The following is a 50,381-nucleotide window of genomic DNA, read 5'->3' on the forward strand; positions in this document are numbered from 1 at the left end:
TTTAAAGATAATTTAGATAGTACTTATAATACCCTCAAAGAAAAATGGCAAGATAAGATCGATGTGAGCGACAACCATAAATTTGTCGGATTTGATGCTTATAAAGATGCAATTCAATTGGCAGATGTGGTTATCTTAGCGACGCCGCCGGGGTTTAGGCCGACACATTTCGAGGAAGCAGTCCGTCAGGGTAAGCATGTTTTCATGGAAAAACCCGTCGCCGTTGATATCCCGGGGGTGCAACAGGTGTTGCGGGCAGCGGCAGAAGCAAAGCGCAAAAAACTGAATGTTGTTGTGGGTTTGCAACGCCGTTATCAAACAAATTACCGGGAGGCTATCAAACGTATCCAAGAAGGTGCCATCGGTGATGTGACATCGGGACAAGTATATTGGAACTCGGGCGGTGTATGGGTGCGTCCACGCAAACCGGAACAGACAGAAATGGAATATCAAATGCGTAACTGGTATTATTTCAACTGGTTGTGCGGTGACCATATCGTCGAACAGCATGTGCACAATATCGATATTGCCAACTGGGTAAAAGTAGCTTATCCGGTATCGATTCAAGGCACCGGAAGTAGGGCGCATCGTACCGGTAAAGAGTATGGCGAAATATACGATAACTTTGCATTAGAGTTGACTTATGCCGATAACAGTGTTGTCTATAGCCAGTGCAGACACTTTGAAGGCATTCATAACCGGGTTGACGAACAATTCCAGGCAACCAAAGGACGTGCGTATCTCTCTGCGGGGGGACAGGCTGTGTTGTACGACTGGAAAGGAAAAGAAATCTATCGGCACGACCCGAAAGGGAATCCAAATCCCTATCAGCAAGAACATAAAGAACTTTTTGCGGCCATTTCTAAAGGGGAATATAAATTTGATAATGCTGAATACGGTGCTTACAGTACATTGACCGGTATCATCGGACGTATTGCTTGTTACACAGGTAAGGTAATCAAGTGGGACGAGGCATTGAAATCGACCATTAAATTGGGGCCGGATGTACTCGCGTGGGATGCAAAACCAAAATTGCTGCCCGATGCAGAGGGCTTTTATCCAGTGGCAGTGCCTGGCCAAAATACAAACCTTTATATTTAAGCTTTTAGGCTGATGGAATTAAAGTGTTATGTGTGCATCCTATTTTTTAGTATCGTTTGTCGCATGCATGTACAGGCGCAAATTCCGTTGCCTGAATTACACAAATTTAAGCTGGAAGGGCCCGCACAGGGGACACAATTCCATATCACTTATTTTGCTTCCGACAGTCTCTTGAGACGGTCGGAAGTTGATAGTATATTGACGGCCATTGATTTGTCGATGTCAATCTATCGCAAAGACTCGAAAATATCTCAGTTCAATACCGATTCGGTTAAGTCTATTGTCATGGATAACCACATGGCCAAGGTGATAAAAGCTTCTTTTAAGTATCATAAATTATCACATGGTCAATTTGATATTACGATTGCCCCGTTGGTCAACCTTTGGGGCTTTGGTGCATATAAGAGTGTCGCAGCCCCAGATTCGGCGACGGTATTGCGAGTGAAGGAACTTGTTGGCATGCAGTATTTGAAGGTGAGCGGGAATCGGCTGATCAAGAAGAAAAAGGGCGTTAAAATCGATGTCAATGGTATTGCACAGGGCTATACGGTCGATTTTTTGGCGGACTATCTTGAGCGAAAGGGAATTGTCAATTATATCGTTGAGGTCGGTGGTGAAATTAGGGCTTCGGGTACGCCACCTGCGGGGCAGGGGTTTTCCATTGGTATCGTTCAGCCTGATGATACTGGCGGTGAAGAATTGATTACTGCTGTGGCGCAGCTGAGAGCGGGTGCCCTGACCACGGCTGGTAGTTTCGAAAAGTATATTCAATATAAAGGGAAAAAATTGGGACACCATATCGATCCCGTTTCAGGTTTTCCATATACGAGCGATATCCTAAGTGTCAGCGTCTATGCAAAAACTGCGATGGAAGCAGATGCACTGGATAATTATTTTATGGGCATGGAACCCGATAAAGTGATGACAGAAGCCAAAAAATTTAAAGATGTGGCAGTATTTGTCATTTTTAAAGATAAAAATCAAACCATTCAAACGATTTATTCGGAGGGATTTGGTAAATTATTTAAAAATTAATCAATTATAAAATAAAATGAAGAGATCGGATTTTATTAAAGGTAGTCTTTTGGCCGCTGGGGCAGGACTGGCTGGACAGACTTTTGCGTCAACAACTCAACATACAGCAAATACGATGGATAAAGGTAAAACATTCAACTTAAATTATGCCCCGCATCAGGGGATGTTCAAAAACCACGCTGGGGATAATTTTCTCGATGAAATTCGTTATATGTATGATTTGGGTTTTCGTGGGATTGAAGATAATGGTTTTTTAGGGAGAACTTTGGATGAGCAGAAAAAGATCGGTGATCAGTTGGCCAAGCTGGGTATGACGATGGGCGTATTTGTGGTGGACGGCGGCCAAAACTGGATGCCATCATTGGCGACCGGCAAACAAGAGTATTTGGACAAGTTTGTCGAAACCTGCAAGAAGTCTGTAGAAGCTGCCAAATATTGCCATGCGAAATGGGTCACTGTAGTGCCCGGATTTTATGAACGTAGACTTCCCTGGGGCAATCAGTTTAGCAATATCCTAACAGCGATGCGCAAAGGCGCCGAAATCTTTGAGCCGCATGGTTTGGTAATGGTATTGGAAACTTTAAGTGATACACCAGATTTGTTTTTGCAGCAGACACATGAGACGTATGCCTTATGTAAGGCTGTGAACAGTCCGTCCTGTAAAATTTTATATGATATCTATCATATGCAGCGTACCGAAGGTGATTTAATTGCCAATATGAATCGTTGTTGGGACGAAATTGCCTACATACAGATCGGTGATAACCCGGGTAGAAAAGAGCCAACTACGGGCGAAATTAATTACAAGAACGTATTCAAACATATTCACAGTAAGGGATATAAGGGTATCATGGGGATGGAACATGGTATATCCAAGCCAGGTAAAGAAGGTGAGGATCGCTTGGTGGCAGCGTATCGCGAGGTGGATAGCTTTTTGTAATATTTTAATAGTGTACTATTGACAATTAGATTTAATTTCTTAAATTGAGCAGGTAAAACCAATTAGTAGTATTGTAAAACACCATTTTTTTTTATGATTTCATCAACAATAAAATTTAAACTATCCTTCATGATGTTCCTCGAATTTTTTATTTGGGGGGGATGGTTTGTGACATTAGGTACTTTCTTGAGCAAAAATCTACATGCAACGGACTTTGAAATGGCTAATGTATTTTCAACACAATCATTGGGAGCAATTATCGCCCCTTTTATTGTCGGAATGATTGCCGACCGCTATTTTAATGCGGAGCGTATTTTGGGTGTTTTACACTTGGTGGGCGCAGTATTGATGTACCAAATGTATGGTGCTGCAGACATGGCTACTTTTTATCCGTATGTATTGGCTTATATGGTGCTTTATATGCCAACGTTGGCTTTGGCTAGTTCAGTTTCCTTTAGGCAATTGACCAATCCGGAAAAACAATTCTCAGGTATACGCATCTGGGGAACAATTGGTTGGATCGTAGCAGGTTTAGCAATCAGTTATATCTTTAGATGGGATGCAGCAGCATCAGAGGGTGCTTTGAAAAATACATTTTTAATGTCAGGGGCTGCTTCATTGGTACTTGGGGTATTCTCGTTTGCATTGCCTAAAACGCCGCCGGTTAAATTGGATGAAAACGAAAAACCATCCTTTGCATCAATCATTGGCCTGGATGCGATTAAATTATTGAAAGACAAAAACTTTTTTATCTTTTTCATTTCTTCGGTATTGATCTGTATTCCATTGGCCTTTTATTACTCAAATGCAAATTTATTCCTTTCAGAGATAGGTTTGGAAAATCCAACGGGTAAGATGACTATCGGTCAGGCATCGGAAGTATTGTTCTTATTGGCTTTGCCAATTTTCTTTACACGATTTGGCTTTAAGAAAACAATCCTTGTGGGGATGCTTGCTTGGGTAATCCGCTACCTGTTATTTGCTTATGGCAATGCGGGCGAGTTATCGTTCATGTTATTGATCGGTATTGCATTGCATGGTATCTGTTATGACTTTTTCTTTGTTTCCGGTCAGATTTATACAGATAGCAAAGCGGGTGTTAAATACAAATCAGCGGCACAGGGTTTGATTACTTTGGCAACCTATGGCGTTGGACAGCTGATCGGCTTCTGGGTTGCTAGTTATGTCGGCGACAAGTACAAAGATTTGAAGGCAACTGACCTAGCAGGATTTTGGAATCATACCTGGGTTGTACCAGCAATTATTGCAGCGGTGGTATTCTTTATCTTTCTAGCCCTTTTTAAGGACGAAAAGATCGATAGTACAAATGCTGCACACTAAACAGAAAAATAACTATTTAAAAAAACAAATAATTAGAAGAGAGATGGCAACAAATACTTATGACGCAATTGTAATCGGTTCGGGGATAAGTGGTGGATGGGCTGCGAAAGAATTGACAGAGAAAGGGCTGAAAACAATTATGCTGGAGCGTGGTCGTAACATCGAACACATCAAAGATTATACTGCGCCAAATAAAAATCCATGGGAATGGCCACATGCTGGCGGTCGTACGCAAAAAATGATCGAAGAGTATCCGGTTTTGCGTAGAGATTACCCATTGAACGAAAAAAACCTGGATTTTTGGGTAAATGAAAAGGAGAGCCCTTATACCGAAGTCAAACGTTTTGATTGGTACCGTGGGTATCATGTTGGCGGTAGATCGCTGATGTGGGGAAGACAATCTTATCGTTTAGGCGATTTGGATTTCGAAGCGAACTTAAAAGACGGTCACGGTGTAGACTGGCCAATTCGTTATAATGAAATTGCCCCTTGGTATAGTTATGCGGAGAAATTTGCTGGTATCTCCGGTAATCGTGACGGTGTACCATCTTTGCCAGATGGAGACTACATGCCTGCAATGGCGATGAATATTGTTGAAAAAGACTTAGCGGAGCGTTTGAAAAAACAATACGGCGGTCAACGTCATTTCATCATGGGTAGAACGGCAAACATTACTGTTCCGCATCACGACCGTGTAAACTGTCAATATCAAAATCAATGTTGGTTGGGTTGTAACTTTGGTGCCTACTTCAGTACACAGTCGGCGACTCTTCCTGCAGCGAAAAAAACAAATAACTTGACATTACGCCCTTTTTCCATCGTAACTAAAATTATCTACGATAAAAACACGAAAAAGGCAAAAGGTGTAGAAATTGTCGACGCTGAAACAAATCAAACCTATGAATTTTTCGCAAAGGTCATCTTTGTTTGTGCATCTGCATTGAACTCAACATGGGTATTGATGAATTCTGCCACAGATGTTTGGGAAGGCGGTCTGGGTAGCAGCAGTGGCGAATTGGGGCATAACCTGATGGATCACCATTTCCGTTGTGGTGCCGGAGGTAAGATTGATGGTTATTTGGATAGCTATGTGTATGGCCGGAGACCGACAGGTTTGTATGTACCTCGTTTTGTAAACGTAGAAGGTGATACCAAAAAACGTGATTATGTTCGTGGATTCGGATACCAAGGTGCGGCAGGTCGCGGACGTTGGTCTGGTGCTGTTGCCGAGATGGAAGTGGGGGGTGCATGGAAAGATGCCATCTGTGAGCCAGGTGATTGGACCGTAGGTTTTACCGCTTTCGGAGAAACGTTACCTTACCACGAAAATAAAGTTACGCTTGATAAAAGCAAAAAAGATAAATGGGGATTACCTGTATTGTCATTTGACGCGGAGATCAAGGATAATGAATTGAAGATGCGTGGTGACATGCAGAATGAGATGAAAGAAATGTTGGAAAAAGTTGGTGTGAAAGATATCTATACCTACGATAATGTATATGGCTTTGGTCAAGGTATCCACGAGATGGGGACTGCCCGTATGGGACGTGATCCAAAAACTTCCGTCTTAAATGGTAACAACCAAGTGTGGGATGCATTGAACGTCTTTGTGACTGATGGTGCTTGTATGACTTCTGCAGGTTGTGTCAACCCTTCATTAACGTACATGGCGCTTACTGCTCGTGCAGTTGACTTTGCAGTAAGTGAATTGAAAAAAGGTAACATCTAACAGCTAAAGATTCATAACAATGGAAAATAACGCAAATAAGACGAGTAGAAGAGGTTTTATAAAGAGTGCCGCGACCGCTGCGGCGGCTTTTATGATCGTCCCTCGCCATGTATTGGGCGGAAATGGCTTTACAGCTCCAAGTGACAAATTACAAGTAGCAGGTATCGGTGTAGGAGGCAAAGGTTTTAGCGACATCAATGCGTTTCACGATTCAGGGAAAGCAGATCTGGCTTTCTTGTGTGATGTGGACGACCGTCGTGCGGCCGGTGCATTAAAACGGTACCCGAAGGCAAAATATTATAAAGACTATCGCGAGATGCTGGATAAGGAGCACAAACGTATTGAAGCTGTTTCTGTTTCGACTCCAGATCACCAACATGCAATTCAGGCGCTTGCAGCTATGCAGTTAGGTAAACACGTGTATGTTCAAAAACCGCTGACACACGATGTTTGGGAAGCCAGAGCATTGACGCATGCCGCAAAGAAATATAAAGTAGTTACCCAAATGGGAAATCAAGGGGCATCCAATGATGGACCACGTTTTGTCCGTGAATGGTACGAAGCTGGTCTTATTGGTGATGTACATACAGTATATTGTTGGACAGACCGTCCAGTATGGCCTTCGGGAATTGCTTGGCCTACAGGTAAAGCTGAGATTCCGAAAGAACTGGATTGGGATCTTTGGTTAGGTACTGCTCCTTACAAAGAATATGTCGACAAATTGGTGCCTTTCAACTGGCGCGGCTGGTGGGATTATGGTACCGGTGCATTGGGCGATATGGGCTGTCACTTGTTGGAAGTGCCTTTCAGTACCTTAGGGCTTACCTATGTACAGGATGTACAAGCAACTGTAGGTTCGGTATATGTGGATGAGTTCAAACGCGGATATTTTCCGGAAAGCTGTCCGCCGTCAAGCCATGCAACATTAACATTCCCGAAAACACCGCGTACTAATGGCCCTGTCACATTACACTGGATGGACGGTGGTATTCAGCCCGCTCGTCCGGATGAATTAGGTCCAAACGAAATTTTTGGTGATGGTGGTAATGGTATCTTACTTGTCGGTACAAAGGGAAAAATCCTTGCTGATACTTATGGACAGAATGCACGTTTATTACCAACGTCGAGAAAAGAACAAATTGCCCAAAAGTATGCGCGTGTACCCGGACAAGAAAGTGGACACTATGCACAATGGGTAGAAGCTTGTCAGGCTGGATACGGTAAGAAAGAGGTGAGTTCGCCATTTGAGATCGCCGGTCCGTTGACTGAAGCTTTATTGATGGCTAATTTGGCAATCAGAGGAGCTGATTTACGCATCGATGGCAAATATCCTGGACGTAACCTGAAATTGCTTTGGGATAACAATAATATGCGCGTTACAAACTTTGATCATGTCAATCAGTATGTAAAACGGAATTACAGACAAGGTTGGGAAATGAAATATAATTTCTAAAATTAAGATATTTAGTAGTATGAATAGAAGAGAAGCATTACAACGGGTTGCCTTAATTTTAGGAGGTACCGTTATTGGCGCTAATTTATTTTTGGAAGGTTGTACACGTTCAGCAACGAAAGATGTGCAAGCCTTATTTGAAGCTAAGACGACCGACTTGCTAGGTGATCTAGCGGAAGCTATCTTACCTAAAACTGCCACTCCGGGAGCGAAAGAAGCTGGGGTAGGAAGTTTTATCCCTGTCATGGTGCGTGACTGCTATACAGAGAAGCAACAAAAAGCGTTTTTAGATGGCTTGGGCAGTTTGGACGACAAATCGAAAGAAGTAAAAGGGAAACCATTCCTAGAACTTTCGGCGGAAGATAGAACGGCGGTCGCGGCGGCCTTGGATAAAGAAGCGAACGAGTTCAACAAAAAACAGGCGGAAGATCAGAAAGATATTCGGGAGAAAAATAGAGAGAAACAGAATGAATTGTACAATTATGTGGATAATGATCCACCTCATTGGTTCACCATGTTTAAGCAGCTAACGTTGACCGGTTTCTTTAACTCTGAACTGGGCTGTACAAAGGCATTGCGCTATGTGAAGATTCCCGGAAAATTTGATGGTAATCTTCCATACAAAAAAGGAGACAAAGCATTTGCTTAACAAAGCTTGGAAAAGTAAAGATAAAAGGAGACCATGGTCTCCTTTTTATTTTGTCTCGATTGCCAGGGCAAAATGGATCCGCTGCTGTTTAGTAACCGTCATAAAATATCCCTGATCGGTAGAATCACCATTGATTTCTACTGTATCGTTATAACGTAGTTCACGAAGGTAATTCATCTCCAACGACCGGATCTGATTGGTTAAGACAAGTTCCATAGGCAATCTATCCATACACCAGTCGAGATATTTAACATTGTTAGCGTGGTTGACAATATCGAGATCGGAGAGCTTTACGATATATTCATCCCTATTTTTGACCGTACTGGAGATATCGAGCTTCGAAAAAGGCCGCTGAGTGGCTGGACGGTCGGGATATGTGACAAAATCTTCGGTCGAAATTGCCAGTGTTTCGGAACTTCTTTTTACTGTATTGATGACGGCCCAATAACTGCTTGCTGTCACATAAGTCTGCCCATTCACTGTAATTTCAAAATTTCTGGTCGAGCGTGCGCCTTCCAGTTCCTGCACCCAGGTTTTGACCTTGACAATATCCATCCATTTGGGTAACCTCGCAATCTCAATTCGGATACGGCTTAGTACCCACGTTTGGTTATGTTTAGCCATTTCTTTAAATCCAAAACCCGCTACATTGGCATGCTCTCCAGCGGTGAGCTGTAAGATATTAGACAAATCGGAGAAACGGATGCGACCATTGGAGTAGCACTGGGTGAAATTAATTTCCCACTCTTTTTCGAAGACAGATCGTTCCATATAGCATATATTTTCCGCAAAAATAGATAATTGGAATCACTTGTGCCATCCCTATACGATGAAATGACACGCTATCCAGATAACGCGAACGCTCTCCAAGGTACAAACGTATTTTTATTGTAAAATAAATGATAGTTTTCTATTAGCATATTGATTATTATAGTTGGAATTGGTAGATTTAGATAAGCCAATGGCAGAAGAAGATAAAATAAGATTGGCTTGAAAGCGTTATTGATTATGTAGCGCAAATACTATTGTTAAACATTAAATGCTCGTATTATGGTTGGACAACTAATAGCTAAAGAGGAAATTCCTCAATTTAAATTTATCCCGGCGATTGAAGATAAGACTGCGACCTTTATGGATAAATTGAAAGGTGCACTTCGGTTGGGAAATGAGTTTAAATCCAAAACCGAAATTGCCTTTCAGACAGATTCCGGACCAAAACGTATTGAGACCACGGTGTGGTCGTTGACTGATAGATATATTCAGATTAAAAGTGGGATTTTAATACCATTAAAGTCTATTATAGCCATTGATTATTAAGTAATAAAAACGGAGGCTCCTATTTAGGAGCCTCCGTTTTGTATGATTACATCTTGCTTATTGGCAAAATTGGCTTTTGTTTTGTCTCTAAAACGAGTTGGTTACAAGCCGTAATTTTAGTATGCTTCTCCTGTCAATTCCTTTAGTCGTATTTCCGACACTTTAGCATCGTATTGTGCCGTATAGCTACGTGTCATTGCATTGATGTAATTTAGCTGCGCCGTTCTTACTTCCAACGTCGTGATGGTACCGATGCGGAATTTATCCATGGTGATGTTTAAATTTTCTTTTGCCAGTTCCTCATTTTTCCGTTCTACATTGGCCAATTCGATGTTGGTAATGTAGGTTTGAAACAAAGTTCTTACTTGAGCCTGTATATCTTGTTTTTGCTGTTTGATCTGTATTTCAGAACTTTTAATCTGAAATTTGGCGATACGCTCGTTTCTATTTTGCAAAAAGCCGTTGAATATGTTCAGGGACGCCGATACACCGTAGGTGAGCCCTCTATTTTTATTTTCTGTAGAGAAACCAAGTGAGGAGTGAGATTCGTTCCAATTATACCCACTATTTAAACCAATTTTGGGATAACGTTCGGCTTTCACTGCCTTTAGGTTGAGTTCGGCGACACGGTTGTTGATGATGGCAAGCTGAATTTGAGGATTTTGTTGATCAGCAATTTCGATGAGATTACCCAGTTTAAGATCCGTATCCAGTTTCATTTCATCTTCAACGTCAAAGTCTAGACTCAAATCTCTTGTCATCAATTGGTTGAGGTATGTCTTGGTGTTTTTAAAGCTTTCGAGCTGTCTAAGCAGGTTTGTCTGATCGGTATTCAGATCGACTTTAGCATTCAGCAGATCAAGCTTGGAACCTTTTCCGATCTGCAGGCGATTTTCGGCCAGAGTAACCCGATATTGAGAAAGTGTAATGGTTGTATCTAATGCGTTTATCAATCGTTTTTGCTGCACAAGATTATAATAGGTGGCCATGACTTCACTGAGTTGCGTAGTGACCTCATATCTTATCTCAGCCTCGCCCTGACGCTGTATTTCTTTAAATCGATCCCTACGCGCAAACATACCCAGTCCGTCAAATACTGTCCAGTTTAAGTTAACGCCATACGACATATTGTCATTTTTTGCATTGGAAACCTGCTGTACCTGTCCATCGGCCCTAACCTGTCTTGAGTTCTGGACCGAATTACTTCTGTTAAATGTACCGGTTACTGCGGGAAGCATGCCAGCGCTTCCTAAACTGGTATTCTCGATATCAATGTTGTTGTCATTTTTAGCCAAAAGAATATTGAAGTTATTGCTCAACGTTGTTTTTAGCGCATCTTCCAAGGTCAATATCGCTTGGGCACGAGCTTGAAACATGATGGAGCAAAGCCATAGTAGTAGGGTGAAATTTCTCTTCATGTTTTAATTATTCGTAGCTTTTAATGTTATCAAATTCTGGTCTATGCTTTTTTTGTCGCGACCACATATAATAAATTGCCGGGATGATGAATAAGGTCAGAATAAGCGAAAATATGGTGCCTCCGACAATTACTACCCCCATCCCAATTCTGCTGGTCGAAGCAGCGCCGAGCGACATCGCAATTGGCAATGCGCCGAGCGCAATGGCCAAACTGGTCATTAAGATCGGTCTAAGCCGGGATTCGGCTGCATGTATAATGGCTTCAAATTTTTCCATTCCCTCTTCTCGCATCTGGTTGGCAAATTCAACAATCAGGATACCATTTTTGGTGACGAGTCCGATCAGCATAATCGTTCCGATCTGACTGAAGATATTCCAGGTCTGATCAAATAACCATAAACTGATCAGTGCACCGGCTACAGCCATGGGAACAGTCAGAATGATGATAAAAGGATCAAGGAAGCTTTCAAATTGAGCCGCTAAGATCAAGTAGATTAGTAATAGAGCCAGACCAAATGCAAATAGGGTATTGGAGCTACTTTCAATAAAATCACGCGATTCACCGCTAAGGTCGGTAGTAAAGCTCTGATCGAGTACTTTTTCCTTTATCCGATCCATTGCAGCAATACCGTCGCTCATACTCATACCAGGAGCCAGGCCTGCGGAAACGGTAGCGGACATATAACGGTTGTTGTGATAGAGTTGGGGTGGACTACTTTCTTCTTTCACGCTGACAACGTTGTCCAATTGGATAAGCTGCCCCATGTTATTGCGTACATAGATGGAAGAAAGATCCGTTGGAGTCGCCCGACGGTCATTCTCAACCTGGCCAATAACTTGATATTGTTTTCCGTCGCGCATAAAATAGGCAAATCGTTGACCGCTCAGCAACAATTGTAAGGATTGCGAAACATCCAGTACAGAGACGCCTAGGCTTAGCGCCTTTAGCCGGTCAATTTCAACATGAAGCTCTGGCTTGTTGAACTTGAGGTTGATATCTGTTGTTGAGAACGTGGGATCGTTGTTGACCTCATTCATAAATTGCGGTATTTTTTCCTGAAGTTTTTCAAAATTCTGTGCTTGGATAATATATTGCACAGGTAACCCACCTCTACGATTCATGGATATTGTGGGCGACTGTGATACATTGACCCGAACAGCATCGTATTGTTTAGTCCATTTGGTCAATTCCTTCGCAATATCATCCTGGGATTTCTGGCGCTCACTGGGGTCAACTAACGTCATCCGAATACGTCCAGAATTGACGGACGCTGCTCCGAAGCCAGGTGAAGTGATGTTGAGACTGATTTTATTTTCCGGAATTGAATCATACACGAGTTTGTCCAGTTCCTGCATATAACGATCCATATATTCGTAGGTAGCACCTTCTGGACCTGTTACATTGACAGAGATATTACTTCGGTCATCATAAGGTGCAGTTTCTTTTTTAATGGACGAAAAAAGGATTCCAATAACCACAAAACAGATGATTAGGATCGGAAAGCTGATCCATTTGAATTTCATGAATTTGTCAAGGGCATTAGCATACCCCTTGTTCATCTTGACAAACATGGGTTCGGTCCAATTATAAAATTTTGTTTTTTTGTGTCCACCACCTTTGATAAGATAGGCATTGAGCATAGGGGTGAGCGTCAGGGAAACAAACGCAGAAACTAATACGGCCGAAGCGATAACGACTCCAAATTCGCGGAACAACCGACCCACAAAGCCTTCAAGAAATATAACAGGTAAGAATACCGCTGCAAGTGTGATTGAAATCGAGATAACGGCAAAGAAGATTTCCTTTGAGCCCTTCAAAGCAGCTTCTATGGGAGACATACCTTCTTCCACTTTCTTAAAAATATTTTCCGTCACTACAATCCCATCGTCGACGACAAGACCTGTCGCGAGTACAATCGCAAGCAGAGTAAGCACATTAATCGAAAATCCGAACATGTACATAATAAAAAATGTTGCAATCAATGAGACGGGAATATCCAGAAGAGGCCGTAATGCGATACCCCAGTCGCGGAAGAAAAAGTAAATAATTAAGGTGACCAAGATAATTGAAATCAGCAGTGTCTCGGCGACTTCCTCAACAGATTTTTTAATAAATGTAGTGTTGTCAGAAGCTATGTTAAGGATAATATCTTGGGGTAGATCTTCCTTGATCTGATCGAGCATTTTATAAAAATTATTGGCAATATCGAGGTAGTTTGTGCCGGGTTGAGGAATAATTGCTATACCAACCAATTGCTTCCCATTGCTGACCATTTTTGTTTCCAGATTTTCGGCATCTATTTCTGCCCGGCCAATGTCGATGAATTTGACAATACGGCTGCTATCGGCTTTCAGAACGATAGCATTAAACTGTTCGGGTGTAGAAAGGTTTCCTACGGTTTTTACAGTGAGCTCCGTGGTATTTCCAACAATTTTTCCAGAAGGCAATTCAACGTTTTGATTATTCAGTGCCGTGCGGATATCAGAAGCGGTGATACCATAAGCAGCCATACGGTCGGGGTTGAGCCATAAGCGCATCGCGTAGCGCTTCTGACCGTAAATTTGGGTACTGCTGACATCTGGAATTGTCTGTAGTCTTTCTGAGATCACATTTTCGGCGTAGTCGCTCAGCGAAAGTTTATCGCGCGTTTCACTTTGCAGCGTCAACGTGATAATAGGATCGGAGTCGGCATCGGCTTTGGAAACCACTGGCGGAGCATCGATATCCTGAGGCAAGCTTCGGATGGCCTGAGATACCTTATCACGGACATCATTTGCCGCTTCTTCAAGATTTTTCTGCAGACCAAACTCGATGGTGATGTTACTGGACCCCTGGTTACTGGAGGATGATATATTCCGGATGCCATCAATGGAGTTGATGGCTTTTTCCAGCGGTTCGGTAATCTGAGATTCAATGATATCTGGATTTGCACCCGCATAGTTTGTTCTAACAGAAACAATAGCCGGGTCAATGGAGGGGTATTCGCGGACGCCCAAAAAGCTAAAACCAATGTAGCCAAACAATATAATGGTTATATTGACGACAATAGTTAAAACCGGGCGTTTAATAAAGATAGCAGATAAATTCATGCTCAGTTAGTTAGCTAGTGATACCTTAACTTTTGATCCATCCTTTAACGACAGGACACCTGTAGTTAAAATGGTGTCACCGGCACTGATCCCAGATAAAATGACAATATCTTTGTCTGTACGTGCACCCGTTTCAACCTTCACTTCTTTGGCTAGGCCATGCTGTACTATAAACACTTTTTTTCCGTCCTGAACAGGTACGATGGCTTCTGTTGGGATGGATATCGCATCGTTTTCTACCTCGATTGGAACGCTCACGTTAACAAATGATCCTACTTTCAATTTTCCCTGCTCGTTGTTTGCGCGGGCTCTGACTGTAAGTGTCCTGGTGTTAAGTGATACTTGAGGTTCTACAGCGTAGATAGTTGCTTTCATGACGGTTGGGTCATTGGCGACACTAAACTCGATCGGCATATTTACTTTAACGATACTGCTGTATTTTTCGGGGACTGCGAAGGTGATTTTTACCAAGTTGTCCTTGACCAGATTTGTGATCAGCGTGGTGGGCGAGACAATGGCTCCTACAGAGATATTCCGTAATCCAATCATTCCGCTAAATGGCGCCCTTATGGTAGTCTTTGATATTTGTGCCTGGATCAACTGAATCTGTGCGGCAGAAGTTTTTAAGGCCGCACTGGCAATATCAAATTCCTCTTGACTGATAGCGCCTTTTTGCAACAGCAATTTGGCTCGACGTTCATTTTCTGCATTGAGCTGATTGGTCGTTTGGGATTGTCTTAATTGTGCCTGCAGTTCTATATCATCAATCTTGATCAAAGGTTCACCCTGCCTGACACGCTGCCCTTCTGCAAAATATATTTTGGTGATTCGACCATTGACTTCACTTCTGACCTCGACCTGCTCTTCTGCGTCAATGCTTCCCGAAAGATTGATCGATCTATCGGCGACAGAAGATTTGGCAATGATCGCCTGTGCCGGCACTGGAACATCTTTTTTCTCCCTCGGCTTATCGGTTCCCTCTTTGTCTTTTTTAGCAGTAACCAGAAAGTATCCACCTCCAAAAACAGCGCAGGCCAAAAGAAGGTAAATGATCGATTTTTTATTCATATGGTATAGTATCTTGTGTACTTTTTATATTTAACTGGTAAATATAGGTTTATTATAATGTGGTTACGGGTTGTCAAAAGGATTTTACAATATATACAAAACTGTAGCAAGATCATGCACAGTGTTTTTGCTGGGAGCGAAGGGAGAAAAAAAAGCTAGAAATTCATTTCTAGCTTTGCGTTTACTATTTTTTTGATTTTGTCTTTTGTTCCACTTCTTTTGGAGCCTCATCGTTTAATTTCGGCTTGATTGCAGCTCTGGACAAATGCGGTCTTCTTTTTCCAAAAGAACCATTCGATATTTTTCCTCTTCTGGTTTTGATGTCACCTTTTCCCATAGTGTAAAATATTTTGGTTTTTAAAATTATATATAACCTAAATATAGTGATTTGTTTTTAAAGAGTCAACTGTTTTGTCTTCAAATAATGGGAAAAATACGTTTTTGGACATCAATTTTGAAGTTTTGGGTAATGGTATCAAAAAACAAATTGTTGATTGGTTTGTTTTCGGCAACCAAGTAGGGAATTTCCAATATGTTATTTTTTAATTTAATACGGTAATAGCCATATAACAACCCTCTGGTCGTCTGAATCGATTCAATTTTCTGCACGGCTTCAATATCCTTTAAAAGGTTAAAGCTATAATTTTCTCCTTTTAATTGTTCAATAAATACTTCATCAGTTTTGGCATTATACCATACTTGCAGGCTCTTTACCTTATTAAAATGGTTGTTGAACAAAAAAAGATAGCCTATAAGAAAGAATGCAATGGGAAGGAGGAAGAGGATAATTTTTATCTTCACAAACAGCAATACGGTAATCAGAATCAGGATGACACCCATGATGACATTGGAAATGGTTTTTTTTAGATTTGCCTGGATGACTTCGGAGGAAGCCTCAATCAATTGAAAACCTGATTTTAAATCTTTGGATCCACCAGCAGCAAACCCAAAAAGATTAAATTTTTTGCGTATCATCAGATAAGCAATAAGGATAAAAAGTCCAATGATCAGGAACCGCATATTGTATACCTAGTATTGTTCATCTTCGTTTGGGTATTTTACTGCTTTCACTTCAGCCACATAATTGCTTACTGCAGTGGTAATTTGCTCATGCAAGTTAGCAAAATGACGCATAAATTTAGGTTTAAAATCTGCATTCATGCCCAGCATATCGTTAATGACAAGTACCTGACCATCGCAATCCGGTCCAGCACCGATACCTACCGTAGGAATTGTCAATGTTTCGGTCACTGCCTTGGCCAATTTTGCAGGTATCTTTTCCAACACAATTGCAAAACAGCCGGCGTCCTGTAAAGCAAGCGCATCCTCGATGAGTTTAGCTGCCTCTTGTTCTTCCTTGGCACGGACACCAAAATTACCAAATTTGTTGATAGATTGAGGAGTAAGGCCCAGGTGACCACATACGGGAATACCGCCGGCAATGATTTTTTTGATGTTTTCTATGATTTCAAGACCACCTTCCAATTTCAGAGCATGTGCGCCCGATTCCTTCATCATACGGACGGCTGCGTTGTAGGCCTCATTGGCAGATCCCTGATAAGAACCAAAGGGCAAGTCTGCCAGCACCATGGCGCGCTGCGTTCCCCTTGCAACTGACGCCGCATGGTATATCATATGATCAAGGGTAATAGGCAAGGTGGTTTCATATCCAGCAAATACGTTGGCGGCAGAATCTCCAATCAAAATAACATCAACACCCGCCTGATCAACCATTTTAGCCATGGAATAATCATAGCTGGTCAGCATAGATATCTTTTCCTGACGATCTTTCATGGCTTGTAGCATGGCGGTGCTTACGCGTTTCATTTCTTTGTTTACAGACATCTTAACTTTTATTTTGTGTCCAAAAGTAAGCTTTTTATCATACATTGACCAATATTCTGCCTGGTGTTTTGTATTTTTGCCAAATGATACAAAATGAGAATCGTCTATTTAAATTTCCTAAATTTTCAGAATTAATCATTCATGAGGATGAAAATTTGATTGTTATCAATAAGCCACCGTTTGTAGCTTCTTTGGATGAGCGTGAGGGCGGAGAGGTGAATATCCTTCGATTGGCGAAAAAATACCATCCGGATGCACAGGTGTGCCACCGTTTGGATAAAGAGACTTCGGGTATTTTATTAATTGCCAAAAACCCCGAAACGTATCGTTCAATTTCTATCGCATTTGAAAAAAGAAGAGTGAATAAGACTTACCATGCGATCATAGGCGGTACGCACACTTTTCAGAATTTGCTGGTTGATTTACCGATCTTGAATCAGGGCAATAAAAATGTATCGATTGACCGTGCCAATGGCAAAGCAGCGGAAACCATATTCAATTCGATCAAATATTACAAGAATTATACATTAGTGGAATGTAAACCCATTACTGGACGGATGCACCAAATCCGTATTCACCTAGCGACACAACACGCAGCAATTGTTGGCGACGATATGTATCGCGGTAAACCGGTCTATTTATCCCAAATTAAGAAGCGTGGGTATACCTTGTCGAAACACGAGGAAGAACAGCCTATCATGAAGCGTTTTGCGCTACATGCCAAACATATCGAATTCGAACTGAATGGCGTTAAGTTGGTTTTCGATGCGCCCTATCCAAAGGATTTTGCGACCTTATTAAAGCTGTTAGATAAGTTTGATTCATAAATAGGCCATTTACAGATGAACCCGAAGACAAAGAAAATAGTCGGAAACGTTGTATTTGTACTGGTTATTGGTTTGCTGATTTGGCCAACAAGTAGAAGTTATTTTCAGCAAGCCCTAATGAAAATAGGCTTTTTTAAACTAAAGTTAGAAGTTACGCCGGACGCTAAAAAATCTTTTGCGACTTCGCCCAAGTTAGGCACTGAGGTATCTTTTATAAACCAGCAAGGCATGCCCGTAAAGGTGGCTGATCTGAGAGGAAAGGTGATTTTTATCAATTTTTGGGCAACTTGGTGTGCCCCTTGTCGGGCCGAAATGCCTTCGATAAATAAACTTTATAATACGTATAAGGATAGCGCCCATGTTGTGTTTTTGATTGTTGAGGTAGAGGGTGATAGAGCGAAGGCCGAAGCGTTCATTAAGGCAGAGGGATTGAACTTACCGCTAAGCTTTCCGAACAGTGATATTCCAAAGGAGTGGCTTTCTGGGCCTATTCCAACAACACTCATATTGGATAAGGAAGGAAATCTTGCCGCAAGACATGAAGGGCTGGCTGACTATTCCACTCCAGAGGTGACCAAATTTATTCAAGATTTAATCAATAAATAATTTTTTAAGATCTCTAAAATAAGCATGACAAGAGCAGAACTTATTCATCAAATAAAAGCGAAACGCTCATTTCTATGTGTCGGACTGGACACTGACCTAGCCAAAATACCTGACCATCTTTTAGACGATGAGGATCCGATCTATAGCTTTAACAAAGCTATAATAGAAGCAACAGCTGATCTATGTGTAGCCTACAAACCGAATATAGCATTTTATGAATGTTATGGAATAAAAGGCTGGCAATCGCTTCAAAGAACCTGGGCTGCCTTACCAAAGGACTGTTTTAGTATTGCTGACGCAAAAAGAGGGGATATCGGTAATACATCCGGACGTTACGCGATGGCATTTTTTGATGAAAAGGCTTCTGGTCTCGGATTCGATAGTATCACCATTGCACCTTATATGGGCAAGGACTCGGTAACGCCGTTTTTGGATTTTAAAGACAAATGGGCTATCGTGCTAGCGCTAACATCAAATGCGGGTAGCTTAGACTTTCAGAATTTTGAGAATAAAGAGGGGCTGCAGTTGTTCGAACAGGTGATCGACAAAGTCAATACCTGGGGCACGCCAGAAAATCTTATGTATGTGGTCGGGGCAACCCGGGGAGAAGGATTTATCAAAATTAGGGAGCATGCGCCAGATCATTTTTTATTGGTTCCGGGCGTGGGTGCTCAGGGGGGCTCGCTCGAAGATGTATGTAAATTTGGTATGAACAAAGATTGTGGACTTTTGGTCAACAGCACAAGGGGCATTATCTATGCTTCAAAAGGGACTGATTTCGCTGAAAGAGCGCGGCAGGAAGCTTTAATTCTTCAAAAAGAAATGGAAATAGAACTGGTAAAAGCGGGTATTATTTCCTGATTTGACATTTAATAATTCATTCGTAATACTTACCTTTGCAGCATGCCAGAAAAAATTATAATTCTAGACTTCGGGTCTCAATACACACAGTTGATCGCAAGACGTGTCAGAGAGCTAAATGTGTATTGTGAGATACACCCGTTCAATAAATTGCCAGATTTTGACGACACCGTAAGAGGTGTTATCTTTTCGGGAAGTCCTTATTCTGTTAGACAAGAAGATGCGCCACAAATAGATTTTGTCGCTATTCAGGATCGTTTCCCACTTTTAGGCGTATGTTACGGAGCGCAATACATTGCTCAAAAATCCGGCGGTGAGGTGTTACCTTCTGAAATTCGTGAATATGGTCGTGCAAATCTGCAGTTTGTCAATAGTGAGAATGAATTATTGGCAGGCGTACCCACGCAATCGCAGGTATGGATGTCTCATGGCGATACGATTAAAGAAGTACCTGCACATTTTGAAATTATAGCGAGTACAGATAAAGTGCGCGTAGCAGCGTATCAAGTAAAAGGTACCCGCACATACGGTATACAATTTCATCCCGAAGTAACGCATAGTACAGACGGTGCTATCGTATTGAAAAACTTTGTTGTCAATATTTGTGGTTGTGCACAGGAATGGACACCAGATGCTTTTGTCGATACAACGGTATCTTCTTTGAAAGAGCAACTAGGTGATGATCATGTTATTATGGCTTTGTCTGGTGGGGTAGATTCGACAGTTGCTGCGGTGTTATTACACCATGCAATCGGAAAGAAACTCCATTGTATTTTTGTAGATCATGGTTTGCTTCGTAAGGATGAATATGAGCAAGTATTGGATTCTTACAAAAATATGGGCTTAAATATTAAAGGAATCAATGCAAAAGATTTGTTTTATGGTAGATTAGCTGGAGTTTCCGAGCCAGAAGAAAAACGCAAGATCATTGGTAATTCGTTTATTGATGTCTTCGATGAAGCTGCAAAAGAGATCCAAAAGGAATTGCCTGAAGGCATTGAAGCGAAGTGGTTAGGGCAAGGAACAATTTACCCTGATATCATCGAATCAGTTTCAGTGAAAGGGCCTTCGGCGACTATCAAATCACACCATAACGTTGGAGGCTTACCTGATTTCATGAAGCTGAAAGTTGTGGAACCACTTAAGACTTTGTTTAAAGATGAAGTCAGAAGAGTAGGGAAAGCGCTGGAAGTTGATCCGTCAATTTTAGGTAGACATCCATTTCCTGGGCCGGGTTTGGCAATTCGTATTTTGGGTGATATTACACCCGAGCGTGTACGTATTGTGCAAGAGGCTGATGCGATCTTCATCAATAATCTGAAAGAATCCGGTTGGTATGATAAAGTATGGCAGGCAGGCACAATTTTCTTACCTGTGCGTTCAGTAGGCGTTATGGGTGATGAGCGCACTTACGAGCACGTCGTTAGCTTGCGTGCGGTCGGTTCGCTAGATGGAATGACTGCGGATTGGATACATTTACCATATGATCTGTTGGCAAAGATTTCAAATGAAATTATCAACCATGTGAAAGGAATAAACAGAGTTGTGTATGATATCAGTTCAAAACCACCCGCTACAATTGAGTGGGAATAAAATATGGGTTGCGGCGCTTGTAGCGTTATGCCTTGCAAGCTGTACAACCAAAAAAAGCACAGTATTGCGTTCGCCTTCCTCTGGTCATGGCGAACAGCAAACTGCTGTTACTAAACCACCTGTTGACAAAGAAAGTACCATTACCAGGATGGGGGATACCCAACATGTCAATGGCTATGCTGTGAAAAATAATCGCATCGCACTGCTTTTGCCGTTCGAGTTAGGTAATATTGCAGGCACAGTTAGGAAGGAAGACGTGGAGCGCTCATCTTTGGCGCTGGATTTTTACCAGGGATTTCAGTTAGGTCTTGACAAAATTGCGAAGGAAGGTGCTTTGTTCGATTTGCAGGTAATTGATTCTAGAGACAATGTTGCGTATAATGCAACATTGGGTACATCGGCCAATGTCAAAGATGCCGTGCTCGTGGTGGGACCAGTATATCCGCGTGAGATTAAGAGCTTTGGGCAGGCCTTTGCAAACAAGAACGTTCTACAGGTTTCTCCATTGGCAGCAACCATGGCTTCTGAATTTAGCCTCCCCAATTTGGTTTCTATAACACCATCTATTCGTACACACGCCGAAACATTGGCGAAGTATGTTGCCGAGCAATATTATAATGGGGATCAGATTGTTATTTACGATGCTGGTGATGATGACAGCAAACAATTTTTGGTCAATTTTGCAAACGAGATTACCAAAGCTAACCCACAGGCTAAAGTAAAAACGGTTATGAGCATCAATGAGCTTAACAACAGTCTTGTGTTGGCAGGTACCAATCATATCATTTCAGGTACTGCCAATAAAAATTTAGTAAAGGGCCTCTTGGATGCTATGGATGAACGCTTTCTGAATCCAGGTAATCAGTTTAAATTATATGGACACCCAAACATGGCCAAGCTTTCCTTTGAGAATTTCGAAAACATGGATTTTTATGCATTGACCATTACCTCTTCTAACTTGGTTGATGAGACGGATGGAGATACCAAAAAGTTTATTGGAAATTACAAAGCTGCTTATAAAGTTGATCCGTCCGAGTTTTCTTACAAAGGGTATGACGCTGCATTGTATTTTGGTCGATTGATTCATAAGTATGGAGTGGATTATGTCAGCCGAATGACGCAGGAGAAGTTTTCGGGATTGAATAGCGATTACAGATTTGAATTTTACCCAAAATGGGGCTATGCAAACAGATCGTTGGGCATGTTGGTCTATCACGATAAAAAATTTGAAAGAAAATAATCTTTGAATGGCTGAATTCAGTGAAAAACGTGTTCATCAGCAAATACGTAATTTTGAGCGAGCAATGGATGGTTTTGAAGCTGATCAACCATTTTCACGTTATTTAACAACTTTTTTTAAGCTAAATAAACAAATGGGATCTTCCGACCGAAAGGCCATCTCCCGTTTGTGCTATAATTATTTCCGTTTAGGGACTGCAGCTCCGCAGTTATCACAGCAACGTAGGTTGGTAATTGCCGAATTTCTATGCGAGCAGGAAAGCCCCTTAGTGGCAGTTCTTGAACCTGCTTACGCCGATAAGCTTCACCTTTCAATCCGAGACAAAATTAACTTTTTGGAGTCTGAAGGCTTTTTTAAATTGGAAGACCTATTTCCCTTTACGGAGCATATTTCTGAAAAGGTGAATTTAACTGCCTTTTTGGAAAGTCAGTGCATTCAGCCCTATTTATATATTCGGGTAAAACGAGGAAAGACAAATTTCGTGCGCGCCATTTTAGATGGTAGTCAGATTCCCTATACCACTATTGGCGAGCAGACCATTGCCTTAACTAATGGTACCTCCTTACAACGATTTGATGCCTTGGATGGCATTATTGAAGTACAGGATCTTTCTTCACAACGTACTTTAGCGTATATGGAGCCCGGAGAAAATGAATCCTGGTGGGATACATGTGCAGCTTCGGGTGGTAAATCCCTTTTATTGATGGATGCTTGTCCTACCGTAAATTTGTTGGTATCGGATATTCGTATGAGCATTCTTCGGAACCTCGACGAGCGTTTTGATCGTGTCGGAATAAAGCATTATCGCAAGAAAATAATTGATCTTAGCAAAGATACTTTTCCGCTCCTTGGGAGCGAAAAATTTGACGGAGTACTTTTGGATGCGCCGTGCACAGGATCAGGAACGTGGGGACGTACGCCCGAAATGATTCGGCAATTTAGGGCCGATAAGATCGCTGAATTTAATGCACTTCAAAAAAATATAGCCAGTCATGTGGTGGGGCATGTAAAAGTGGGTAAGCCACTAATTTATATCACTTGCTCCATTTTTAAAGCAGAAAATGAAGATGTTGTCAGCTATATTGCTGATCATTTTGGTTTTGAAATAGCACGCATGGATTACTTGGAAGGGTATACCGAAATGGCCGATAGCATGTTTGTCGCGCGTTTGATAAAAAAGTAATATCTTATTGTAGAAAGTGTATAGGCTATTTTTTCCAAACGGAAAAAATAGCCTTTTTTCATGACTATACGTATTTTTGTTACATTCGTTAGTCACATTTACTGGGGATCACCAGTACCGGGCAGGTAGATTTGCGAATAACCGATTCAGAGACAGAACCAGATATAAAATGATCAAAACCGGTCCGCCCATTAGAGCCCATGATAATCAGATCCGCAGACCATTCGTGCGATGCAGCCAGAATTTCTTCTTTAATAGATCCTATTCGATTAAACAAATAGACTTCGCCTGCACCAGTAAACTCGCGGCTTATCTTCTCTAAATACTTTTGCGCATTGTCCTGTTCCATTTCCGAAACCTCCGGAACGATGATAGGCTGCTGTCCCAATAAGGGATCGGCGCCAAAATTGGCAGGAGAAGTAGGGGGGATAACGGTAACAAGTGCTACGGAAGCTCCAAATACCTGGGCCATTTCTTTCGCATAATGTATTGCCTTTTCAGCGCATGGTTCGTCGTCAACAGCGACTAATATCCTTTTGAATTTTGAATTTGTATTCTCCATATCTGCTATTATTGATTTATCTTCGTCATATAATATATAATCATAGATTGGACGATTTTGTTTTATTAGCATATGAAATATGGTATTTGTACACTTGCTCTCGTACCGTTACGTCTAGAACAGGCACACCGTAGCGAGATGGTTTCTCAGGTATTGTTTGGAGAGCTGTTTGAGATCCTGGATGAACAGGCGGATTGGACATCAATACGCTTATTGGAAACGGATTATTTGGGTTGGATTCAAAACGGGCAGTTTCAGCAACTAGCCGACTTGGATAGACAACATTATTTAAGTGGAGAGCCTACTATTGTTGGACGGGAGGGTGGAGTTCTTTTTAACGATACAACACAATTGCAGCTCTGTCATGGTACCAAGCTTTATCTAAATGCAGGGAATACCGTCAATTTATCGCAATTGACATTTACCTATCAAGGTCGTATCAATACCTTTATCAGAGAGCAATTTGAAACCGAGTTAGCGCAATTGGCCTTAAGTTACAAAGACGTTCCTTATCTATGGGGTGGACGTTCGCAATGGGGGATTGATTGCTCTGGTTTCTCCCAATTGATTTATAGGTGTTTCGATATATCCTTACCACGCGATGCTTACCAGCAGGCCGAGATCGGGCAGACTGTAGATTTTGTTTCGGAAATACAGGTAGGGGATTTGGCTTTTTTCGATAATGCCGAAGGAAGGATTACACATGTAGGGATTATGCTGGATCGCGATACGATTATCCATGCTTCTGCAAAAGTTCGTGTGGACAGGATGGATTCAGCAGGTATTTTTAATGCAGAACTGAATTGCTATACACACAAACTTCGCATTGTTAAACGGTATAATTAACATAGGAAAAAGAAGGGCGATAAAATAGTTTATCGCCCTTCTTTTTTCTATGTGTTTCGTTGAGACTAGAATTTGAATGTCAAACCAAATTTAGCAGTATCAAAGAAGTTGTTAAAGCTATTGATGTTTGCATTAAATTCATTAGATGATTTAGCACCATCAACATCAACTTTTGAAGTTTTGAACGACAATAAGTCAGTCAGACCAAAATTGATCGCAATCTTAGGTGTCACAAAATAGTTGATCCCCAAACCAGCGTTCGCACCGAAACCTTTTGTTTTAGCCATATCAATTGTGGTAGTTCCATTATTGATTTTTCCATCTTCTTGCGCATAACCAGCACCAAGTTGTGCATACGTTTTGAATCTTGAACCTAACTCAAGGAAATAGTAACGTCCAAATGCACCTATACCGAATTGGTTGTTTTTTACATATGATTCATTCGACTGATCTACGTTCTTTGTCGCTTTTTCATTACCAACGTTTACATCTAAACCAACTGCGATCTTGTCAGAGACGAAGTAACCAACAGAAGGGTTGAAGTTAAAGGAATTTGTTTTTGTTTGATTAGTCTTATCGTTTGAAGTATTAGCGGATAGGTTACCTTCAACAATAACATCGCTCTTTTTGAATCCGAATTCTTGTGCTTGTGAAGCAAATGTCAAACCAGCTACAGCTGCTAATGTTAGTAAAACTTTTTTCATGTCTTTTTTTATTTAATAGTTTGTTTTAATGTGCCAGTTATTACTTCCTGACTTTTTAAATTTGTTAGTCAAATATCGAAATCATATTCTATTTTTTTGTCATTGGATTGTCTAGATATTTGATATAATCGTAAATTATAGTGGATCAAGGTCTTAAAATTTGTTATAATTTTATTTTTATTGTTTCTATTTAATGATAATGATATTATGCTGACTTTTTGTTTTTAATTGTCAAATTCAAGCAAGAAGATAAAAAAAAGCCATTTGTCAGTATTTGACAAATGGCTTTTTTTCATTATAAAATTAAATCTTACTCGAAATATTCTTTGATTCGTTCGAAGAATGATTTTTCACTTTTACCTGGTTGAGGTTTAAAGTTTGGTGATTCTTTCAGTTTGTTCAGTAATTCTTTTTCTTCATTAGACACAGCTTTTGGTGTCCATATATTAACATATACAAGCTGGTCTCCCTTGTGGTAAGAATTAACCTCAGGAATACCCTTTCCTTTTAACCGTAAAATTTTACCACCTTGTGTGCCGGGCTCAATTTTGATTTTTGCTTTTCCGTCTATTGTCGGAACTTCCACGCTGGTTCCTAATGTAGCATCTACAAAATTAATATACAAATCGTAGATGACATTGAGTCCGTCGCGTTTTAAACTTTCGTGAGCAACTTCTTCGATCAATATAATTAAATCTCCCGGTACACCACCACGTGGGGCTGCATTTCCCTTTCCGCTCATGGATAGTTGCATGCCTTCACTTACCCCTGCCGGGATATTGATGGAGATTGTCTCTTCGCCACGTTCAAGTCCTTCACCACGACACGTTGTACATTTTGCCGTGATTTCTACGCCTTCACCATTACAGGTAGGACAGGTGCTTGTAGTTTGCATTTGTCCTAAAATCGTATTGGTAACTCGTCTAACTGATCCCGATCCACCACAGGTTTTACAGGTATGGAAAGAAGATTTATCTTTAGCACCCGATCCGTCACAGGTATGACAGACGACTTGCTTGTTGACTTTTACCTTTTTCTCAACGCCTTTGGCAATTTCCTCAAGCGTTAACTTAACTTTTATGCGTAAGTTGCTTCCTCTGGCTACGCGGCGTCCGCCACGCTGGCCACCGCCGCCGCCAAAGAAACTTTCAAAGGGATGTCCTCCGCCAAAGATATCACCAAATTGACTGAATATGTCTTCCATATTCATGCCGCCGCCGCCGCCGAAACCACCGCTGGCAGAATTACCAGCATGGCCAAATTGGTCATAACGTTGACGTTTCTGTGGATTGCTCAAGATATCGTATGCCTCAGCAGCTTCCTTAAACTTTTCTTCAGCCTCATGGTCACCCGGATTTTTGTCCGGATGATACTTTATCGCTAGCTTGCGATACGCTGATTTAATCTCCTTCTCGTCCGCTGATCGCGAGACACCAAGTATATCGTAATAATCTCTTTTTGACATCGTCTTAATATTATTGACCTATAACTACTTTTGCGTGACGGATAACTTTGTCACCTAAGTAGTAACCTTTTTCGATCACATCCACCACTTTGTTCTTTAACTCTTCTGTAGCGGCAGGTATTGCTGTAATAGCCTCTTGTAACTCAGGATCGAAATCTTGGTCTTTAACGTCCATTTCCTTTAACCCTAATTGCGATAATGTTTGTCTGAATTTATTGTTGACAATTTCCATTCCCGTTTTGACCGACTCAACATCAGTTGCAGTCTCCATGGCTGTTAACGCTCTGTCAAAATCATCCAATGTAGGCAACAACTTGCTGATAACATCTTTCCCAGCTGATTGAATCAATTCAACACGTTCTTTACTTGTACGTTTTCTATAATTGTCAAATTCGGCAGATAGACGAATGTACTTATCCTTTGCCTCTGCCAATTCTGCAGCCAGTTTATCTTCAGTAGACAGTTCTTCTGCTAGGTTATCAGCAGGTAGTTCTTGTTGTTCAGAAGAATTCGTTTCTACTGGATCTTGGCTTTCATCGTAATAATTATCTTGCTCATTCATATCTTCAATGCTAAAATTAGATTCAAAAATTTACTCTATGCTTCGTTTGTCAAAGTTTTTGCCAAACAATAAAATTCCGACAGCTTGTCAGATTTTATTAAAAAAGCCTAACAATTTGTCGGAATCGGTATTTTTATATGTCAGTTTTCCGTTTAGATACTGACATTGTCCTGTAATATACCATCACCGGTTTTAATGATACGGGAAGGCATATTGCGGATAATGGTATAATCGTGTGTGGCCATCAATATAGCTGTTCCTGAGCTGGCAATATCTCTTAGCAACAAGACAATTTCTTCTGATGTAGCAGGGTCTAGGTTACCTGTAGGTTCATCTGCCAAAATAATTTCTGGATTATTTAACAATGAACGGGCAATCACAATACGTTGCTGTTCACCACCGGAAAGTTCATGGGGCATTTTCTTCAATTTGGAGCGAAGTCCAACTTTTTCCAATACGTCCAAGATACGGCTATCGATCATTTTCTTGTCTTTCCACCCTGTTGCTTTCAGTGCAAACTCGAGGTTTTTCTCGATGCTTCGATCCGATAGAAGATGAAAGTCCTGAAAAACGATTCCCAGTTTTCTACGCAGGTATGGAACATCATTTTCATGCAGTTTTTTTAAATCAAAACCAGCAATCATGCCCTCTCCATTACCAATGTATAAGTCGCCATAAATTATCTTTAACAAACTACTCTTTCCACTGCCGGACTGACCGATAAGGTAGATAAACTCGCCTTTGCCGATATTTAGATTTACATTCGACAATACCAAATGTTTCTGTTGGAAAATGTCAACGTTTTTTAATGTAATAACTTTATTTTCAATCATGGAAGCTAAAATTCTAATTTTTTAATTTGTCCAAAGGGCATTTCTCTAACCAGTTGCATGATATATGCTGCCTTTTCTCCTAATCCGATCTTATCAAGCGATTTGTCCGGGCGGTCGACTCTAAAATATGCAAGTAAGGTGAACGCATCATCTCTTAGTTGTACATAATCAGGGATTTTGGCTACACCTTTTACTTTAATGATATACATAGATTCAAAGTTAGTATTTTTAATGCAATTTCTTTACTACGAATTTAAAGGAAGCTTAACAGTTGGCAAATAGAAAATCCAGCGTATTCACCCCATCGGCGTAATCATCTAGCGATGGACACTGGCTTTCGCCAAAATGAAATTGTGGAGACGGCACTTTCAATGCCAGTTCGGATACAACACATTGAATGTTTTCTTGCGCTAATGTCAGCTTATTCTTGACTTCAGCAATTGTTTCGTAAGTTTCATAATAAACCACGGCGAGGGGAGAAGCTGTTTTCTCATCTTCTTTCAGCAATAAAAATCCATTATCAAAATGTTTGTCGCCATTGATCAGATAGATGGATTTGTTGTAATCATAATTATTGGTATATTTAAAATGCGCTGTCACATTATTGAATGCCGCTATACCTTCAAAAAAATGGGCTATTGGATACTCCTTTGGTATAAATAGTTTGGAAATAGAGCGGCAACCCAGTCCAAAATAATCGAAAATATCATGCCCAAGAGCTCCCAGCTGGCTAGGAGATTCCGCTCCCCCCAACACAGCTACACTATTTCGATTGCGGCGGATAATATGCGGCTTGGTACCAAAATAGTAATCGAAATAGCGGGCGCTATTGTTAGATCCCGTTGCGATGACCAGGTCGAAATCTTTTAATCGGTCAACAATTTCAAAAGCATCGCCAAAATATGGATCAATTTTTTTCAGCAGACCCATCACATAGGCCGTCAGTCCCGCGTCGTCAGATGATACTTTTATTTTGGCTTTAAAGCCACTTATCAAAACAGCGAGGATGTCATGGAATCCGACCAAAGGTATATTGCCCGCGAGAATTAATCCTACAGTTTTTGTCGATTGTATATCTGGGTATGGCGCCAACCAATGCGTAAGTTTCTCTATGGTAAGATTTTCTGCAATCGCCCGTAGCGCGCGTTCAACATTTTGTGGGGTATACCAGGGGTTTTTATGTTGGGCAGATTGGATAATCTGACTGGATTCTTCAGAAGGCAGTTGAAGCTGCTCGCCTAATTTTACAAATGCATTTATTCGTTGTTCCTTTGTCAAAATATTAAAATTTTAAAAGATGAATACACAAATTTGTGTTATATTTGTGCTGTTAACATTAATCAACGTGAATCATCTAGCCTTATTGTACAATTCGACTTTGTTTCATATTGATAATGCAAAAATAGTTTATTTATCATAATTGTGAGGTTATAAATGGCGATTAAAATTACAGACGAATGCATTAACTGTGGTGCTTGCGAACCCGAATGCCCAAATAATGCGATATACGATGCTGGTGTAACTTGGAAATTCTCAGATGGGACTGCTTTGGACGGGATTATTGATTTTGGCGACGGTGTTACACTTGATGCCAATGAGTCTCAAGAAGCAATCTCTAATGAAGTCTATTATATTGTTTCGGATAAATGTACAGAATGTGTAGGTTTCCATGATGAGCCTCAATGTGCAGCGGTTTGCCCTGTAGATTGTTGCGTGGACGACGAAGATGTGCGTGAGTCTAACGACGAGCTATTAGCGAAAAAATCTTGGTTACACGCGGAATAAGTTTATTGCTCCGCAAGAGATATGAGGCAGGAAAAGAAATTTTCCTGCCTTTTTTGTGTTTTACAATTTTGAGAAATCGATATTTTGTTGCGAAACATGGCTATTTGGAATAATAATATTTGCAAAAGCATAGTATTTTTTTATTTTTGTTCTTTTGACCATTAAAATCTTTTAAATGTTAAAAACCAAAATAGGGTTGATGACCCTGATCACAGTTACATTAGCTTGTATCATTGCTGTATTATACGAATTTGATGTTGTAGGCTTTTCGCATGAATTTCTAATGGCTGTCCGTTGGATAGTTGCTACCGTTTTGGTTGTCAATGCGCTTTTTAAGAAAAATTTGACCACCTGGATTTTGACCTGCATGATTATCGGGATCTTCGTTGGGTTAGATTTTCCAAATCTGGCGATTTCCTTGCAGCCTTTAAGTAAAGGTTTTATCAAGTTAGTGAAAACAATTGTTGGACCTATTCTCTTTGCAACGCTCGTTTACGGAATTGCAGGCCATTCCGATTTGAAGCAAGTGGGACGTATGGCATGGAAATCTATGCTGTATTTCTTCTGTGCTACAACCTGTGCTATTTTTATCGGTTTAGGCGCTATTAATCTTACTCGGGCAGGTGTGGGGGTTGATGTTGCCCATATGCCGCATGAAGAACTTCCTGCGCCCAAAGAAAGTATGGATGAGCATATCCTTAAAACACTTCCTGACCATGTGCATCCCGTTTATAAATTCACTTCTTTTATACGTGACCTCTTTCCTGAAAACATTGTAAAATCCGTTGCTGATAATCAGGTTCTGCAGATTGTAGTCTTTTCGGTTTTATTCGGTATCGGATTGGCGATGGTGGAAGAAAAAAAGCGTAAACCTTTGGTAGATTTTACCGAGAGCATGTCTGAAGCGATGTTTAAATTTACAAACATCATTATGTATTTTGCCCCAATAGGGGTTGGAGCAGCTATGGCCTATACGGTAGGGCATCTTGGTGTCGATATCTTGAAGAATCTCTTCATGTTATTGGCTACGCTGTATTTCGCTTTGATCTGCTTTTTATGTCTGGTCCTTCTCCCTGTCGCGCTTTACTTGAAAATCCCTGTCAAACGGTTTATCAATGCAATTAAAGAACCTGTTTCAATTGCATTTGCGACAACGAGTTCAGATGCCGCATTACCGAAAGCAATGAGTGCGATGGAAAAATTTGGGGTCCCCCGTAAAATTGTGTCTTTTGTGATTCCTACCGGGTATAGCTTTAATCTGGACGGAACATCCCTTTACCTGTCATTGGCAGCAATTTTCGTAGCCCAAGCTGCAGGTATACATTTGTCGTTTGGCCATCAACTGATGATTGCCTTTACATTGATGATCACATCAAAAGGCGTTGCCGCCGTTCCAAGAGCTTCATTAATTATTTTAATTGCTACAGCTGATCAGTTTGGATTGCCTACATTTGTTATTGCTGCAATTTTGGGTATTGATGAATTGATGGACATGGCCCGCACTTCGGTAAATGTTGTGGGAAATTGTCTTGCAACGGTTGTTGTCGCTAAATGGGAAGGAGAGTTTGATGAGGAAGCCCCTTATCGCGAAGATAAAGAAGAACTGGTGTAGAAAAGTATAGGGACTGGTAAATAGTCTACTACTAAAAATGCAGTTTTAACCAAGGTTAAAACTGCATTTTTTATTATTTAACTGTGCCCTCTACATAGTACCAGAGGTCACCTTGTTTTTTGAAGGTAGACTTTTCATGGTGAACCTGCACTTGCATCTGTGCATCCAGATAATGTGCTTCGAACTCAACGGTATGGAGCGTAGATTTAAGAATTTGAAGCTGCATCCATTTATTCTCCATTGCCCAATGTCCGATGGCCCGTTTATTTTGGAACCTTCTTGTCGAGGGATGAAATGTACGGTATAAAAAATCGATTTCTTTTTTTACAAAGGCACTATATCGTGCGCGCATTAATGCTTCTGCTGTATGTGCTTTGGCATGGCAACGATGTATTTGTTGGCAGCATTCATCATAGTTGATGCCCGTGCCACAGGGACATAAATGGCCTGATTCCATCACTTTTCTAAATTTTACCAGCCTTTAATCGCACCATTTTTAAACACTTTTTTAGCTGTTGCTTCTACTTCGGGTGACTGATAGGCTTGAATAAACTGTTGTACCTTCTCATCGTTTTTATTATCTGCGCGGGCAACAATCAGGTTCACATAAGGAGATTCCTTGTCTTCTGTAAATAAACCTTGTTTTTCTGGATCCAGTCCAGCTTGAGCGGCAAAACTATTGTTGATGATGGCAATGGTCACTTGCGGATCATCAAGAACGCGAGGCAGCTGCGGAGCTTCCATTTCGATAATTTTAATCTGTTTTGGATTAGTCACGATATCGGTCACTTTGGGTTGTATACCTACATTTTCTCTTAATCCGATAATGCCTTCTCGTTGGAGAAGCAGCAGTGAACGTCCACCATTGGTGGGATCATTAGGAATAGCTATAACGGCACCAGGCTGTAAAGCAGTGATCGTTTTTATTTTGTTTGAATAGGCAACGATGGGAAATACAAAGGTGTTTCCAACGATGGTTAATTTAGTGAAACCGCGTTGTTTCGATTGCTCCTGTAAGTAGGGCTGATGCTGGAACACATTCACATCAATATCACCCTGATTTAATGCCTCATTCGGTACCACATAATCATTGAAAGCCACCAACTCAACATCGAGATCGAACTTTTCTTTCGCAACCTTCTTAGCCGTTTCTGCAAGCTCTTTTTCTGGACCTGATACCACACCCACTTTAAGGATATGCTCTTTCTTTTCTTTGTTATTGCATGCCACAACCGTGAGGAGACTGAGGGCTAAGATTACAAATGCATAGTTCAATTTTTTCATATCATCCAATTTATATTATCGATGGTTTACTTTTTTTGAGATGTAATCTCCTGTGTATTGCAACAGGAATACGATTAAAATTAATAAAATTAAAACAGAATTCATGATAAAAGTATCATAGCCGACATAACCATACTGATAACCAATCTGTCCCAGTCCACCAGCACCTACAGCGCCACCCATTGCGGAGTAACCAACAAGAGTAATTAACGTAATTGTTGCATTGTTTACAAGCGAGGGGAGAGCCTCAGGAAGCAACACTTTAAAAATCACCTGTTTTGCGTTTGCGCCCATTGCTCTTGCGGCCTCAATCAGGCCATTCGGAATTTCAAGTAAGCTATTTTCCACAAGTCTTGCAATAAAAGGTGCTGCACCTATACTCAATGGAACCAATGCTGCGGACATCCCGATTGATGTTCCGACAATATGACGTGTAAACGGAATCATCCATACAATAAGTATAATGAATGGAATAGACCTAAAAATATTCACGAACAAGGATACAAGTTGGTGCATACCTTTGTTTTCGAGCAACTGATGCTTTCGGGTTAAGAAAAGATATATTCCAAGGGGTAGCCCCAGGAGAAAGCCAAAAAAGCCCGACAGAAAAGTCATGGCTAAGGTCTCTAAAGTACCTGATAACAGCAGTGTAAATACCTGATCAGACATAGCCTAATATTTTTGTTTGTGCATGTTTTTCTTTTAAGAAAAATATACTGTTTGTTATATTTTCTTGTTCTCCGGATAGTTCAGCCAATATAACACCGAATTTTAGTTCGCCAATATAGTCGATTTGTGCCGTAATAATATTTGTTTTGACACCAAATTTTTGTTCCAATTGCGCAATAAAAGAGATGGATTCTTCATTTGAGGTGAGGTAGATTTCTACCAGTGGATTCCCCGTAGCTTTTAATCGTTCCAGGAAACTCAATGGAATTTCAACTGCAAGTGAAGATTGAATAAAATTCTTGGTGGTTGTCTCTTTTGGATTGGCAAATATTTCCTCTACCGGGCCCGTTTCAATCAGTCTTCCCTTGTCTAATACGGCCACTTGGTCACAGACACTTTTTATAACCTCCATTTCGTGTGTGATCAGCAATATTGTTAGGTCAAGCTGCTTATTTATTTTTTTTAGCAGCTTGAGGATGGCATTTGTTGTCGCTGGATCGAGCGCACTTGTAGCCTCGTCGCAAAGAAGTATATAGGGGTCGTTGGCTAAGGCTCTTGCAATGGCAACGCGCTGCTTTTGACCGCCTGAAAGATTTGCAGGATAAACCTCGGCCTTGTCTTCCAATCCTACCAAATGCAGTAGTTCCACTACCTTTTGATGGATAAAATCTTTTGATTTTCCCTCCAGTTCAAGTGGAAAAGATATGTTTTCATATACCGTTCTTGAGGATAAGAGATTGAAATGCTGAAAAATCATTCCAATTTTTCTCCTTTTCAGTATAAGGCTACTGGCGGACAGCGACATCAAATCGTCGCTTTCTATCATTACTTGACCAGAATCTGGTCTTTCTAGCAGGTTGACACAGCGTATCAATGTACTTTTTCCGGCCCCAGAGGAACCTATAACGCCGAAAATTTCTCCTCTGCCGATAGACAGTGAGACATCTTTTAAGGCATCAATACGCGCGGCTTTTACTTCAAACGATTTGGATATGTTGTTTAGTTGAATCATTGACTCTGTCAGGAGTTAAATGTTTTATTTGGACAAATGTATGATGATGCCATAAATGTACACAAATGCCACGGATAAAAAAGAACTCATTACGCCCTTTTTTATAGTGTTTTGTAGGCCGAAATTACTTGCTTTGCCGATCCGAGTTTATCAATGCCATATTCGATAATATCACCATCTCGAAGGAACCTTTGCGGCGATTTTCCCATTCCAGATCCTGCAGGCGATCCTGTAGAAATAATATCACCTGGAAGTAAGCTCATGAATTGACTCAAATAGGAAATTAACTTGGGTATACGATAGATAAAATCGCTGGTATTACCATCTTGCATAAGTTCACCATTGAGCTTCAGCCATATTCTTAAATTATCGATATCTTCTATTTCGTCTTTAGTAGCTATAAACGGACCGATAGGTGCGAAGGTGTCACATCCTTTACCTTTATCCCAGGTTCCGCCGCGTTCAATTTGAAATTCACGCTCCGTAACATCGTTGTGCAGCACGTAGCCAAATACATGATCCAGCGCCTCTTCCTCCGTCACGTAGGAAGCCTTTTTTCCTATAACGATGGCAAGTTCAGTTTCCCAATCTGATTTCACAGAGGATTTCGGAAGGGTAATTCCATCAAAAGGACCGTTGAACGCCGATACAGATTTCATAAAGACAATAGGTTCTGAAGCCTGCTCCAATTTTGTCTCTTTCACATGATCATCAAAATTAAGTCCTACGCAGAGAATTTTGGAAGGGGCTTCCAATGGTGTTCCGATACGCTCATCATCAGCTATCTCTTCAAGCTTGTCACTATGCTCAATGACGTAGGTTTGAAGTCTTTCCAAATTCGAAATATCCGCAAAGAAATCGCGGTTATATTGGAAATTTCCTACTGAAACATCATATCTCTTTTCGTTTAAAATGACTCCCGCCTTTTCGGAGCCCTTTGCGCCATATCTAAAAATCTTCATAAGCCGCAAATATACGGATTTTGTCCCAAAAAGGGCGGAAAGTAACAGCAATTAACAATTAATCGATATGTAAATTGTCTATACAATTATTATCCAAAAGCGGGTATTTAAACGGAAATCTCTCCTGAACAATCTTTTTGTTACTTACCCATGTGCCATCGAGTATCATTTCCTGTCCTTTTTTTCCCAGCATCCACCGGATCAAAAATGACGGGGTAGGCAGCCTCAAGTAGAAAGGGCCGTATTTACGCCTGGCGATCCTTTTTGTAAATTCGCCAAGGGGAAGCGGTTCAGATGAGCAGGCATTGTAAATACCTGCGAGGTTATTGTTTTGTATGCCAAATAACAACATATGACAGAGATCATCCATATGGATCCAGCTGAGCATCTGCTTGCCCGAACCCAATATCGGAATTGAACGGAAGGGTAGGAAGCGGCCGACTTCCTTTAATAATCCCTGGTCCTTGCTGATCACAACTCCAAAGCGGAATACAACAAGTCTTTTTCCCAACGTTTCAATAGGTTTAACACTTCCTTCCCAAAGGTTGCAAACCCAGGATAGAAAATTGCCGCCTTGAGGGTCTTCTTCTGCAAAAGGCCTTTTCTGGTACAGGTCGTCCGCTCCATACCAACCAATAGCGGAGGCAGATATAACTGCTTTAACATGATTTGGCAGCTTTTTTAAACTTTGGTAAAGCAACTGCCCACTTTCTACGCGGCTGGCAATAATTTCTTGCTGATACGCTTTTGTCCAGCGCTTGGCGTTGAGATTTGCACCTGCCAGATTGATGATATAGTCAGCTTCTTGAATCGATTTGACATCTATTTCCTGTTTTTTGGGATCCCAATGTACATATTTGACGTTGGCCTGGGCAGGATACGACTTGGGATTTCTTGTAAAAATAATCACGTCATAGTGATTGGCAACCAATAGCTTTGTCAAATGGAGACCAATAGCTCCACTACCACCTGTAATAACCACTTTCTCCATGAATCGAACGTTGATTTTAGTAAATTAATTTGAACATTTCACTCCTCCCTATATTACTGATACTAAATATACTGTTTTGGTTTATAAAAATCATGAATTATCCTTAGCAGCCAGGTATTTTTCGTTGTCATAGCCTGATCCCGCAATACGCTTTAGTAATGCATTTAAGAACATTTTTCCTGCATTGTAGTCGAGTGTCGCTGTTTGCTCATCGTCGTTTCAGTCTACTTCAGCATGAGCTGAAGCGCATTTTCTATAGGTTTTTTGCACATAGCACAATTTCCAGGAATTTTGATGTCGCTAGCTATTAAATTGTTGTCTTGCGCATAGTTTGTAAGAGCGCATAGCGAGACCATCCCTGTCGCGATATCATGTTGTATTTTCATAGCATGAAATGAAAGAATTAATTTGCCCCTTGTCCGTAAAAACGATATAAAATACTAGTTGGATTTCGAAAGCTTTTGAAAACTCATACCACTCCATTGAAATTCTTCCTGCTTTTTTGTGATTTTAAGATTTGGATTTTCTACATTATCGTCCAAAGCTTCCCCTTCTTCGATGTATTTATAGATAATCTGATTGTTTTTGCCATGTTCGGAAGGAAATAGCATCTTTTCATCGTAATAATAAATACCCGCATCAGCGACCGAATACCGACTCGGTAGATCAATAAGTTGCTTTCCTGTCCAGGCCATATAGTAATATTCTGATGGTATGCCGCAGGCTTCACCCAAAAACTCCATACGCAGAATCTGCTTGACGTTTTGCAGACCCATTGCCGGAAGCAATTTACTTTGAGCGAAGGTTTGCCCAGAGTAGGTGAAACGATAGGTATGTTCTGCTAGAAAATCTCCATTTGCATCGAGAATTTTGACACCTGTTGAGAAGTGATTCTGTTCGTCGCTACTTTCAGTCAAACGATCAAAACCGTATATGTATTGCGAGCCATCTGAGGCGCTTTGTTTTCCAAGCGCCAATAGCCCCAGCCAAATAAAGCCAGTTTTTTTGATGCCGTCTTTAGTATAGGTTATTTCATGCCAAGGGGCATAAAAATTTTTTATGGTATTTCCCTTAAATGGTGGGCTAGTGATCGTAACAACATTTCCTACAGATAGCGAATCAACCATGGCAGCTTTAAGATTAGGTTGCTTGCGCACGTAAGCTTTTGCTGCAAAGACGGTGGTCTGCTGACCAGCCCGAACATTCCATAAGTTGAAGTTATCGTCGAAGTTTAAATTTTCTTGCGCTTCTGTGTAGAGTGGCCCTGCACCGAGTATAACTAAACAGTATCCAATTAATTTTCTCATATTTCACCGTTCTTTATTGCAAAAATAGACCAATTGGTCCTAAACTTGATCACTGGTTTCAGGTATTTTTTAGCAGTCGTAGGGAATTTTTATCTATCCACAAGTTCAGCTATGTTATGGTTCTATTAACTCTTCTCAAACTTTTATGCTACCCAAGTGCAAACTATCTGTATTACCTTCGCCATAGCTTTCTAAAAAGAAGATAAACATTTCATAGGTCACTTCATTTTTATTTTTCTTGATCTTAATGTTTTGTTTTCCAGAAGATAAGGTGCTTTCTAAGTCATTGGTCAACATCTGAAAGGGCACTCCTTCATCTGCCGCACTATACAAAACTAAGAAGGAGTTGTAGTGCTGGGTTTTATATTTTTCTTCCAGATAGGTGTCATATTCCCAAGTAACTTCAAGCACTTGATTTTCATGATCATATTCGATGCTATAAGAACTGATGGGATTTGGACTTCCTTTTGCGATCATAAACTTCTGCCAGTCAATCGCAAATCCATCATCTTGACGAATGAGAGCTTCTTTCAAATTATACGACATCGCGGCGTCGTATGGCCTTTTAGGAGCGCTATATGTCTTATACCCCAATTTGATGATCGGATTGAGCATAATGATATGTGACCTCACCATTTTGAAACGTGTTCGAGAGAGCAACTGACCAGCACTGGGCTTTCGCTTTTTTACGCGAGGAAGAGACCGTACATAATTTCCTGCTTTAGTCAAAACAAATACAACAGAACCTGCCTTTCCCGAGACAGATCCATTGACGCCATTTTTAAGGATTGCCATAATTGCTTTATTAAGTTTATAAATATTTAATATAAGCATTAAAGCTGGTAAAACCTAATATCAATTTATCCCTATAAACAAAATTTATACATTTTTTAGCCAGTAATTAGTCACTACTTCGTCACTACTGACTGAATGATGACTGAGTAATCACTGAACGAGCACTGAATAAGCACTGTCTAAATGGCAAATTTGGGTATGAATTGATTAGGTTTTGCTAGCCTTAGAAATTAGCGGAGTAAAATTTTGGATGGGCTATGCCTTTGTAACAAAAATTTCATCAAACCATAGTTGATCGTTGTGTAGTAGCTTTACTGATTAAAAGGGATTTTACTTTTTTGTAAATAAACTACTAAGTATATAGATTTTATTGTGGAATAGTTTTATATTTGGTTAGTCGTTAACGATTGGCGTTGGCAACGATTATAAAATTATCTCATTAAATATTATACAAGTATGAAAAACGACTACTTTTTCTATCGAGAGAGCTATTGCTTCATTACATCTAATTATTATCTATTTATTTGTCGAATGCGCATGTGCTGAAGAGCACACCTTCCTTGTGCTTATTGTTCAATAAGCATTCCATCTTATTTATAACAAGCGTACCAATGGCGTTGGCACTTGTTTGCATTTTCACATTAAATAGAATTTACGATGAAAAAACACAGAGTACTTTGGTATTCGCTTTCAATGGTGCTTTTTCTGTACGCATTTGGAAGTGTACGGGCACAAGAACCCAGACCAATTATTAATGCATCGTTAATCGGTAAAGTTATCGATGCGAAAACCAAAGAACCCATTCAGGGCGTAACGGTACAATTGGAAGCGGTAACACATAGTGTACAAACGGATAACCAAGGTAATTTCCAGTTTGTGACAGGACAGAAGCTTCCATTTACGTTAATTGTCAGTTTTGTAGGCTATGAGAAAAAACAGGTAGTCGTCAATTCTTCACCGACTATAATAGCGTTATCGCCCATCTCAACAGACTTGGATGAGGTTGTGATTGTAGGGTACGGAACCCAGAAACGTCGTGATCTCACTGGAGCTGTGGCGACCTTGCCTGAGAAGCTTCTCAGACAGCCCGTATCCTCGCTTGATCAGGCATTGAAAGGGGGGATCTCGGGCGTTCAGGTTACACAAACTTCGGGACAACCCGGCGGGGGTGTGAGTGTTCGCATTCGCGGTGGCGCATCCATACAAGGGGGAAATGAACCCCTTTATGTTATTGACGGATTTCCGGTATATAATCAAACTGAAAGTACGGGAGTAGGGAGCGGTACACCAGTCAACCCATTAGCAAGCATCAGCCCAACTGATATTGAAAGTATTGAAGTTCTAAAAGACGCTGCTGCAACGGCAATCTACGGATCCAGAGGGGCGAATGGGGTAATTTTGGTAACAACAAAAAAAGGTAGAGCAGGACAGGTACAATTAAACTATGATGGGAGTTTTGGCGCACAAAATGTATTGAAACAAATCGAGGTATTGAATGCTCACGATTTTGCAATCTTAAGAAATGAGGCTTTGTACGATGCGAATCCCAACCTCGGAGCTTTTCAATACCGCAGTCAAACTGAAATCGATCAGCTGGGTGCTGGTACAAATTGGCAAACAGAAGCGTTTCGTACTGGGAAGATTTATAATCAGCAGCTTTCTTTATCGGGTGGAGCTGAAAAAGTGAAATATTATTTAGGAGCAAATTATTTTGATCAGCAGGGTGTCATTGTCAACACTAATTTCAAGCGTGTAGGATTTAGATCAAATATCGACGCCAATCCTTTCGACAGGTTACAGGTTGGCGCAAATTTATCGATCAACAAAACTTATGCGCAAATAGCTCCGACAGGAATTGTCAACGCTCTGCTTATAATGCCTTCGACGGCAACTGTGTATGACGCCGACGGTGCTTATACATTACGAAATCCTTTTGAAAACATCTTTGCCAACCCAATAGCGACCTTAAAAGAAACGACAAATTCATCCAATGGACTACGGATATTGGGAACTTCTTTTGGACAATATCGTATTTTAAAAGGTCTACAAGCTAAGGTATTGGTTGGCGTTGACCTAAATGGCCGAAATGATAAGTTTTATTTGCCATCCTATATCTATGAAGGGGCAGGCTCAAAGGGGAAAGCTAGCTTAGGGAATTTGGATGGAACCTCATGGCTGAATGAAAACACGTTAAACTATTCGGCGAACACAGGAAAACATACGTTCAATGCTTTAATAGGATTTACGCAGCAAGAAACCAAAAATACGATCTTCAACGCTGGAGCAGAAAATTTTGTGACCGACGACTTACTGTTCAATAATCTACAGAGTGGATCTACCATTGTGCGTCCTTCTTCTGACAGCTACACATGGGTATTACACTCTTATCTTGCCAGGGTAAATTACAATTTCGCAAACAAATATTATGTTTCGGCAAGTCTACGTCGTGATGGTAGCTCTCGCTTTGGGGCAGACAACAAATGGGGAAATTTCCCGTCGATAGCACTTTCTTGGCGCGCTGCCAATGAGTCTTTTTTTAAGGAAGCATTTCCTGGAGTAGATGATTTTAAGATTCGTACAAGCTTTGGAACCACAGGTAATCAAGAAATCGGGCAATATCAATCCTTATCTACCTTATATAGCCTAAATTATCTGTTTGGAAACAACGTGGTCACTGGTTTTGCCCCGCAACGTATTCCCAACAAAAACCTCGGTTGGGAAAGCACTGTACAATATGATGGTGGTTTTGATATCAGTTTACTTAAAAATCGTCTTCAATTTACAGTTGATTATTATTATAAAAAGACAAAGGATCTCTTACTTAATGTGGAAATACCTTGGACCTCCGGTTATGCCTCTTCCCTTCAAAATTTTGGTTCTGTATCAAATAAAGGATTTGAATTGGGGTTGAAATCGAGGAATATCGAGGGATTGTTCAGCTGGAGCACAGATGTAAACTTTTCCCTGAATCGCAACAGCGTACTGAAGATTGGTGACGGCGTCAGTTCTTATATTTCTGGAAATTATATCATTAAAGTTGGAGAGCCTCTAGGCACCTTTTATGGCAATGTTACTGACGGTATTCTGCAGTCGGGAGAGGAGGGTGCCAAGGGTAAATTTACAGGAAATGCCAGTCCTAAAGCGGGTGACCGTCTTTACAAAGATATCGATGGTGACGGACAATTTACGACTGCAAATGATAGAACGATTTTAGGTAATGCACAGCCGGATTTTATTTTTGGATTGACCAATAGTATTTCCTATAAGGGTTTTGATCTTTCGTTTCTTATCCAAGGCACTGTCGGGAATGATCTTCTGAATATTAATAGGCAGAATTTGGAGATGTTTACCGGTCAACAGAATGCATCAATTGATGCATTGGAGCGCTGGACTCCCTCAAATCCGAGTCAGTCTTATCCCCGTGCGAAGTTGGATCCGGCTCCTGTGTTTTCGGACCAATTTGTAGAAAGCGGCTCTTTTGTACGGATAAAATCATTGCATTTCGGGTACAGTTTTCCTAAAGAGTGGCTTCAGGACGCTAAGATAAAGGGACTTAATCTCTATTTAACGGCTCAAAATCTTTTAACCTGGGCCAAATATACAGGTTTTGATCCGGAGGTTACCTCAGGCAGCAATGTACAGATAGGTACCGATCTGGGCATTTATCCCGCATCTAGATCTTTTTCTGCAGGGGTTTCATTGACCTTTTAATAGCTCGCTAAACAGGAATAGTAAGAAGTGCTGAGTTTAGCTCATTATCCATAAAAAGCAATTGATTCAAATGAAAAAAATACATGTTTTATCCACTGTCATACTGATTTTTCTAACGGCAATTTCCTGCTCGAAATTGGAGGAGGATCCGGCAAGCGTCTTGGTTTCGGAGCAATATTATCTTGATCAAGATCAAGCTATCGCTGCAGTGACAGGAACTTACAGAAAGTTATATGAAACTGGGCAGTCTTTGTACAACAGCTTGCTACAGATCGGTGTTGAAATGGCCACAGATGATTATGAAGCAGGGCCGCGGGCTAGAAATGCACATGTTAGGGCGCTGAGCAATCTAACTCATGATGCATCCAATGACCGTATGGAACAACTTTGGAAGCAAAGCTACGATGCGATCAATGCATCAAATGTCAATATTGCTAAAATAAGTGTGCTGTCTGCGGATCGCATCGATCCAATTCTCCAACAGCGTCTGATCAACGAGGTGAAATTTTTAAGGGCACTTCACTATTTTAATTTAGTGCGTTGGTTCGGACCAGTTCCGCTGATAACTAAACCAGTAGAGACTTTATCTCCTCAAGAACTTTATGTAGCGAAAGCGACAGAGGATGCGGTGTATGGATTAATAATAGCAGATTTAAAATCTGCTTCGGCGCTGCCTAACTATAAGTCTTATTCGGAATCAGATAAAGGACGCGCCACTGCTGGAGCAGCCAAAAGTCTTTTGGCTAAAGTCTATCTGACGCGAGGGGATTGGGCGAATGCAAAATTATTAGCCACGGAAGTTATTGATAAAGAAGGTTATGCGCTTTTCCAAGATTTTGCCGATGTTTTTAATATTGGAGAGAAGAATGGTGTTGAACATATATTTTCAGCTCAATTTAAAGGCAACAGTGGCTATCAGGGAAATTCTTTGGCCAGTAGATCTGCGCCAGCCGATATTCCTGGCATAAACGGGGATTACGCAGATGCGCTTCATAGCGAGGGCGGGCTGTATAAAAGCTTTGCGGCAAATGACAAACGCCTGCTCGTGACCTTTACAACGGGGATGGTGTCGCCAACAGATAATAAATACTATGCCTTAAACAAACCACAATTTAATAAATATTATGATGAAACGGTTGTAGGAAATCAGGGGCAGTCTTCCAAGAATACGCCGATCATCCGTTATGCGGAAGTGTTATTGATTTTTGCTGAGGCCGAAAATGAGTTGAATGGGCCAACTTTAGAAGCGCGCAATGCTATTAATGCGGTCCGTCGTCGTGCAGGGGTGGAAGATATATCCACTACAGAAACGAAAGATCTTTTTAGAGAATCGATTTTTGAAGAGCGCAGAAAGGAGCTTGTTTACGAATATCAACGATGGTTTGATCTGGTCCGAAGGGGAACTACCTACTATGTTGCTAAGCTGAAAGCTGCCGGTAAGACGAATGCGTCGGCCCGCCATATTCATTTTCCGACGCCACAACGGGAACTGAATCTCAATCCAAATCTCACGCAGCACCCCGACTGGATCAATAGATAATATATTAATTAAATTTTAAGTAGATGAAAACGACATGTTTATTAGTTGCACTTTGCCTAACCATCTTACCTCGGATAAGCTTGGGTCAGGACAATCGGCCAAATATCGTATTGATTTTGGTTGATGATTTGGGTTTTTCGGATATAGAGCCCTACGGCGGAACGGACTTGCAGACCCCCAATTTGACGGCTTTGGCCAAAGAAGGAACGAGATTTCAGGAATTTTATAACAATTCCATTTGTGCCCCTACACGCGCTTCCTTACTGACGGGGCAGTATGCGCATCGCGCAGGTATAGGTTATTTTAATGTGAATCTTGGGCTGCCTGCTTATCAGGGTTTTTTAAATCGGGAGTCACGGACGCTGGCTGAAGTTTTGAAACAGGCCGGATACTCCACTATTATATCGGGGAAATGGCATGTGGGCGATGATTACGATCAGTGGCCGGCACAGCGCGGGTTTGAGCGGTCTTTCAATTTTGTTGGTGGGGCGTCTAATTTTTATGAAGTAAATGGACCTGAACAGCCAACAGTACCATTGTTCCGAAATAATAAACCTTTTTATTTACCCAAGGGGCGTTATCTGACAGATGAGATTACGGATCAAGCCATTGGCTTTCTAAAAGAACAGCAAAAGGATAAAAAGCCTTTCTTTTTGTATTTGGCATTTAATGCCCCGCATTGGCCTCTTCAGGCGCCGGAAGAAGAAACTCAAAAATATATAGGAGTGTATCGTGAGGGATGGGATACTTTGCGTACGCAGCGTTTTAAAAATGCGCAGCAAAAAGGTGTTTTCCCGCCAGGGCAGGCCATTGCAAAAAAGGACTCGACCGTACAGAACTGGGATAAATTGACCTATGATGAGCAGCAGTATTGGCAACGTCGGCAACAGGTCTTTGCCGGTATGATCGATCGCATGGATCAGAGTATCGGCCGCATCAGACAAACGTTAAAAGAGCTAAAAAAAGATAAGAATACGCTAATCATTTTTTTGTCTGATAACGGTGCTCAGGGCGGGGACCGCACACGGGTGTATACGGCAAGGAATACAGAGACTGTCGGATTACCGGGGTCCTATGATGTGCAAAACAGCAATTGGTCCCAAACCGGAAACTCACCGTTGAGAAGTTACAAAGATAATCCGTATGAAGGCGGCATTGGTGCCCCTTTTATTGTGTGGTATCCAAAAGAGGTACGATCAAACGTGATTAAGAAGGGGGGAGGCCATCTTATTGATATCGCTCCCACCTTGTATGACTACGCAGGTGCAACCTATCCGAAGCGTGTTGGTGACACGGCGACAAATACACTTCCGGGGCTGAGTTTGCGCGCGCTGCTGCGTTCAGATAGCAATCAGATCGAGAGGAATGTTCCGCTGTTTTGGGAACGGGCGGGGAATCGTGCTGTTCGATATGGTAAATGGAAACTGGTCTCATTATTTAAAGAAGGGAACAAACCCGAATTATACAATATTGATGAGGACCGGGGCGAAAATAACAATCTTGCCAGTCGTTATCCAGCTATCGTGAAAGATCTCGAAGCAAGGTATAAAGCCTGGGCTGAAGAGAATTCCGTTGTGGATTACAAGCGTTTAAAAACCATCAATCAATTTCGTTAGGAGTAAAAGAAAGAACATGAAGAAGATAGTTTCGATATTATACCTTGTTTATATTACATTATGCTTTGGCTATGCACAACAGAAAAAACCAAACATCATTTTGGTTTTGGCCGATGATTTAGGCTATTCTGATCTTGGAGCATACGGTTCCGAAATTTCTACACCCAATTTGGATCGTTTAGCCAACGAAGGGCTAAGGTTGACGCAATTTTATAACAATTCCATATGTGCACCCACAAGGGCCTCCCTGATCACAGGGCAATATCAGCACAAAGCTGGCGTTGGGTATTTTTCCAATGATCTTGGACTGCCTGCTTATCAGGGTTATATCAATTCGGAATCGCTGACCATTGCTGAAGTCCTTCGGTTGAATGGTTATATTACGGCAACTTCGGGCAAATGGCACGTGTCTGGAAAAGGGAAAAGTTTACCCTGGGAACGCGGTTTTGATTTGGTTTTCCCAAGAGTGGAAAAAAATGCTGATTCAGGCGCACCGACTTTTCAGGCACAAACCGATTCTGAAGGCTATCCCTTGGAAGATGCATTTTCAACAGAGGTTATCAATCGTGAAGCTGAGGCATTTCTGGATCAGATCAAAACGCAGGATAAACCCTTTTTTCTCTATTTAGCACACACAGCGCCACATTGGCCATTAGTAGCATTGCCGCAAGATATCGCCAAATACAAAGGGCGGTACGACAGCGGGTGGGAGGTGATACGTCAAGAACGCTTTGAGCGACAGAAACAATTAGGGCTGGTATCGCAAGCAAGCCGACCATCGCTTGTTGATGAGGATATTTACGATTGGTCACGATTATCATTTGATCAAAAAACGCTTTGGGCAAAAAAAATGGAAGTGTTTGCGGCTATGGTCGACAGATTGGATCAGACTATAGGGAAATTGTTAGGTAAGCTAAAAGACAATGGACAATTGGACAATACACTGATTGTTTTCTTGTCAGACAATGGTGCGCCGGCTGAAGATCTTGTTCGTTGGCATCATGGCGCCCGCATAAATAAAGGACCGGTTGGAACACTGGGTTCTTATGAATCGCAGAGCAAAAATTGGTCATATGCATCCAATACACCCTTTAAAGCATTTAAAGATTATACCTATGAAGGTGGGATTAATACACCATTTATAGCTTGGTTTCCTGGTAAAATAGCGAAAGGCATCAAACAGGGCACTGGTCACGTCATCGATCTGGCGCCGACGTTCTACGATTTGGTTGGCGCAGTATACCCAAAAGAATATGAGGGACATAAGGCGAATGCTTTACCAGGAAAGAGTTTGCTTCAGGTTTTATTCCAAGATCAAGATACCGTTCGGCGAGAAGAAGGTTTATTTTGGGAGCGCGCCGGTAATCGTGCTGCCCGTATTGGAAAATGGAAACTTGTATCGACCTGGCCGTCCTATAAATGGGAACTTTACGATCTTGCGCAGGATCCTACTGAACGGAACGATGTTGCCGGACAGCATCACGACGTTGTATCCCGTTTGTCTACTGCTTATTTCCAATGGGCAAAAGAAAACGGTGTTGTGGATTTTGCAGAATTGGAAGTTAAGGAACCCAAAACTATGAAGGATTTTAGGGAAAGTAAATTGCAGGAAATACCAGTACCCCGCAATTTCTAACTGCTTAAATGTAAAAAAGCTTTCTGAGTTACCAGAAAGCTTTTTTCTCTTTGGCGGAGAGGGCGGGATTCGAACCACCTCTTCCAAACTACTTTAAGCCTAATTTTTAAAGGTATTTTAAATTTACTGCCACGAATTTGCCATTAAATATTTAGCTAATTTTAAGAAATAAATTTTGTCAGAGACTCAATAAAAACAACTAATCTACTTTATCAAATATAGGAATTTCCATTCGAATATAATAAGGAATGAATAGAGGGAAGAAAGAAACGAAGGCAATCAAAGATCAATGCCAAATATGCTTGTCCCTTTTTATTTTTGACTCTAAACATATCTGGCGAAAGGATGTCAGGAGCTAGTTTTTGTCCTCCATGGCTTGGTTTTTTCTCATTGTTGCCTGATGATACAATAGCTAATTTATCAAGGTCAATGCGATCTGACACCGCTGAATTTTCACTTAATAAATTTTCATTTTTGGCATTAGCACTAAAAACGGTCAGGCCTGTATCTGATCGATAATACTTAAGCTACATTCCTTGCTAAAAATCATACTAAGATCTATAAATCCTTATTTTCATTACGGAGCAATTCCAAACAAAATAATTTGATAGTCCCTCGTTAAAACCATTTTAGAGCGCGTTATTTTTAAATTTTGTTTACTTAGATGAGCTTTATATAGCTTTAATACGCTTGATTAATTATCTTTTACAATTATTTTTCTAATTAGTGAGCTGCCAGACGAGGTTGGTAGTGTTTTATAATTTCCTTTGTTCCAGTAAGTTGCTGTTGAATTCTGATAGCCTGCTGTATATACTTCATTATTTAGCAAAACAATACTTAATGCTTGCGAATCGTCAGAACTTAAGGTGACAGGTGTTCCATTTTTCCAATATTTCGCCGACATCGTATTGCCAGTGGCCGAAACACCAGAGCCTCCAATATAAACATCATTATTTTTCACGATTAACGAATTTCCCCGGCTACTTGAAGTCCCATCCTGGATCAACTTAGGTTGTGAAAAATTTTTGGAATATCTTGTTTGTATCTGCCCTTGTTTATTGTAAATGGTAGACCACATTGTATACACATCGTTACCTATAATATAGATCGCCTGATTATCTGCTGCTGAGTTTTGATCGGAAAGATCAGTACGCTGTCCGTTCTTCCAGTAGCACGTAACAGGATTAAGCCAATTAAGCTGTCTTCTTTCGCCAATAACATAAATGTCATTGCCTAGTACAGCAATATCGGAAGAAATTGCATTCTCACCGGCATCCGTTAGGGAAACGGAAACTCCATTCTTCCAGTATTTAGCAATATACGTTGTACCTCCGCTTACCATTTCCTGTCCAGCAATATAGACATCAGTACCCGCAATAACAATACTATTTGCCCTGGCATCATTTGAGCCATCAGTGAGATCAACTGCGGAACCATTTTTCCAATATCTTGCAACATATTTACCATTTGCATTTATCTCATAACCTACTACATAAATATCTGCTCCATTCATTGTCATTCCCACAGCTTCAGATGCTCCTGGTCCCTTTCCCAATACGGTCACGCTCGAGTTTTTCCAATATATAGCCTTATCATTGATTTTTCCAACAGCATGAATAATTGGACCAGATTCTGATAAGCTATCGTCATCATCACGTTTACTACAACTCAAAAACGATAAAGCGGTTAAGATCATTAAAGTAAATGTAAAAGGCAAAGTTTTCATATGCATTAAATGGTAAATTTAATTTTGCATATGTCAAAAATTAGGCCGAATAATTATACTATCATGAGCATGTTCTGAAGACTATGATGACATTTGAGAAATAAGTCTTACAATATCCCTTGCCTTGGTGATCGTTACATCATATAGCACAAAAGAAGGGGATGGTTTTGACGTAATAAAGATCCAGATCTGCACTTGTTAGTTTTGAATCGATCACATTTACGCCATTTTCATCTAATAAATGTAGCTGCATTTCACTGTAAACGTTTGTGCTTAATGCTCCTGTTTTCTTACAGGCACTGAAGAAAGTAAGAAGACTTGTGAATACTAATAATAACTTGTTCATATTGATGTTATTTGTAAATTGAATAAACCATATCTCGCTTATATCGAAAGTTTAGGTTTCCTGAATCTGTGCTTGCATAGCCAAACCAACCGTTATTCTGACCCCGCCAGCCCCAATCCATGTGAAACCATACGTAGCCACCTCCTCTTGCTTCATATGCAATTATGCTTATAATCGCATTGGTTGGACAATCACTCACTTTGAGGTATAATACATTTTATATTTTTTTTACGATCTAAAGCTTTTTTGATCATAGAGCTTTTTTTATTTTATCTATTTCCTCAACTATGCGATCTAATTTGTCATCATCTTGCGAAGGTAATCTATCGTCGATTCTATTACTTTTCATATTGTGAACTTCCTGTTCTAGTTGCTTCAGTACCAACAATGGATCATATACTCTATCACTGTTCGACAGTTTATTTTTAAGGTTGTTCATTTCCTCGCTGATTGATTCCTGTTGGGTTATTGCGTATTCCTCTGTCTGCCTCACCGAATGATGTCCCATGATCTCTTTGACCACATGGATCGGCACTCCATTTTTAAATGTTACTGTGCTGGCAAAAGTACGTCTGGCTTTGTGTGTGTTGAGCGTATCTTAAGGAAATTGCATAATACCGCAATTTCCTTAAGATACTCATTCATTTTTTGATTAGACTTTACCGGCAGTACTGATATCCGTTGACGATAGATCGGATGATCTTTATAACGTTCCATGATCTCGATTGCCTTTGGCAGTAGGGGAACGTCAGTTTTGGATTTGGATTTTTGCTCGCTTGACATAATCCATAAGGCGCCGTCTATTCCCTGTTTAATATGGTAGGGATCCAACTGATAAGCATCAATGTAGGCAAGTCCGGTATAACATTGGAAAATAAATATGTCTCTGATGACAGCAAGCCGCTTGGAAGAAAAGACTTTGTTCTCCAGCCTCTGAAGTTCATCAGAAGAAAGCGGCTTTTTATTACACTTTGTTTTCTTGCTTTTGAACAGCTTAAAAGGATTCTTAGGAATAATATCTTTCGCAATAGCCCTAAAGACAATGGTTTTAACACTTAATATTGCTCCAACAGGCTATGAGAACAGCAAGTTGGAGTCAAAAAGGCTTTATGCCTTCCAC

The 50,381-nt window shown here is 40.8% G+C and carries 47 protein-coding genes (1 of these 47 only partly in view); 21 read left to right on the forward strand and 26 right to left on the reverse strand.

All coding sequences use genetic code 11. The features are described from left to right. The 7 genes from B2107_RS05910 to B2107_RS05940 form a co-directional block, all read left to right on the forward strand. On the forward strand, positions 1–1,101 hold the 3' portion of the coding sequence (locus B2107_RS05910; RefSeq protein ID WP_293953998.1) for a Gfo/Idh/MocA family oxidoreductase. It extends 213 nt beyond the left edge of the window; 1,101 of the gene's 1,314 nt are visible here — the last part of the coding sequence; its start codon lies off the left edge, out of view; it ends in the stop codon at positions 1,099–1,101. 12 nt (positions 1,102–1,113) lie between these two features. Further along, positions 1,114–2,136, forward strand: a complete 1,023-nt coding sequence (locus tag B2107_RS05915; protein ID WP_293954000.1) for an FAD:protein FMN transferase — start codon at positions 1,114–1,116, stop codon at positions 2,134–2,136. A gap of 16 nt (positions 2,137–2,152) precedes the next feature. Further along, positions 2,153–3,076, forward strand: a complete 924-nt coding sequence (locus B2107_RS05920; protein WP_293954002.1) for a hydroxypyruvate isomerase family protein — start codon at positions 2,153–2,155, stop codon at positions 3,074–3,076. Positions 3,077–3,172: 96 nt separating this feature from the next. After that, on the forward strand, positions 3,173–4,417 hold the full coding sequence (locus B2107_RS05925; RefSeq protein WP_293954081.1) for a nucleoside permease: 1,245 nt from the start codon (positions 3,173–3,175) through the stop codon (positions 4,415–4,417). Between the two features lie 43 nt (positions 4,418–4,460). Continuing rightward, positions 4,461–6,146 (forward strand): GMC oxidoreductase, encoded by a 1,686-nt coding sequence (locus B2107_RS05930; RefSeq protein WP_293954004.1) that lies wholly within the window; start codon positions 4,461–4,463, stop codon positions 6,144–6,146. Between the two features lie 19 nt (positions 6,147–6,165). Further along, the gene (locus B2107_RS05935; RefSeq protein ID WP_209581027.1) at positions 6,166–7,599 is read left to right on the forward strand and encodes a Gfo/Idh/MocA family protein; all 1,434 of its coding nucleotides are present in this window, start codon (positions 6,166–6,168) and stop codon (positions 7,597–7,599) included. 19 nt (positions 7,600–7,618) lie between these two features. Next, on the forward strand, positions 7,619–8,248 hold the full coding sequence (locus tag B2107_RS05940; RefSeq protein WP_293954006.1) for a gluconate 2-dehydrogenase subunit 3 family protein: 630 nt from the start codon (positions 7,619–7,621) through the stop codon (positions 8,246–8,248). Positions 8,249–8,293: 45 nt separating this feature from the next. Here the strand turns inward: B2107_RS05940 and B2107_RS05945 are convergent, their stop codons facing one another. Further along, complete coding sequence (locus tag B2107_RS05945) at positions 8,294–9,019, reverse strand: acyl-[acyl-carrier-protein] thioesterase (RefSeq protein ID WP_293954008.1); 726 nt, start codon at positions 9,017–9,019, stop codon at positions 8,294–8,296. Between the two features lie 279 nt (positions 9,020–9,298). Between B2107_RS05945 and B2107_RS05950 the strand changes: the two genes are divergently transcribed. Next, positions 9,299–9,565: a hypothetical protein gene (locus B2107_RS05950; protein ID WP_293954010.1), complete on the forward strand. Its 267-nt coding sequence runs from the start codon at positions 9,299–9,301 to the stop codon at positions 9,563–9,565. 116 nt (positions 9,566–9,681) lie between these two features. Here the strand turns inward: B2107_RS05950 and B2107_RS05955 are convergent, their stop codons facing one another. The 6 genes from B2107_RS05955 to panB all read right to left on the reverse strand — a co-directional run bounded on the left by B2107_RS05955 (position 9,682) and on the right by panB (position 16,987). Beyond that, positions 9,682–10,983 carry a TolC family protein gene (locus B2107_RS05955; RefSeq protein WP_293954012.1) on the reverse strand — a complete coding sequence of 434 codons (1,302 nt, stop codon included), beginning with the start codon at positions 10,981–10,983 and terminating at the stop codon, positions 9,682–9,684. Between the two features lie 7 nt (positions 10,984–10,990). Further along, the gene (locus tag B2107_RS05960; protein ID WP_293954014.1) at positions 10,991–14,074 is read right to left on the reverse strand and encodes an efflux RND transporter permease subunit; all 3,084 of its coding nucleotides are present in this window, start codon (positions 14,072–14,074) and stop codon (positions 10,991–10,993) included. A gap of 6 nt (positions 14,075–14,080) precedes the next feature. Further along, positions 14,081–15,142, reverse strand: a complete 1,062-nt coding sequence (locus tag B2107_RS05965) for an efflux RND transporter periplasmic adaptor subunit (RefSeq protein WP_293954016.1) — start codon at positions 15,140–15,142, stop codon at positions 14,081–14,083. A gap of 184 nt (positions 15,143–15,326) precedes the next feature. Next, a complete protein-coding gene (locus tag B2107_RS05970; protein ID WP_293954018.1) occupies positions 15,327–15,479 on the reverse strand; it encodes a 30S ribosomal protein THX in 153 nt (50 codons plus the stop codon). 80 nt (positions 15,480–15,559) lie between these two features. Beyond that, on the reverse strand, positions 15,560–16,162 hold the full coding sequence (locus B2107_RS05975) for a hypothetical protein (RefSeq protein ID WP_293954020.1): 603 nt from the start codon (positions 16,160–16,162) through the stop codon (positions 15,560–15,562). A 9-nt stretch (positions 16,163–16,171) separates the two neighbouring features. Continuing rightward, on the reverse strand, positions 16,172–16,987 hold the full coding sequence (gene panB / locus B2107_RS05980; RefSeq protein WP_293954083.1) for a 3-methyl-2-oxobutanoate hydroxymethyltransferase: 816 nt from the start codon (positions 16,985–16,987) through the stop codon (positions 16,172–16,174). A gap of 83 nt (positions 16,988–17,070) precedes the next feature. Between panB and B2107_RS05985 the strand changes: the two genes are divergently transcribed. From B2107_RS05985 to B2107_RS06010, 6 genes are read left to right on the forward strand one after another with little or no spacing between them, the layout of a single operon-like run. Continuing rightward, positions 17,071–17,814, forward strand: coding sequence for an RluA family pseudouridine synthase (locus B2107_RS05985; RefSeq protein ID WP_293954021.1), 744 nt, complete (start codon positions 17,071–17,073; stop codon positions 17,812–17,814). A gap of 15 nt (positions 17,815–17,829) precedes the next feature. After that, complete coding sequence (locus tag B2107_RS05990; RefSeq protein WP_293954023.1) at positions 17,830–18,420, forward strand: TlpA family protein disulfide reductase; 591 nt, start codon at positions 17,830–17,832, stop codon at positions 18,418–18,420. A 24-nt stretch (positions 18,421–18,444) separates the two neighbouring features. Then, on the forward strand, positions 18,445–19,281 hold the full coding sequence (gene pyrF, locus B2107_RS05995) for an orotidine-5'-phosphate decarboxylase (RefSeq protein WP_293954025.1): 837 nt from the start codon (positions 18,445–18,447) through the stop codon (positions 19,279–19,281). A 42-nt stretch (positions 19,282–19,323) separates the two neighbouring features. Then, positions 19,324–20,874: a glutamine-hydrolyzing GMP synthase gene (guaA, locus tag B2107_RS06000; RefSeq protein WP_293954027.1), complete on the forward strand. Its 1,551-nt coding sequence runs from the start codon at positions 19,324–19,326 to the stop codon at positions 20,872–20,874. Continuing rightward, positions 20,831–22,114 (forward strand): ABC transporter substrate-binding protein, encoded by a 1,284-nt coding sequence (locus tag B2107_RS06005; RefSeq protein WP_293954029.1) that lies wholly within the window; start codon positions 20,831–20,833, stop codon positions 22,112–22,114. Before guaA ends, B2107_RS06005 begins: the two co-directional genes overlap by 44 nt. Before the next feature lie 7 nt (positions 22,115–22,121). Continuing rightward, on the forward strand, positions 22,122–23,297 hold the full coding sequence (locus tag B2107_RS06010; protein WP_293954031.1) for an RsmB/NOP family class I SAM-dependent RNA methyltransferase: 1,176 nt from the start codon (positions 22,122–22,124) through the stop codon (positions 23,295–23,297). A gap of 88 nt (positions 23,298–23,385) precedes the next feature. On the opposite strand, the gene B2107_RS06015 is transcribed toward B2107_RS06010, so the two are convergent. Then, a complete protein-coding gene (locus B2107_RS06015; protein WP_293888038.1) occupies positions 23,386–23,859 on the reverse strand; it encodes a universal stress protein in 474 nt (157 codons plus the stop codon). A gap of 72 nt (positions 23,860–23,931) precedes the next feature. Between B2107_RS06015 and B2107_RS06020 the strand changes: the two genes are divergently transcribed. Continuing rightward, positions 23,932–24,705, forward strand: a complete 774-nt coding sequence (locus B2107_RS06020; protein ID WP_293954033.1) for a C40 family peptidase — start codon at positions 23,932–23,934, stop codon at positions 24,703–24,705. A 65-nt stretch (positions 24,706–24,770) separates the two neighbouring features. Here the strand turns inward: B2107_RS06020 and B2107_RS06025 are convergent, their stop codons facing one another. The 6 genes from B2107_RS06025 to B2107_RS06050 all read right to left on the reverse strand — a co-directional run bounded on the left by B2107_RS06025 (position 24,771) and on the right by B2107_RS06050 (position 29,547). Beyond that, a complete protein-coding gene (locus B2107_RS06025; protein WP_293954034.1) occupies positions 24,771–25,409 on the reverse strand; it encodes an outer membrane beta-barrel protein in 639 nt (212 codons plus the stop codon). Between the two features lie 310 nt (positions 25,410–25,719). Then, complete coding sequence (gene dnaJ / locus B2107_RS06030) at positions 25,720–26,874, reverse strand: molecular chaperone DnaJ (RefSeq protein ID WP_293954036.1); 1,155 nt, start codon at positions 26,872–26,874, stop codon at positions 25,720–25,722. Positions 26,875–26,884: 10 nt separating this feature from the next. Then, the gene (locus B2107_RS06035; RefSeq protein ID WP_293954038.1) at positions 26,885–27,436 is read right to left on the reverse strand and encodes a nucleotide exchange factor GrpE; all 552 of its coding nucleotides are present in this window, start codon (positions 27,434–27,436) and stop codon (positions 26,885–26,887) included. Positions 27,437–27,588: 152 nt separating this feature from the next. Continuing rightward, complete coding sequence (locus B2107_RS06040; protein ID WP_293954040.1) at positions 27,589–28,269, reverse strand: cell division ATP-binding protein FtsE; 681 nt, start codon at positions 28,267–28,269, stop codon at positions 27,589–27,591. 5 nt (positions 28,270–28,274) lie between these two features. Then, positions 28,275–28,478, reverse strand: coding sequence for a fructose-6-phosphate aldolase (locus B2107_RS06045; RefSeq protein WP_209580968.1), 204 nt, complete (start codon positions 28,476–28,478; stop codon positions 28,275–28,277). A gap of 55 nt (positions 28,479–28,533) precedes the next feature. Beyond that, positions 28,534–29,547: an acyl-CoA reductase gene (locus B2107_RS06050; protein WP_293954042.1), complete on the reverse strand. Its 1,014-nt coding sequence runs from the start codon at positions 29,545–29,547 to the stop codon at positions 28,534–28,536. A gap of 156 nt (positions 29,548–29,703) precedes the next feature. Here B2107_RS06050 and B2107_RS06055 point away from each other — a divergent pair, with 156 nt between their 5' ends. Together B2107_RS06055 and B2107_RS06060 are read left to right on the forward strand one after the other, a co-directional pair. Next, complete coding sequence (locus B2107_RS06055) at positions 29,704–30,054, forward strand: 4Fe-4S dicluster domain-containing protein (RefSeq protein WP_209580961.1); 351 nt, start codon at positions 29,704–29,706, stop codon at positions 30,052–30,054. Positions 30,055–30,229: 175 nt separating this feature from the next. Further along, positions 30,230–31,666 (forward strand): dicarboxylate/amino acid:cation symporter, encoded by a 1,437-nt coding sequence (locus B2107_RS06060; protein WP_293954044.1) that lies wholly within the window; start codon positions 30,230–30,232, stop codon positions 31,664–31,666. 73 nt (positions 31,667–31,739) lie between these two features. Here B2107_RS06060 and B2107_RS06065 read toward each other — a convergent pair whose 3' ends face one another. The 8 genes from B2107_RS06065 to B2107_RS06100 form a co-directional block, all read right to left on the reverse strand. Continuing rightward, on the reverse strand, positions 31,740–32,123 hold the full coding sequence (locus tag B2107_RS06065) for a YchJ family protein (RefSeq protein ID WP_293954046.1): 384 nt from the start codon (positions 32,121–32,123) through the stop codon (positions 31,740–31,742). Between the two features lie 14 nt (positions 32,124–32,137). Further along, positions 32,138–32,950: a methionine ABC transporter substrate-binding lipoprotein MetQ gene (metQ, locus tag B2107_RS06070; protein ID WP_293954048.1), complete on the reverse strand. Its 813-nt coding sequence runs from the start codon at positions 32,948–32,950 to the stop codon at positions 32,138–32,140. Between the two features lie 15 nt (positions 32,951–32,965). Beyond that, a complete protein-coding gene (metI, locus tag B2107_RS06075; protein WP_209580951.1) occupies positions 32,966–33,619 on the reverse strand; it encodes a methionine ABC transporter permease MetI in 654 nt (217 codons plus the stop codon). Beyond that, positions 33,612–34,631, reverse strand: coding sequence for a methionine ABC transporter ATP-binding protein (locus B2107_RS06080; RefSeq protein ID WP_293954050.1), 1,020 nt, complete (start codon positions 34,629–34,631; stop codon positions 33,612–33,614). The genes metI and B2107_RS06080 overlap by 8 nt, the downstream gene beginning before the upstream one ends. Before the next feature lie 101 nt (positions 34,632–34,732). Next, positions 34,733–35,593 (reverse strand): fumarylacetoacetate hydrolase family protein, encoded by an 861-nt coding sequence (locus tag B2107_RS06085; RefSeq protein ID WP_293954052.1) that lies wholly within the window; start codon positions 35,591–35,593, stop codon positions 34,733–34,735. Positions 35,594–35,651: 58 nt separating this feature from the next. After that, entirely contained in the window at positions 35,652–36,584 is a 933-nt protein-coding gene (locus tag B2107_RS06090) for a TIGR01777 family oxidoreductase (RefSeq protein WP_293954054.1), read from the reverse strand. Positions 36,585–37,024: 440 nt separating this feature from the next. After that, on the reverse strand, positions 37,025–37,891 hold the full coding sequence (locus tag B2107_RS06095) for a hypothetical protein (RefSeq protein ID WP_293954056.1): 867 nt from the start codon (positions 37,889–37,891) through the stop codon (positions 37,025–37,027). A 135-nt stretch (positions 37,892–38,026) separates the two neighbouring features. Continuing rightward, positions 38,027–38,686, reverse strand: coding sequence for a DUF6266 family protein (locus B2107_RS06100; protein WP_293954058.1), 660 nt, complete (start codon positions 38,684–38,686; stop codon positions 38,027–38,029). Positions 38,687–39,343: 657 nt separating this feature from the next. Between B2107_RS06100 and B2107_RS06105 the strand changes: the two genes are divergently transcribed. The 4 genes from B2107_RS06105 to B2107_RS06120 all read left to right on the forward strand — a co-directional run bounded on the left by B2107_RS06105 (position 39,344) and on the right by B2107_RS06120 (position 47,189). After that, positions 39,344–42,397, forward strand: a complete 3,054-nt coding sequence (locus B2107_RS06105) for a SusC/RagA family TonB-linked outer membrane protein (RefSeq protein WP_293954060.1) — start codon at positions 39,344–39,346, stop codon at positions 42,395–42,397. Between the two features lie 70 nt (positions 42,398–42,467). After that, a complete protein-coding gene (locus B2107_RS06110; protein WP_293954062.1) occupies positions 42,468–43,937 on the forward strand; it encodes a RagB/SusD family nutrient uptake outer membrane protein in 1,470 nt (489 codons plus the stop codon). A gap of 23 nt (positions 43,938–43,960) precedes the next feature. After that, a complete protein-coding gene (locus B2107_RS06115) occupies positions 43,961–45,553 on the forward strand; it encodes an arylsulfatase (protein ID WP_293954064.1) in 1,593 nt (530 codons plus the stop codon). A gap of 16 nt (positions 45,554–45,569) precedes the next feature. Beyond that, complete coding sequence (locus B2107_RS06120) at positions 45,570–47,189, forward strand: arylsulfatase (RefSeq protein WP_293954066.1); 1,620 nt, start codon at positions 45,570–45,572, stop codon at positions 47,187–47,189. Positions 47,190–47,883: 694 nt separating this feature from the next. Here the strand turns inward: B2107_RS06120 and B2107_RS06125 are convergent. The 4 genes from B2107_RS06125 to B2107_RS06140 all read right to left on the reverse strand — a co-directional run bounded on the left by B2107_RS06125 (position 47,884) and on the right by B2107_RS06140 (position 50,092). Then, positions 47,884–48,921 carry a hypothetical protein gene (locus B2107_RS06125; RefSeq protein ID WP_293954068.1) on the reverse strand — a complete coding sequence of 346 codons (1,038 nt, stop codon included), beginning with the start codon at positions 48,919–48,921 and terminating at the stop codon, positions 47,884–47,886. Positions 48,922–49,054: 133 nt separating this feature from the next. Next, on the reverse strand, positions 49,055–49,261 hold the full coding sequence (locus B2107_RS06130) for a hypothetical protein (protein ID WP_293954070.1): 207 nt from the start codon (positions 49,259–49,261) through the stop codon (positions 49,055–49,057). Between the two features lie 250 nt (positions 49,262–49,511). After that, the gene (locus tag B2107_RS06135; RefSeq protein ID WP_293954072.1) at positions 49,512–49,769 is read right to left on the reverse strand and encodes a hypothetical protein; all 258 of its coding nucleotides are present in this window, start codon (positions 49,767–49,769) and stop codon (positions 49,512–49,514) included. Positions 49,770–49,810: 41 nt separating this feature from the next. Beyond that, entirely contained in the window at positions 49,811–50,092 is a 282-nt protein-coding gene (locus B2107_RS06140) for a hypothetical protein (RefSeq protein WP_293954073.1), read from the reverse strand. Positions 50,093–50,381 lie beyond the last annotated feature (289 nt).

Origin of the sequence: Sphingobacterium sp. UBA7855, from assembly GCA_002500745.1 — a bacterium.
Classification (GTDB): Bacteria; Bacteroidota; Bacteroidia; order Sphingobacteriales; family Sphingobacteriaceae; genus Sphingobacterium.

Bases quoted from the DNA above. Each gene is read 5' to 3' on its own strand.
- B2107_RS06040 (WP_293954040.1), bottom strand. From the start codon at position 28,269: ATGATTGAAAATAAAGTTATTACATTAAAAAACGTTGACATTTTCCAA.
- guaA (WP_293954027.1), top strand. From the start codon at position 19,324: ATGCCAGAAAAAATTATAATTCTAGACTTCGGGTCTCAATACACACAG.
- B2107_RS06065 (WP_293954046.1), bottom strand. From the start codon at position 32,123: ATGGAATCAGGCCATTTATGTCCCTGTGGCACGGGCATCAACTATGAT.
- B2107_RS06115 (WP_293954064.1), top strand. From the start codon at position 43,961: ATGAAAACGACATGTTTATTAGTTGCACTTTGCCTAACCATCTTACCT.
- metQ (WP_293954048.1), bottom strand. From the start codon at position 32,950: ATGAAAAAATTGAACTATGCATTTGTAATCTTAGCCCTCAGTCTCCTC.
- B2107_RS05930 (WP_293954004.1), top strand. From the start codon at position 4,461: ATGGCAACAAATACTTATGACGCAATTGTAATCGGTTCGGGGATAAGT.
- B2107_RS05970 (WP_293954018.1), bottom strand. From the start codon at position 15,479: ATGGGAAAAGGTGACATCAAAACCAGAAGAGGAAAAATATCGAATGGT.
- B2107_RS06090 (WP_293954054.1), bottom strand. From the start codon at position 36,584: ATGGAGAAAGTGGTTATTACAGGTGGTAGTGGAGCTATTGGTCTCCAT.
- B2107_RS06095 (WP_293954056.1), bottom strand. From the start codon at position 37,891: ATGAGAAAATTAATTGGATACTGTTTAGTTATACTCGGTGCAGGGCCA.
- B2107_RS06055 (WP_209580961.1), top strand. From the start codon at position 29,704: ATGGCGATTAAAATTACAGACGAATGCATTAACTGTGGTGCTTGCGAA.
- B2107_RS06005 (WP_293954029.1), top strand. From the start codon at position 20,831: ATGATATCAGTTCAAAACCACCCGCTACAATTGAGTGGGAATAAAATA.
- dnaJ (WP_293954036.1), bottom strand. From the start codon at position 26,874: ATGTCAAAAAGAGATTATTACGATATACTTGGTGTCTCGCGATCAGCG.
- B2107_RS06105 (WP_293954060.1), top strand. From the start codon at position 39,344: ATGAAAAAACACAGAGTACTTTGGTATTCGCTTTCAATGGTGCTTTTT.
- B2107_RS05955 (WP_293954012.1), bottom strand. From the start codon at position 10,983: ATGAAGAGAAATTTCACCCTACTACTATGGCTTTGCTCCATCATGTTT.
- B2107_RS06135 (WP_293954072.1), bottom strand. From the start codon at position 49,769: ATGGGACATCATTCGGTGAGGCAGACAGAGGAATACGCAATAACCCAA.
- B2107_RS06100 (WP_293954058.1), bottom strand. From the start codon at position 38,686: ATGGCAATCCTTAAAAATGGCGTCAATGGATCTGTCTCGGGAAAGGCA.
- B2107_RS06120 (WP_293954066.1), top strand. From the start codon at position 45,570: ATGAAGAAGATAGTTTCGATATTATACCTTGTTTATATTACATTATGC.
- B2107_RS06110 (WP_293954062.1), top strand. From the start codon at position 42,468: ATGAAAAAAATACATGTTTTATCCACTGTCATACTGATTTTTCTAACG.
- B2107_RS05960 (WP_293954014.1), bottom strand. From the start codon at position 14,074: ATGAATTTATCTGCTATCTTTATTAAACGCCCGGTTTTAACTATTGTC.
- B2107_RS05915 (WP_293954000.1), top strand. From the start codon at position 1,114: ATGGAATTAAAGTGTTATGTGTGCATCCTATTTTTTAGTATCGTTTGT.
- B2107_RS06045 (WP_209580968.1), bottom strand. From the start codon at position 28,478: ATGTATATCATTAAAGTAAAAGGTGTAGCCAAAATCCCTGATTATGTA.
- B2107_RS05950 (WP_293954010.1), top strand. From the start codon at position 9,299: ATGGTTGGACAACTAATAGCTAAAGAGGAAATTCCTCAATTTAAATTT.
- B2107_RS05975 (WP_293954020.1), bottom strand. From the start codon at position 16,162: ATGCGGTTCCTGATCATTGGACTTTTTATCCTTATTGCTTATCTGATG.
- B2107_RS06010 (WP_293954031.1), top strand. From the start codon at position 22,122: ATGGCTGAATTCAGTGAAAAACGTGTTCATCAGCAAATACGTAATTTT.
- B2107_RS06125 (WP_293954068.1), bottom strand. From the start codon at position 48,921: ATGCATATGAAAACTTTGCCTTTTACATTTACTTTAATGATCTTAACC.
- B2107_RS05965 (WP_293954016.1), bottom strand. From the start codon at position 15,142: ATGAATAAAAAATCGATCATTTACCTTCTTTTGGCCTGCGCTGTTTTT.
- B2107_RS06130 (WP_293954070.1), bottom strand. From the start codon at position 49,261: ATGAACAAGTTATTATTAGTATTCACAAGTCTTCTTACTTTCTTCAGT.
- B2107_RS06085 (WP_293954052.1), bottom strand. From the start codon at position 35,593: ATGAAGATTTTTAGATATGGCGCAAAGGGCTCCGAAAAGGCGGGAGTC.
- pyrF (WP_293954025.1), top strand. From the start codon at position 18,445: ATGACAAGAGCAGAACTTATTCATCAAATAAAAGCGAAACGCTCATTT.
- B2107_RS05920 (WP_293954002.1), top strand. From the start codon at position 2,153: ATGAAGAGATCGGATTTTATTAAAGGTAGTCTTTTGGCCGCTGGGGCA.
- B2107_RS06020 (WP_293954033.1), top strand. From the start codon at position 23,932: ATGAAATATGGTATTTGTACACTTGCTCTCGTACCGTTACGTCTAGAA.
- panB (WP_293954083.1), bottom strand. From the start codon at position 16,987: ATGTCTGTAAACAAAGAAATGAAACGCGTAAGCACCGCCATGCTACAA.
- B2107_RS06025 (WP_293954034.1), bottom strand. From the start codon at position 25,409: ATGAAAAAAGTTTTACTAACATTAGCAGCTGTAGCTGGTTTGACATTT.
- metI (WP_209580951.1), bottom strand. From the start codon at position 33,619: ATGTCTGATCAGGTATTTACACTGCTGTTATCAGGTACTTTAGAGACC.
- B2107_RS05945 (WP_293954008.1), bottom strand. From the start codon at position 9,019: ATGGAACGATCTGTCTTCGAAAAAGAGTGGGAAATTAATTTCACCCAG.
- B2107_RS05990 (WP_293954023.1), top strand. From the start codon at position 17,830: ATGAACCCGAAGACAAAGAAAATAGTCGGAAACGTTGTATTTGTACTG.
- B2107_RS06035 (WP_293954038.1), bottom strand. From the start codon at position 27,436: ATGAATGAGCAAGATAATTATTACGATGAAAGCCAAGATCCAGTAGAA.
- B2107_RS05985 (WP_293954021.1), top strand. From the start codon at position 17,071: ATGATACAAAATGAGAATCGTCTATTTAAATTTCCTAAATTTTCAGAA.
- B2107_RS06015 (WP_293888038.1), bottom strand. From the start codon at position 23,859: ATGGAGAATACAAATTCAAAATTCAAAAGGATATTAGTCGCTGTTGAC.
- B2107_RS06060 (WP_293954044.1), top strand. From the start codon at position 30,230: ATGTTAAAAACCAAAATAGGGTTGATGACCCTGATCACAGTTACATTA.
- B2107_RS06080 (WP_293954050.1), bottom strand. From the start codon at position 34,631: ATGATTCAACTAAACAACATATCCAAATCGTTTGAAGTAAAAGCCGCG.
- B2107_RS05940 (WP_293954006.1), top strand. From the start codon at position 7,619: ATGAATAGAAGAGAAGCATTACAACGGGTTGCCTTAATTTTAGGAGGT.
- B2107_RS05935 (WP_209581027.1), top strand. From the start codon at position 6,166: ATGGAAAATAACGCAAATAAGACGAGTAGAAGAGGTTTTATAAAGAGT.